Source organism: Magnetococcales bacterium (assembly GCA_015232395.1).
GTDB lineage: Bacteria > Pseudomonadota > Magnetococcia > Magnetococcales > JADFZT01 > JADFZT01.
The window spans coordinates 1-54,728 of the sequence record JADFZT010000026.1; the positions used below are offsets into that span (position 1 = coordinate 1).

The 54,728-nt window shown below is 55.7% G+C and carries 42 protein-coding genes; 26 read left to right on the forward strand and 16 right to left on the reverse strand.

The window, feature by feature from the left end; all coding sequences use genetic code 11:
- The first annotated feature begins 2 nt into the window (after nt 1-2).
- Both HQL52_09300 and HQL52_09305 read left to right on the forward strand, forming a co-directional pair.
- Nucleotides 3-266 (forward strand): hypothetical protein, encoded by a 264-nt coding sequence (locus HQL52_09300; GenBank protein ID MBF0369637.1) that lies wholly within the window; start codon nt 3-5, stop codon nt 264-266.
- Between the two features lie 232 nt (nt 267-498).
- Nucleotides 499-741, forward strand: a complete 243-nt coding sequence (locus tag HQL52_09305; protein ID MBF0369638.1) for a hypothetical protein — start codon at nt 499-501, stop codon at nt 739-741.
- Nucleotides 742-984: 243 nt separating this feature from the next.
- Here the strand turns inward: HQL52_09305 and HQL52_09310 are convergent, their stop codons facing one another.
- Entirely contained in the window at nt 985-1,221 is a 237-nt protein-coding gene (locus tag HQL52_09310; protein ID MBF0369639.1) for a hypothetical protein, read from the reverse strand.
- A 124-nt stretch (nt 1,222-1,345) separates the two neighbouring features.
- Entirely contained in the window at nt 1,346-2,164 is an 819-nt protein-coding gene (mutM, locus tag HQL52_09315; protein MBF0369640.1) for a bifunctional DNA-formamidopyrimidine glycosylase/DNA-(apurinic or apyrimidinic site) lyase, read from the reverse strand.
- 168 nt (nt 2,165-2,332) lie between these two features.
- Here mutM and HQL52_09320 point away from each other — a divergent pair, with 168 nt between their 5' ends.
- From HQL52_09320 to HQL52_09365, 10 genes are all read left to right on the forward strand, one after another.
- Entirely contained in the window at nt 2,333-2,812 is a 480-nt protein-coding gene (locus HQL52_09320) for a cyclic nucleotide-binding domain-containing protein (protein ID MBF0369641.1), read from the forward strand.
- 65 nt (nt 2,813-2,877) lie between these two features.
- Nucleotides 2,878-5,094 carry a hypothetical protein gene (locus tag HQL52_09325; protein ID MBF0369642.1) on the forward strand — a complete coding sequence of 739 codons (2,217 nt, stop codon included), beginning with the start codon at nt 2,878-2,880 and terminating at the stop codon, nt 5,092-5,094.
- Nucleotides 5,091-5,417 (forward strand): hypothetical protein, encoded by a 327-nt coding sequence (locus HQL52_09330; GenBank protein ID MBF0369643.1) that lies wholly within the window; start codon nt 5,091-5,093, stop codon nt 5,415-5,417. The genes HQL52_09325 and HQL52_09330 overlap by 4 nt, the downstream gene beginning before the upstream one ends.
- 131 nt (nt 5,418-5,548) lie before the next feature.
- Nucleotides 5,549-6,469 (forward strand): c-type cytochrome biogenesis protein CcmI, encoded by a 921-nt coding sequence (gene ccmI, locus HQL52_09335; protein MBF0369644.1) that lies wholly within the window; start codon nt 5,549-5,551, stop codon nt 6,467-6,469.
- Between the two features lie 206 nt (nt 6,470-6,675).
- Nucleotides 6,676-6,903 carry a twin-arginine translocase TatA/TatE family subunit gene (tatA, locus tag HQL52_09340; protein ID MBF0369645.1) on the forward strand — a complete coding sequence of 76 codons (228 nt, stop codon included), beginning with the start codon at nt 6,676-6,678 and terminating at the stop codon, nt 6,901-6,903.
- A gap of 16 nt (nt 6,904-6,919) precedes the next feature.
- Nucleotides 6,920-7,357 carry a twin-arginine translocase TatA/TatE family subunit gene (locus HQL52_09345; GenBank protein MBF0369646.1) on the forward strand — a complete coding sequence of 146 codons (438 nt, stop codon included), beginning with the start codon at nt 6,920-6,922 and terminating at the stop codon, nt 7,355-7,357.
- A 3-nt stretch (nt 7,358-7,360) separates the two neighbouring features.
- On the forward strand, nt 7,361-8,116 hold the full coding sequence (tatC, locus tag HQL52_09350) for a twin-arginine translocase subunit TatC (protein ID MBF0369647.1): 756 nt from the start codon (nt 7,361-7,363) through the stop codon (nt 8,114-8,116).
- Nucleotides 8,117-8,142: 26 nt separating this feature from the next.
- A complete protein-coding gene (locus HQL52_09355; protein ID MBF0369648.1) occupies nt 8,143-9,825 on the forward strand; it encodes a ribonuclease J in 1,683 nt (560 codons plus the stop codon).
- A gap of 2 nt (nt 9,826-9,827) precedes the next feature.
- Entirely contained in the window at nt 9,828-13,562 is a 3,735-nt protein-coding gene (locus HQL52_09360; GenBank protein MBF0369649.1) for a DNA translocase FtsK 4TM domain-containing protein, read from the forward strand.
- A gap of 353 nt (nt 13,563-13,915) precedes the next feature.
- On the forward strand, nt 13,916-14,503 hold the full coding sequence (locus HQL52_09365; GenBank protein ID MBF0369650.1) for an RDD family protein: 588 nt from the start codon (nt 13,916-13,918) through the stop codon (nt 14,501-14,503).
- A gap of 199 nt (nt 14,504-14,702) precedes the next feature.
- Here the strand turns inward: HQL52_09365 and HQL52_09370 are convergent, their stop codons facing one another.
- The 7 genes from HQL52_09370 to recA all read right to left on the reverse strand — a co-directional run bounded on the left by HQL52_09370 (nt 14,703) and on the right by recA (nt 24,915).
- On the reverse strand, nt 14,703-16,100 hold the full coding sequence (locus HQL52_09370) for a TRAP transporter large permease subunit (GenBank protein ID MBF0369651.1): 1,398 nt from the start codon (nt 16,098-16,100) through the stop codon (nt 14,703-14,705).
- A 3-nt stretch (nt 16,101-16,103) separates the two neighbouring features.
- The gene (locus HQL52_09375; GenBank protein MBF0369652.1) at nt 16,104-16,538 is read right to left on the reverse strand and encodes a TRAP transporter small permease subunit; all 435 of its coding nucleotides are present in this window, start codon (nt 16,536-16,538) and stop codon (nt 16,104-16,106) included.
- A gap of 120 nt (nt 16,539-16,658) precedes the next feature.
- Nucleotides 16,659-17,738: a hypothetical protein gene (locus HQL52_09380; GenBank protein ID MBF0369653.1), complete on the reverse strand. Its 1,080-nt coding sequence runs from the start codon at nt 17,736-17,738 to the stop codon at nt 16,659-16,661.
- Nucleotides 17,739-17,910: 172 nt separating this feature from the next.
- Nucleotides 17,911-18,156: a DUF1640 domain-containing protein gene (locus HQL52_09385; protein MBF0369654.1), complete on the reverse strand. Its 246-nt coding sequence runs from the start codon at nt 18,154-18,156 to the stop codon at nt 17,911-17,913.
- Between the two features lie 157 nt (nt 18,157-18,313).
- Entirely contained in the window at nt 18,314-21,274 is a 2,961-nt protein-coding gene (locus tag HQL52_09390) for a hypothetical protein (GenBank protein ID MBF0369655.1), read from the reverse strand.
- Nucleotides 21,275-21,550: 276 nt separating this feature from the next.
- Nucleotides 21,551-23,821, reverse strand: coding sequence for a DNA topoisomerase IV subunit A (gene parC / locus HQL52_09395; protein MBF0369656.1), 2,271 nt, complete (start codon nt 23,819-23,821; stop codon nt 21,551-21,553).
- Nucleotides 23,821-24,915 carry a recombinase RecA gene (gene recA, locus HQL52_09400; GenBank protein MBF0369657.1) on the reverse strand — a complete coding sequence of 365 codons (1,095 nt, stop codon included), beginning with the start codon at nt 24,913-24,915 and terminating at the stop codon, nt 23,821-23,823. The genes parC and recA overlap by 1 nt, the downstream gene beginning before the upstream one ends.
- Nucleotides 24,916-25,463: 548 nt before the next feature.
- Between recA and HQL52_09405 the strand changes: the two genes are divergently transcribed.
- The 7 genes from HQL52_09405 to HQL52_09435 all read left to right on the forward strand — a co-directional run bounded on the left by HQL52_09405 (nt 25,464) and on the right by HQL52_09435 (nt 33,561).
- Nucleotides 25,464-26,501, forward strand: coding sequence for a type IV pilus twitching motility protein PilT (locus HQL52_09405; GenBank protein ID MBF0369658.1), 1,038 nt, complete (start codon nt 25,464-25,466; stop codon nt 26,499-26,501).
- Nucleotides 26,502-26,787: 286 nt separating this feature from the next.
- Nucleotides 26,788-27,411 carry a hypothetical protein gene (locus tag HQL52_09410; protein ID MBF0369659.1) on the forward strand — a complete coding sequence of 208 codons (624 nt, stop codon included), beginning with the start codon at nt 26,788-26,790 and terminating at the stop codon, nt 27,409-27,411.
- Nucleotides 27,408-28,004 (forward strand): hypothetical protein, encoded by a 597-nt coding sequence (locus HQL52_09415; GenBank protein MBF0369660.1) that lies wholly within the window; start codon nt 27,408-27,410, stop codon nt 28,002-28,004. The genes HQL52_09410 and HQL52_09415 overlap by 4 nt, the downstream gene beginning before the upstream one ends.
- Before the next feature lie 451 nt (nt 28,005-28,455).
- The gene (locus HQL52_09420; protein MBF0369661.1) at nt 28,456-29,613 is read left to right on the forward strand and encodes a PilT/PilU family type 4a pilus ATPase; all 1,158 of its coding nucleotides are present in this window, start codon (nt 28,456-28,458) and stop codon (nt 29,611-29,613) included.
- A gap of 113 nt (nt 29,614-29,726) precedes the next feature.
- A complete protein-coding gene (locus tag HQL52_09425) occupies nt 29,727-30,782 on the forward strand; it encodes a PilT/PilU family type 4a pilus ATPase (GenBank protein ID MBF0369662.1) in 1,056 nt (351 codons plus the stop codon).
- Between the two features lie 375 nt (nt 30,783-31,157).
- The gene (locus HQL52_09430; protein MBF0369663.1) at nt 31,158-32,483 is read left to right on the forward strand and encodes a diguanylate cyclase; all 1,326 of its coding nucleotides are present in this window, start codon (nt 31,158-31,160) and stop codon (nt 32,481-32,483) included.
- Between the two features lie 115 nt (nt 32,484-32,598).
- Nucleotides 32,599-33,561, forward strand: a complete 963-nt coding sequence (locus tag HQL52_09435; GenBank protein MBF0369664.1) for a hypothetical protein — start codon at nt 32,599-32,601, stop codon at nt 33,559-33,561.
- A 65-nt stretch (nt 33,562-33,626) separates the two neighbouring features.
- On the opposite strand, the gene HQL52_09440 is transcribed toward HQL52_09435, so the two are convergent.
- The 4 genes from HQL52_09440 to HQL52_09455 all read right to left on the reverse strand — a co-directional run bounded on the left by HQL52_09440 (nt 33,627) and on the right by HQL52_09455 (nt 36,105).
- A complete protein-coding gene (locus HQL52_09440) occupies nt 33,627-34,613 on the reverse strand; it encodes a hypothetical protein (GenBank protein ID MBF0369665.1) in 987 nt (328 codons plus the stop codon).
- Nucleotides 34,614-34,756: 143 nt separating this feature from the next.
- Nucleotides 34,757-35,260, reverse strand: coding sequence for a prepilin-type N-terminal cleavage/methylation domain-containing protein (locus tag HQL52_09445; GenBank protein MBF0369666.1), 504 nt, complete (start codon nt 35,258-35,260; stop codon nt 34,757-34,759).
- Between the two features lie 9 nt (nt 35,261-35,269).
- Nucleotides 35,270-35,722, reverse strand: coding sequence for a type II secretion system protein (locus HQL52_09450; protein MBF0369667.1), 453 nt, complete (start codon nt 35,720-35,722; stop codon nt 35,270-35,272).
- On the reverse strand, nt 35,719-36,105 hold the full coding sequence (locus HQL52_09455; protein ID MBF0369668.1) for a hypothetical protein: 387 nt from the start codon (nt 36,103-36,105) through the stop codon (nt 35,719-35,721). The genes HQL52_09450 and HQL52_09455 overlap by 4 nt, the downstream gene beginning before the upstream one ends.
- 372 nt (nt 36,106-36,477) lie before the next feature.
- On the opposite strand from HQL52_09455, the gene erpA reads away from it, so the two are divergent.
- The 4 genes from erpA to HQL52_09475 all read left to right on the forward strand — a co-directional run bounded on the left by erpA (nt 36,478) and on the right by HQL52_09475 (nt 42,491).
- A complete protein-coding gene (gene erpA, locus HQL52_09460; GenBank protein ID MBF0369669.1) occupies nt 36,478-36,837 on the forward strand; it encodes an iron-sulfur cluster insertion protein ErpA in 360 nt (119 codons plus the stop codon).
- A gap of 201 nt (nt 36,838-37,038) precedes the next feature.
- Nucleotides 37,039-39,489: an endopeptidase La gene (lon, locus tag HQL52_09465; protein MBF0369670.1), complete on the forward strand. Its 2,451-nt coding sequence runs from the start codon at nt 37,039-37,041 to the stop codon at nt 39,487-39,489.
- A 342-nt stretch (nt 39,490-39,831) separates the two neighbouring features.
- Nucleotides 39,832-41,031, forward strand: coding sequence for a hypothetical protein (locus tag HQL52_09470; protein ID MBF0369671.1), 1,200 nt, complete (start codon nt 39,832-39,834; stop codon nt 41,029-41,031).
- 167 nt (nt 41,032-41,198) lie between these two features.
- Entirely contained in the window at nt 41,199-42,491 is a 1,293-nt protein-coding gene (locus HQL52_09475) for a hypothetical protein (protein MBF0369672.1), read from the forward strand.
- A 214-nt stretch (nt 42,492-42,705) separates the two neighbouring features.
- Here HQL52_09475 and HQL52_09480 read toward each other — a convergent pair whose 3' ends face one another.
- The 3 genes from HQL52_09480 to HQL52_09490 all read right to left on the reverse strand — a co-directional run bounded on the left by HQL52_09480 (nt 42,706) and on the right by HQL52_09490 (nt 45,675).
- Complete coding sequence (locus tag HQL52_09480; protein MBF0369673.1) at nt 42,706-43,479, reverse strand: PHP domain-containing protein; 774 nt, start codon at nt 43,477-43,479, stop codon at nt 42,706-42,708.
- Nucleotides 43,476-43,805 carry a DnaJ domain-containing protein gene (locus tag HQL52_09485; GenBank protein MBF0369674.1) on the reverse strand — a complete coding sequence of 110 codons (330 nt, stop codon included), beginning with the start codon at nt 43,803-43,805 and terminating at the stop codon, nt 43,476-43,478. Before HQL52_09485 ends, HQL52_09480 begins: the two co-directional genes overlap by 4 nt.
- A 127-nt stretch (nt 43,806-43,932) precedes the next feature.
- Complete coding sequence (locus HQL52_09490) at nt 43,933-45,675, reverse strand: Na/Pi cotransporter family protein (protein ID MBF0369675.1); 1,743 nt, start codon at nt 45,673-45,675, stop codon at nt 43,933-43,935.
- A 640-nt stretch (nt 45,676-46,315) separates the two neighbouring features.
- Here HQL52_09490 and lsrF point away from each other — a divergent pair.
- From lsrF to HQL52_09505, 3 genes are all read left to right on the forward strand, one after another.
- Nucleotides 46,316-47,194, forward strand: coding sequence for a 3-hydroxy-5-phosphonooxypentane-2,4-dione thiolase (gene lsrF, locus HQL52_09495; protein ID MBF0369676.1), 879 nt, complete (start codon nt 46,316-46,318; stop codon nt 47,192-47,194).
- 209 nt (nt 47,195-47,403) lie between these two features.
- Nucleotides 47,404-49,485: a bifunctional aldolase/short-chain dehydrogenase gene (locus HQL52_09500; GenBank protein MBF0369677.1), complete on the forward strand. Its 2,082-nt coding sequence runs from the start codon at nt 47,404-47,406 to the stop codon at nt 49,483-49,485.
- 185 nt (nt 49,486-49,670) lie between these two features.
- Nucleotides 49,671-54,434 (forward strand): Helicase associated domain protein, encoded by a 4,764-nt coding sequence (locus tag HQL52_09505; protein ID MBF0369678.1) that lies wholly within the window; start codon nt 49,671-49,673, stop codon nt 54,432-54,434.
- The last annotated feature ends 294 nt before the right edge of the window (nt 54,435-54,728 follow it).

The following is a 54,728-nucleotide window of genomic DNA, read 5'->3' on the forward strand; positions in this document are numbered from 1 at the left end:
GGCTGCCGTTCCGAATTGCCGCTCACGTGAAGATTTGTGTCATGGCCCTCTTGATCCAGAGAGTGGCGGAACTAGCCGTTGGCAAAACGTGGCCACGCATTCGAGAGGATTTGGATCGTGTGAAGGCCACCTGCTTCAAAATCAATTCTCGCCATATTTTTCGCCGGAATGAAATCCCAGAAGAGGCGGTATCTATCATGAAAGTCCTTGGAATTTCAAAGCCTTCAGAACTATTGGATGCCCGCAAGGAAGTAGAGAAACTGTAGTCACACGAGGGGGGTGGGGATAACCTGCACAACATCCCGTTATAAAACGGGATTTTACAAATTTCCGTGTCTACCCGTCAGAAACCCAGGCAAGGGAGAGCTTCCACCTGAACAAGATCTTTTTCGGCATGCGGCCAAGCTATCCTATAAACCCAAGGAAGATGACCGGGCGTTCAAAAAGGCCCTCAAAGCCTACGAAGGGGATCCCCTCTGGCCTGCGCTGGCGAAGCACATGGCCCGGCGCTCCAGTGAGGCGGATCGGGCGCTGTTGATTGATTTGGCGAAGCATCCGGAAAAGCGGGAGCCGCCTTTATCCTGGGGATTGCAATTTATCGTGCGGGGGGATGTTTGGCTGGATAACAATGAAGGAATCGTGACGCTGGATGAGTTGAGTGAGGAGGCTGGGTTGGCGCCACTTCCCTATCTGGAGGAGATGCCGCCGGAGTTGGAGGTGGATTGGGATAAGAAAGATTGAGGCTTGTTGGGGTTGTTCGTTTTTCTCTGGCATTGTCGTGGTGCGCTCTGGATTCCCGCCTGCGCGGGAATGACGGGGGGAAACGGGAATGACGGGGGTGAAACGTGGATGACGGGGGGAAACGGGGATGACGGGGGATGAAACCTGGGGGAGAGGGAGGGGTTTCTCTCCCCCAGGGAAGGGCGGGGGGTTATGGGGTTGATGGGGTTTGGGTTGAAGTTGTGAAGTTGTGAAGTTGAAAGGTTAGCAGTAGGACCACATGCGGTCGCAGCGCGCCGGGCGGCCCAAATCGATGTCGTAGCCTTCGTGGGCATCCTCCACAGGGATTTTGCTATACTCCTTGAGATTTTCCTCATTCTCGAAAAAGACGGTCAGCACATGACCACCACCCAAATCTTCCACCGCATAGGGCTTATCCTCAGTGTCACCATGAAGATCCTTCAAGCTGATGGGGTCGGTGGTGGCAACGATATCGGTCATTTCAGTGTGCTCCTTGCCCAGAATCATGTTTAGTTGAAACCGTTGTAGCCCTTAATCCAGTTCATAGGGCCATTCGCTTACTTACTTCGAGTGGGGTGAGGGGGAAAAGTTCATTGAATGATTCTCATTTCTGGCATCCCGGACAAAAACAGGAGGCCCGATTACCCAAGCGAATCTCCCGGATCTCCCCGCCACAGGTAAAACACCCCTGCCCCTCCCGCCCATACACCGCCAGCTTTTGCGCAAAATAGCCCGGCTTGCCCTCGCTGGAGCGAAAATCCCGAAAGGTGGTGCCCCCCTGCTCAATCGCCTCTTGCAGCACCTCTTTCACCACCATCACGAGCCTATTCCAGCGCACCTTGGAAACCTCCCCACTCGCCACCCCCGGATGAATCCCGGCTCTAAATAGCGCCTCCGCCGCATAGATGTTGCCCACCCCCACCACCACCTTGGCATCCATGATGAAATTTTTCACCGCGACCCTCCTCCCCCGGGAACGACCATATAGATAGGCCCCGGTAAAATCCCCCTCCAGAGGCTCCGGCCCTAAATGATTCAAAAGAGGGTGCTCCAGCAATGGCTGCTCCAGCCACAGCACCGAGCCAAAACGCCGGGGATCGGTCAAGCGCAATAGCAAACCCTGATCAAACAGAAAATCCAGATGGTCGTGTCGGCCAGGGGAAACACCCCGCTCCACCACCCGCAACACCCCCGACATCCCCAGGTGAATCATCACAGCGCCATCCCCGGTCTCGAACAGGAGATATTTGCCCCGCCTGGAGATCCCCCGCACCCTGGCCCCCACCCACCGCTCCCCAAGTACCCCCTCCGGCACCGGCCAGCGCAAATCCCCCCGGCGCACGGTGATCCCCACCACCTCCCGCCCCACCACCAAAGGCCCAAGCCCCCGGCGGATGGTTTCCACCTCCGGCAGTTCAGGCATGCCACACCTCCCTTGGATATCCCAGCCAAAAACCCTGATTCAAAAGGGAAATGGTGGTGAAAAACGGTTTTGGTCTGTTAATGTGAAGAGCAGTCAAGTACATTCGGCCTTTGATCCTGCATAGTTAGAAAATGGCAGCGAGGCTCACAGGCAAAGGAGCACCAAACCGTGTCCGTGTCGGAACCCGTCTTTAGATTGCTGGGAACACTCCCTCTTTTCAACACCTTCAACGAGCGCGAAAAACGCCGTATCGCCAGCCTCGACCATATTTTTATGCGTTTCAGCAGCAACGAAATTATTTTCAAGGAAGGGGCCACCGATCAATCATTTCATATCCTGATCTCCGGCTCCGTGCGCATCACCCGCAATGATCTACCCAACAAAGCCCTCGCCCATCTGAGCCCCGGCGCCATCTTTGGCGAAATCGCCTTTCTCACCGGTCGCAGGCGGGGCACCAACGTCATCGCCAACGATTCTGTCATCACCATGAAGCTGGATCACCAAACCCTCCACCGCATGAACCCCACCCTGCGGGAAGGGATCAAAAACCAGCTGATCGAACTCCTGGCCAACCGGGTCAACCAGCTCAACGACTCCCTGATCAAACGCGCCAAGGTTGACGGATCCGCCTATCCCGTCAACGACTAAAGTCCATGGCTCTCCCCCGCTCAACCGCTTATTTGCCCAGGCCGCACCACACACCGGGTCGCACCATGAATAAAAAACGGCACAATCGCTCCAAGCCCACCCCGGAAGAGATCGCCGCTCTCGGAGAAATCTGCCTCGTCGAAGGACGCTGCCAGGAGGCGATTGCCGCATTCAAAAAACTGATCAAGGATGACCCCCAGGGAAAATGGAACAAACCCCTCATCGCCGCCTGCCGGGGACGGGCCATGGAACTTTCCCTTTTGGGACAGTTCAACAAAGCGGTGGAGGTGCTGGAAAAAGGGGCCGAGATGACCGGAACCACCCTCGACCCCGAAGAGTATCTACCCCTGATCGCCCAAGGGGGGGATCAGGAAAAGCTCTTGGATATTCTCCTGGCACCCAAATCCACTCTCGCTAAAAAACATCCCAAACTCTGGAACACCCTCTGGGAGTGGATTGCCGCACAGCTGGTGAGTGGTAACACCCCCTTGAAAAAAAAGCTCCCCGCCGATCATCCCGTGCAGATAGAGTGGAGCGAAGCGAAAAAAGCCCTGGCCGCTTTCAGCCGGGGAGCGGATCGGGAGATGAACAAACGCCTGGGCCACATTCCCCCGGACTCCCCCTTCGCCGCCCTGGTCTATCTATTAAGAGGACTCGCCCAGCTGGAAGAGGATATTGATGCCGGATTGATTCTGCTGAGCCAAATTCCGGATGACTCCCCCTTTTCCGGTCTGGCACTGGCTGGAGAAGTGGCGGGACTCGACAGATACGCCCTGGCCCACACCCTCCCCCGCCTTGGACCTGCCGGGCAGCTCTTCACCACCGCTCTGAAAGGAATCGAAAGCAGCGGGCTGAGACTCATCAATCAGATGACCGCCATCGCCAACAATCCCGCCAAGCTCCACTCATTCCTCCTCACCCACGAGGAGCTTTTCGAGCCGGAAGCTTTGCGCACCCTCTGCCAAAACCTCCTGAGCGCCGCCCCCAAATCGATCCGCCGCCACGAAAAACAGTTTGGCCCCATCGACCCCCTGGAGCGGTTCTATATTTTGGCACGGCACGCCGAAAATGAAGGGGATCTGGAACGCGCCCAACGTTATTGGAACAAAGGCCTCCACGCGCTTAAAGAGGAGCCTCTGGCAGATCAACCCCCCAAGGATCAAGGCGAACGAAACCTGGAGATGGCCCTCATTCTGCGCCGTCTGGATCAACTGGAGCAGGCCATCGAACCCGAAGCAACCCGCACCAGCTTTCCCCTTCTGGAAGAAAGCCTGACCCTGGATCCCGGAGAAAAAAACAGCTGGCGGCTACTCCTCTATCGTTATCGACACAACAACGACGAAAAAGCCTACCACCACTGGGTCACCCGGAGCATTGAGCATTTTGCTGCCGATCCGGAATTTCTCAGCCTGGGCGTGGCCTCAGCCATGGCCCGCAAGGCGTTTAAAAGTGCCGCACACCTGGCGACCAGACAGTTAACCATCGATCCCGACAACCGGCAGGTGCGACGGGGAGCCATTGCCGCGCATCTGGAGCACGCCCGCAAACAGATCCGTGGTGGTCGCCTGACCCTGGCCCGCAAGGAGCTTGAGCATGCCCTGGAGCTGGAGCAAAGCTCAAGCGGGCAGGGAATCGTGCAAATTCTTCAGGGATTCATCAAACTCCTGGAGCGGCAAAAAAAAGCGGGCGATACCGACATCCAGATCGGCATCAAACTCATCGGCAGCCCCATGGCAGGACATTTTTGGGTGATGGTGGAAGCCGAACGGCTGAAACTCCCCATGAACCACTATTCCCGCTACCGCAAGGCCTTCTTCCAAAAGGGTGGCGGCAAACCCGAACGGGAAGCTTTTTTGCGGTTGACCGAAATGCTGGAAGCCCTGCCCCGGCGGGGAGCGCCCATGGCCCGGGAAACCATCAACCGGCTGGACAGCTTTTTTGATAAAGGGGCACAACTCCCCCTCACCCTGGATGAAACCCGATATATCTGTAAGCGCTTTCACCAGGCCGGGGAGCGGGAATTGCTGCACCACCACATCACCGCCGGGGAGGCCAAATGGCCCGAGGAGGTGATCTATCCCCCGCCCCAAGAGGTGATTTTGCGCTATCCGGACAACCCCTTTGCCAACCCCATGGCCGACCCCCTCTCCACATCCATTACCGGCTCCCTCTACGGAGACTCCCTGACCAAAGGGGGCCATTCGGATTCCGCTCTCTCTCCCCCATCAACCAAAAAACGGGACAAGGATCCCAACCAACTGGAGATGGATTTTGGCCCATGAAAAACCCCTTCACCATCCTGGCCATCTCTGATCACGCCGATGACGAAACGATCCGGGAAGCCTTCAACGCCCAACTGCAGGCCTTTCCCCAGGAACGTTTTCCCCAACGTTACCGGGAAATCCAGGCCGCTTTCCATGCCCTTCAGGATCGTCGGCTGCGGATGCGCCAGCGGCTTTTTGGCAATGGCGATCCGGATCTGACCCCCCTTTGGACCCAATGCCTGCGTTATACCGCCCCCAGGCGCCCCACCCAAAAAACCTTTCGGGATCTCATGGCGGAGTCCCTCTCGGAATATCGTTTTCCCGATTCAGAAAAGAGTTAAACCCTTCCATAGCCCTGAGCCCTCCTCGCAAAAACAAGAAAAATAGCCAAGAAGGATTTCCCGTGGGAGGAAAAACTGGCTAAAATGGGCTGCTTCACTCAAAAAACGCCAAGAAAGAAAGATCGCATTTCATGACCTTCATCTGGACTCTGACCGCCCTGACACTGGCGACCCTGGCTTTTGTCTTTTATCCCCTCTTCATGCGTCGGGGAGGACGCCCTCTGCCTGTTGGTGTGGAAGGGGATCCCCGGATTGAACTGGAAAATCAACGGGACTCCCTCCTGCGGCAGCTGAAGGAACTGGACTACGAAACCTCGGCAGGCTATCTGGACGAGGCGGCCGCCGGAACCACGGCAGGCCAAGTGCGCGAAGAGCTTTCCCAGGTGTTGGCCAATCTGGATAAACAGGAAAAAGAACCCGACGCCACGACCGACGCCAATCAAGGGGATGACCAAAACGCCGCCCTCAAGCGAACGGTGGATAAGGCTGGAGGTGCGGTGGCGCTGATTTTGGTGGCGGCCCTCAGCATGGGGCTCTATATCGCCATGGGCTCACCCAAACAAGTCCCCAGCCCCGAACCCCAGGCTGCGGCTCCCAGTGAGTCGGACATCAACACCATGGTGGCCAACCTCGCTGCCCGCCTGCAAAACGAACCGGACAACATCGAAGGCTGGATGCAGCTGGGGCGCTCCTATAGCTACATGCAACGCTATGACAAAGCCATCGAGGCCTATGCCCACGTCCTCACCGTGGATTCTGAAAATATGGATGCCGCCGTCGGCCTGGCTGAATCCCAGGTGAAGGGAAGCGACCCGGAGCAGTTTAGGCTGGGGATTGATCTTTTCAAGGATATCATGGCCAAGGATCCCAACCGCCCCGAACCCCTCTGGTTCCTGGGATCAATCGCCCTGCGGGGGGGAGAAAAAAATCTGGCCATCGACATGTGGGAACGACTGCTTACGATTATACCCCCTGACAGCCCCGCACGAGAAACCCTGGAATCAGCCATCGAGGAAGCCAAAAAGTTGCCGGAGCCACAAAACAATCCCTAACCGCTAAAAATCACCGGGAAGCCTCCACCACCCACTTCCCTGTGAAAAATCATCAAAATCCATGAAATTCTCAAGAAAACAGGGCAAGCGGAAGCTGGCGCTTGGGATTGCCTTGCTGTAGAATTCGTGCGTTTAATAACGCTTGAGTCAAAACTAGAGCTTCAGCCCAAAACCCGGGCTTTGCCTTCAATCTGGAGAATGCCACCATGTTTGGTTTGGGAGCCACGGAACTCATCATCATTCTGGTGATCGTCCTGATACTCTTCGGTGCTGGAAAACTCCCCAAAGTGATGAAAGATGTGGGGCGTGGCGTGAAAAGCTTCAAAAGCGCCATGAACGAAACCGAAGAGCAACTCAAAAATTCGACCGAATCTTCTGAACCTTCCGCTATCGAAGGGGAAGTGAAGAAGGACGACAACAAGGCCGCAAGCTAAGGTGGAGTGACCCTTTATGCTTGGAATGGGCTGGTCTGAAATCTTCATTATCGTAATCATCGGACTCCTGGTGATCGGGCCTGACAAGCTGCCCGAAGTAGCCAGGGGAATCGCCAAAACGATCCGTCAGGTGCATCGTTTTGCGAACGATATCCGCGACTCCATCAACCTGGATGAGCTTGAAGCCAGCACCAAACCCGGCACGCCCCAAAATCCCCACCAGCCTCCGGGGAGTAGCGGACTGGAAGGGCTCAATCCAGATCATGGACTGGGCACCGGGCCAAACACTGGACTGGACACCAGACCAGAGCCAGGGCTTGATCTCTCCAGCGACATGGATGAAGACCCCACCCCTGTGGAACCGGTCCAAGCCAAACCGGAACCGGTCGATACCGCACAATCGCATTCCCACGGGGCAGAACCAAGCCCCAACAAAGGCCAAACCAACGCTTAAGCCATGGAACACGAAGATAAAGCACCGCTCCTGTCCCACCTGATCGAACTCAGGCAGCGGATGATGACCTCGGTCTTCGCGATCCTGATCGCCTTTTTGGCCTGCTATGGGTTTGCCGAAGAAATTTTCAGCTTCCTGGTCAAGCCCCTGCGGGAGGTGATCGGCCCGGACGCCAAAATGATCTATACCGGGCTCCACGAGGCTTTTTTCACCTATCTGAAAGTCTCGTTTTTCGCTGGGCTCTTTCTGGCACTACCGGTTGTCTTCAGTCAATTTTGGCGATTTGTGGCGCCAGGGCTCTACCAGCACGAAAAAAAGGCCTTTTTGCCATTTTTAATTATCACCCCACTGCTTTTTTTCCTGGGGGGAAGCCTCGCCTATACGTTCGTCTTTCCGTTGGCGTTTAAATTTTTTCTGGGATTCACCTCCCCCACCATCGAGGCGCTGCCAACCCTCAAAGAATATTTGAGCCTGGTGATCAAACTCATCTTCGCCTTCGGCCTCGCCTTTGAGCTGCCGGTGGCGCTGGTTTTGCTCATCAAAGCCCAGGTTACTTCTGTTTCGTCCCTGGTGGCCAAACGCAAGTATAACATCGTACTCGCCTTCGTCGCCGCTGCGATTCTTACCCCACCCGATCCATTCACCCAAATCTTTTTGGCCATTCCCATCATGGCCATGTACGAAATTTCCATTTTGATCGGGCGCAACATCGAAGCGACCCGAGCCAAACAAGAAGCCACAGTAGACAAAGAACTTTAAGCCAATCCGAAATTGGACCCAAAACGTTGAGCAAATCCAGTACTACCCCACTCTATATCACCCCCCTGGGCGGCCTGGGGGAAATCGGCATGAACCTCATGGTCTACGAATACGACGAGCGCCTGCTCATCGTCGACTGTGGCCTGACTTTCCCCACCCCGGACACCCCCGGGATCGATGTCATCATCCCGGATACCCGCTATCTGGCAGAAAACCGCGACCGCATTGAAGGGTTTGTCTTCACCCACGGCCACGAAGATCACATCGGCGCCCTGCCCCACATTTGGCCGGATCTGGAAGGCCCGGTTTACGGCACGCCCATGACCCTGGGGCTGTTGGAAGGAAAGTTCAGGGAACACAACCTGACGGAAAAGGTCCAAACCCACGAAGTCCGCTATGGTGTGCCGTTTGAGCTGGGGCCCTTTAAGATCACCTATATTCCGGTCACCCACTCCATCGTCGATGCCGCAGCGTTGGCGATCACCACCCCATTGGGCACCATCATCCATACCGGGGATTTTAAAATCGACCACACCCCGGATGGGAGCCTCACCACCGATCTTTACGCCCTCTCCCGGTTTGGTGAGCAAGGCGTTTTGGCGCTTCTTTCCGACTCAACCAACATCACTGTCCCCGGCTCGACCGTTTCCGAGCGGGGCATCAACAACGTCTTCGAAAAGCTATTTGACAAGGCAGAGGGGCTTTTGATTGTCGCCACCTTCTCCTCCAACATTCAGCGCATCGGTCAAATAATTCACGCGGCAGCGGCGTGTGGGCGCAAGGTGCTCCTCAATGGCCGCTCCATGGTCAACAATATCACCGTAGCCCGGCGGCTGGGATTTCTCAATCCACCAGCGGACACCTTGATCGACATCCGCCAATTTCGAAAACACCCCCGGGAAAAGCTTCTGGTTCTCTCCACCGGCAGTCAGGGGGAGCCTAACTCCTCATTGATTCGCATCGCCAACGGCGAGCACAAGGAGATCAAGATCGAATCCGGGGATACGGTGGTCTTTTCCTCCAAATTCATTCCCGGCAACGAACGCACCATTTGGACTCTGATCAACCTTCTGTTCAAATCCGGGGCAGAAGTGATCCACGAAAAAAATGTTCCGGAAATCCATGTCTCCGGTCACGCCCCCCAGGAAGACCTGAAGCTGATGATGGCGCTGACCAAGCCCCGGTTTTTCATCCCCATCCATGGGGAGCTCAGGCACCTTCATCGCCATACCCGACTGGCCTGGAAAATGGGTATCCCCAAGGAAAACACCCTGGTGATCGAAAATGGCCACCGAGTGTGTCTGGATGGAAAAACCATCGAACAGATGGAGCCTGTCCCCAGTGGCCGGGTCTTTGTAGATGGCAAGGGTGTGGGGGATGTGGGGGATATCGTCCTGCGGGATCGGCGTTATCTTTCCGAAGATGGCTTGGTGGCGGTGGTGCTGGTCATTGAAAAAGCCACGGGGGCGATCCTGCAACGTCCGGAACTGCTGACCCGGGGTGTGGTCTACGAAGACGAAAGCCAAAACCTGCTGGAAGAGGCCAAAGAGGCGGTTGAGGCCGCCCTGGAGATGGGGCCCAAGGCGATGGATTTCCGAGATGACGAAACAGCTGGCCCCAGGGAGCTTGCGCTGAGGGCCTTGCGTCGATTTTTCAAGAAACGACTGGGCCGACGACCGGTGGTCGTACCCCTGGTGATGGAGATGTAGGCATGCCCCCCCGAGGCAATCAATCCCGGCGCAAACAAAAACAAAATGTCGAAAAGAGCATGACCCTTCTGCGGGAAGGAAGCGGTATCCTGCTCCTATGTCTCACCGCATTTATTGCCGTCAGCCTCTTTTCGTTCGATCCTTCGGATCCCTCTTTCAACTATACCGGGGACGACGAACAGGTCAGCAACCTGGCCGGTTTGGCTGGGGCTCACCTGGCGGACCTAACCCTGCAACTGTTTGGGTATTCTTCGGGCTGGCTGCTGCTTTTGATTGGTTTTTTAGGCTTCCAACTCTTTCGCAACCGCCCCATCAGCCTCTATCTGGACCGCATCCTGGCTCTACCGATGCTGGCGGTGGTGACCAGCCTGTTGGCGGCGATGTTTTTCACCCCGGACTCAACACCACTGCTACCAGCGGGGCCCGGGGGCATGTTGGGATTGCTCGCAGCCAAGGCGATTCGCCGCACCTTTGGTTTTTGGGGCGGATTAATCCTGCTCGTACCCCTGGCCGTACTCTCCATGATGGTGCTCACCCGTTTTTCGTTACAGGATTTTATCAACCGGGTACAGCATGAGATGGGCTTTGTCGGCGGCTGGACCGGCGATAAAATTCGCGCCTCTGCGGCTGCAAGAGCCGAACAAAAGGCAGCCCAGGCCGAAGCAGCCCTGGCTGAAGCAGAAGCTCAAGCCGAGGCGCAAGCCGCAGAAGATGCCGCCTTTGCTGAAGAAGATTCCCCTGATCTCCCCCAGAGTGCTTTGGAACCCGATGAGGAGCTGGATTCGGGTCACCAGCTGGATGAAAAGAACGAAGAGCGTTACGATACCGACAATAATCCACCCTATCCGGAACATCTGTCTCGGCTGGATTCTGACACGCCTTCAGGCTCAGCCGGAGACGATCTCCACCCGGAACCCTACGCTGACATGGCTTCACCGCCGCCCAAAGAGCGCAAGTGGCTGGATAATATCCTCCATCCCTTTGCCCGACGGGATGCGGATGAAAAATCCACGGTTCCCCAGCAACGCCAGGAGCCCATGGTCGAAGAGTTGCCTCCCCTGGGAAGCCTGGGCAAAAAACGGATGGAACCTCGCCTGGAGCCCTCTCTGGACGGGCCGGAAACAGAAAGCTGGGACGAAACCGGCCCTGTCAGGGATTTTACCCCAGAGCGCCCCCAGCCCACCCCCAAGGAGGTCATTCCCGGCATCACCCCCTGGGCTGAGGAGGACTCCTTTGACCCGGACCCCCTGGAGCCCGAGATGGACCCGGACACCCCGTTTGGAACGGAAGATGCCGATCTTTCCGAACGGGTTGACGCCTGGCACAAAACCCATGCCCACAAGCTTTCCCAGGCATCTATAGAAACCACCCCTCAAGGGGAAGCGGAAGAAACCAGCGAATCGGATGACCCGGAAAGTGTTGTCAGTGGCTTGAAAGCACCTGTTGTGGCGACCTCCCCCCTCTCTTCCCCAGCAGCAAAACAGGCACCTCCCGTTGCCCCGGAGAAGATGGCTCAGGAACCTTCCCCAGCCACACCGCTCTCGGAAAGTGAAAAATCCACGGCTTCCCCCGCTTTCAAAAGATATGATGCGGCTTTTGAGCCTGGTGAAAAGATGGCGGAAGAGGCCGATTCCGTCTATCCCACACTTCAGGATAGTCCGACAAACCCTCCTCAACAGAGCGAGGAAGCGCCCTCTCCTGGTCGCTCTTTTCAAACAAAACCCGACTCTCAGTCATCCCTTAACCACAATTTCGATCCACCGGAGGATAATCGGCACCATTCCTTGGTGGATGAAAAGATTGCAGCCGAAGAGAAGCCCGTCCCCCCTTTTGAAGCCCAGGACCGGCCCCCCTCTTTCGCTGAAATGGCTTCGGGAACCGATGTCGCCGAGCCGTCTGATTTCAGCACTGCCCAGTGGAACTCTCCCGCTGAACTTGAAGTGGATGATCCGGAGCTTGAATCCGCCCCGGACGATTTCAGTGAAACCGATCAGGCCCCTCTGGAATATTCAGACTCAAATCCAAGCCCGGATCAGAATCAGGTGTTTGCCCCAAACTGGGTAGAACTGGAAACCGACTCTGAAGAGACCTCTTCTACAGCAACAGCCCGAGAGGAACCGCTAGAGGCCACGTTTGATGAACCACCCGCTGATGAGCCCACACCGGCTCCAGCCCTCCCGGTAATGGCCACCCTGGACGATGACGAAGAAAAATCCCCTCTTCCCCCACTCTCCATGCTGGAAGGTGCCACAGCTCTAAACAGCCCGGGTCCCGATCCTGCAAGCCTCAATGCCAAAGCGCGCATTCTCGAACACAAACTCGGGGATTTTAAAATCAAGGGGCAAATCATCGATGTCCTGCCGGGACCGGTGGTTACCACATTCGAACTCGACCCCGCCCCGGGACTGCGGGCCGCAAAGGTAATCGGGCTTGCGGATGATCTGGCCCGCAACCTGGCAGCCACCTCTGTGCGGGTGGTGGGCAATATTCCCGGCAAAAATGTCATCGGCATCGAAATCCCCAACGATACCCGGGATACGGTCTATCTGAAGGATGTTCTTCTTTCCCAGTCTTTCCAAAAAACCAACAGCCCCCTGGCCGTAGCCCTGGGTTCCGATATCACCGGCAATCCGGTGGTGGGCAATCTGGCCAAAATGCCCCATCTGCTGGTCGCTGGAACCACCGGTTCGGGTAAATCGGTCGCGGTCAACGCCATGATCTGCTCCATCCTCTTCAGTGCGACACCTGAAGAAGTGCGGTTTTTGATGGTGGATCCCAAGATGCTGGAGCTTTCCATCTATGAGGGAATTCCCCATCTGCTGGCCCCGGTGGTAACCGATGTCCGAAAGGCTGCCAACCTGCTCAAATGGGCGGTCCAGGAGATGGAAGAGCGCTACCGGCTGATGTCGGAGCTGGGTGTTCGGGGGCTTGCGGGTTATAACGAACGCATCAAGGAGTGCATAGAAAACGGCGAGCAGCCCACCCGTCGGGTCAAGGTGGGGTTTGATCCTGAGACCGGGCATCCAGTGGAAGAGGAAGAGCCAATTCCCCTGGAGCACAAGCCCCTCATCGTCATCGTGATCGACGAGCTGGCAGACCTGATGATTCAGGTAGGTAAAGAGGTGGAACCGGCTATCGCCCGCTTGGCACAGATGGCCCGGGCAGCCGGGTTGCACCTGATCATCGCCACCCAGCGTCCCTCAGTGGATGTCATCACGGGCCTGATCAAAGCCAACTTTCCCACCCGGATCGCCTTTAAGGTCTCCTCCAAAATCGACTCCCGGACCATTCTCGACGCCATGGGAGCCGAGCGACTCCTGGGTATGGGGGATGGTCTCTACCTTCCCCCTGGCACCACCCAGCTCAGACGGATTCATGCCCCCTTCATGACGGATAAATCGGTCCACACCCTGGTCCGGTTTTTAAAATCCACCGGCAGCCCTCAATATGACAGTTCTGTGCTGGTGGCCAAGGAATCAGACGACAGCGGGGGTGACGGCGGCATGGCAGCGGGAGGTGGCGGCGGTAGTGGCGAGGAGTATGATGAACTCTACGACCAAGCGGTGGTTTTGGTGATCAAACAGAAAAAGGTCTCCACCTCCATGGTGCAGCGCCACTTCAAAATCGGCTACAACCGGGCCGCTCGCATTGTGGATCGCATGGCCGAGGATGGTTTGATATCAGAGGCCAACTCCGCAGGTAAGCGGGAGGTGCTGGCCCCCAACGCCAACGCCTGATTTTCTCTCACCCCGAAAGAAATATCCGACAAAATCTCCAGAGACATCCCATCAACAGCGCATTATCCTAAATCCGGCAGTTGGGCGTGTGTGGCTGGTGCAGAATATTGGTTCGCATAGTGAATTGGGAGAAATCGCTGTCACCTTATTGGTCACAAGACTTTCTCCCGATTTACTTGGTGGATCAAGAGGCTGGGGCATGTACGTACGCCCAACTGCCGGATTTAGGATTATGCTCAAGAGATCCCCTGGCTAGCCTATACCAGGGGAAAACAGCTTCTGAAATCATTTAACAAAAACAACTGGCGGGCATTTCTGTCTCAGGCTGCCAACAGCTGATCACTGGGGGAAACATGGAAAACAGTCCATTGGAAGAACGGCGCTACGTCGGCTTCTGGGTCCGCACCCTGGCAAGCATTATTGATACGATCGTCATTGTCATCTGCACAGTCCCAGTCATCATTTTCACGATGAAAGATACCATCGATACAAATGGCCCCCCTCAACTGCCTCTTCAAGCAGAGCTTATACTCGATTTTTCGGTCGCCATTGCGGTCATTCTCTTCTGGAAATTTAAATCCGCCACACCCGGAAAAATGCTCTTCAACGCCATCATCACCGATGCCAAAACCGGTGGCCCCCCCAGCACCAAACAGCTGATCATCCGCTATCTGGGCTATATTCCATCCACTCTGTTTTTATTCATGGGCTTTTTCTGGATCGCCTTCGATAAGAAAAAACAGGGTTGGCATGACAAACTGGCGGATACCGTTGTGGAAAAGCCATCTTCCTTCCCCACCACCTATCTTCACAAAACCCAACCGTCGGTCATTAAAAAAATGGTCGCGGAATCCGCATCAAACCCACCGAAACAGATCCCACCATCAGATGACAGCGTGACCTATATGCTCAATGGCGTCCCTGTCTCGAAGAAAAAGTAGACACACCTTTTGATTTCTTGGCTAAGGGGGAAAGTGGCTAAAAGGGAAAAAAAGTCAAGACCGTGGGGGCTCGCCCCCACACCCCCGGGGGGTGTAAAACAAAATCAAGATCAAGATCAAAAGAAGGACCTTGGGGGGAAAGAATTCCCCCCAATTCCCCCCATCTTTTTTTTTAATCGTTTAAATTCAAAAGATTTATTTATTGGCCGTAGACCAGCATCGGGAGCCACGTCGCCAGCTGGGGCCAGTAGCCAATCGCGCACAGCACCAAAATCTGGATCATGATGAATGGTATGATCCCCCGATACATCTGACCGGTGGTGATTTCCGGAGGGGCGACACCACGGAGATAAAAGAGGGAAAAACCAAAAGGAGGGGTCAAAAACGAAGTCTGAAGATTGATCGCAATCATCACCCCAAGCCACACCGGATCCAAACCCAGCCCCAACAGCGGTGGCCCCACAATCGGTACCACCACAAAAGTGATTTCAATAAAATCGATAAAAAATCCCAAGAAAAACATCAAAACCATCACAGCCAGCATCGCCCCAAAAGCCCCACCCGGCAACCCCGACAACAATTCCCGAACCAACTCATCTCCACCAAACCCCCGAAACACCAGGGAAAAGATCGATGCCCCCACCAAAATCATAAAAACCATGCTGGTCACCTGGGTGGTGGAGTTCATCACCTCCTTCAACCGCACCCAAGAGAGACTCTTCTGCTGCCAAGCGAGCCCCATCGCACCCACCGCACCCACCGAAGCCGCTTCCGTCGGAGTCGCCAAGCCCCCCAGAATGGAACCCAACACCGCCACAATCAAAAACAAAGGCGGCACCAACACCTGCAACACCTTCGCCCAAAGCGCCGCCCCACTCACCTCCCGATCCTCCGCAGGAATAGCCGGTACCGCTTCAGGCCGAAAAACAGCCACCCCCACCAGATAGAGAATATACATGGCGACCAGGATCAAGCCTGGAATCAATGCCCCAACGAAAAGATCCCCCACACTCACCGTGCGCGGCGTATAAACCCCCATTTCCAACTGAGCCTGCTGATAGGCGGATGAAATCACATCCCCCAACAGCACCAAAACAATGGAAGGCGGGATGATCTGCCCCAGAGTACCCGAAGCGCAGATGGTGCCAGTGGCGACACCATGATCATACCCCCGGCGCATCATGGTCGGCAGGGAAAGCAACCCCATGGTCACCACCGTCGCCCCGACAATACCGGTACTGGCGGCCATCAACATGCCGACCAGAGTGACCGAAATACCCAACCCCCCACGCATGGGACCGAAAAGCGCCGCCATGGTATCCAGCAAATTTTCCGCTACCCGGGAGCGCTCCAGCATCACCCCCATAAAGATAAAGAGAGGTACTGCAATCAACGTTTCATTGGTCATGATGCCGTAGAGCCGGTTGGGCACCGCCTCCAGAAAAACCGCATCAAAAACGTCGTCGTAGCTCCCAAGCCAAGCAAAAATGAGTGCCGTACCCGCCAGGGAAAAAGCCACCGGATAGCCCATGATCAACACCACGCACACCCCGGCGAACATATAGAGGGCGGCGTAAGACTCGATATCGAATTCCATGATCTAGGCGACCTCCTCGTGATAGAGGAGAAGGAGGACATTTCTAAACATCAAGGAGAGGCCTTGCAGGGCGATGAGCAGGGGCATCGCCAGGATGATCGACTTTAACAGCCACACCCCGTCCAGCCCACCCGCTTCCCGGGAACCTTCCCACACACTCCAGGAGGCGGCCACATATTCCCAGCTGATCGAAAAGAGAAAAATCGCTACCGGCAGGAGAAAAAACAGACCACCGAAGAGATTGATCCACGCTTTGGCCCGTTCCGACATAGGGCGATAAAAAATATCCACCCGGACATGGCCATCGTGTTTCAAGGTGTAGGAAGCCCCCAGCATGAAAACCGCCGCATGCATATAGGTGACCGACTCCTGCATGGCGATCCAGCCAAGATCGAAAAGATAGCGCAGCATGGCCACGGCAAAGGTGACCAACACCATGAAGAGGGTGCACCAGGAGATAAAACGACCGATTCCCTCCATCAGGGAGTCGATATAGCGGATTGAGGCTGCCAAAAAGATTTTCAAAACGCCCTCCCCCATCTTGCGAGCAGCAACACCCTAAAAGCCACTGGTCAATCCCAGGGTCAGGATACCGTAGGGCTCCTCAAACTTGTGAGCACTGAAGGGGTTGTAGGTAAGAGGCAGCTCCCCGACAAATTGACGTTTCATCAGCTGACTACGCACAAAACCACCGATACTGGGGGTTATTTTGTAGCCAAGTTCCGCAGTCAGGATGTGGTTGGAGTCATAAGTGACGCCTGTTTTTCCATACTGGGTCACCAACGCATCCAGCTCATCCCGATCCACTTTTATAAATCGATAGCCCAGCCTGGCGCGCCATTTGTCATTCATCCACTGATAATGCCCGCCCATTTGCCAATATTTTGAATCGTATCGAAGAAACATGGCAGGATGGAACGATTCACTAAAACCAAAACCAACGCAGTTCCGGCTATCGTTCGGAGCCAGGTAGGCATAGTCCGAATCATTGTTGGGGGATTCGTCCAAAGAATATTCACACCCCCCCAGAGAAAGGGAAAGACGGTCAAAATCGGTCTTGCTCCGCCCTCCTCCGGCAAAAAGTGTCATCAAAGATTTTTCACTCAGGGCCCAAGTAGCGATCAAGTCCACCTGCGTCTGATGGTCCTTGGGATTATCTACCCGAATGGTATCCACTGTCAGGGAGGCGACATTGGTAGCGGATCCTTTGTTGGCTTCATTGGCACGATTCCCCCAATAACTCAGCCGTAGGGCCAAAGCCGGTAACCACCCCATGTGATAAGTCATTTGCAGTTGGCTCCCCAACTGCCAGCCAATACTCTCCCCATCGTCGTAGGGTGTTTTGACCCCGCGTTTCCACAGTCCACCATCAATCCACAAGCGCTTGGTGAGAGCCAACCCGCCCCGGATGTGCCCCCCGGTATAGTCGCCGATATCCTCCCCCCGGCTATCGGGTTCCCGCACGCCAAAAAGATCGACCGTTTTGTTCATCATGTCCCACCCCACCTCAATCTCCCCATGGCCTGGGGCATAACCGGGTTGGGCGGTGAGAAATTCATCCAGGGGGGCGCACCAGGCCCAGAGAGGCCACGCCAGGGTGAGCAGCAACAACCCCATTCCCAGCGGTGTTTTCACCATCCGGTCCAGGGGATTTTTTATATTCAAAATTGTGTGTGAGATAGCCACGTAATTCACCCACTCCTTGTCGGGGAAAAGGAGAAATTATACGAAAATTTCAGCGAAAATTAAAGGGGGGAGAGAAACTGGAAAGGTGGGGAAAAAGTCAGTGGGTTTGCCAGTGCTGTCAGCTTTACAGAAAAAAACGGAAAAGTGCGAACATGGCACCAATGATAATGGCAGATTGCGCGACCAGCATACCAGCCACCCATTTGACGATATCAACTTTGGCCTCAGCCAAATCGCGTTTGCTTCTCTCTTCCAATCTAGCCAAATCGCTTTTTGTTGCTGCCTCCAACGCCTTGATATCACGTGTCAGGGAACCTTCCAGCGCCTTGATATCACGTGTCAGGGTATCAAATGAAGCAATAGGCAGCATAAAGTTCTCCTGATGGTGAATTTAACACATTGAGAGGTAAGGTAGCAATTTCACCAACCTTTCCCCATAAAAAAACGCGCCCGATTCTGCGTGGGCGCGTTTTGATGGGACCGATCCAGGGCTGAAACGGTGCCCTGGATCGGAAAGAGTCGTTTGACTATTCAGTGATCTCGATCATACCCCAGACACCGTAGCCGGTAACGGCCTTGTCCCCGATGGTGATGGTATTCATACCGTAGCCGTCGCCGAGCATTTCCTGACCCGATGCGCCGGAGACCACCATCACGTTGTTGGAGATGATCAGTTCGACATCATAGCTGCCTGCCTTTTGCGGCTCAGCCAGCTGGTAGATGGTGTAATCTTCCAGATCGACACCAAACTCAGCCTCGGCGGCTTTATCAGCCAAGTCAAGCAGGGTGGAGAAATTTACAGAGAAGCTGTTGTCACCTGCCTCTACCGGAGAGTTCTCGGCCTCGTTGGTGAAGGGCACAGTCAGGGAAAGACCCTCACGGGAGCGACCGTAAGTGTAGATCATGGCCCCTTCCGGGAAGTTAACAGAGAGGTTGCCATCGTCATCGATGGAAAGCTCCACCCCTTCCAGGATACCCTTGGCTTCTCCACCGCGACCGTCGTTGTCAGTAGCACGGAAGGCGAGATCGACTACGGCAGTGCCGTCGGTACCCAAGGGGGCGCCAACCACATTAACGTTGATGGACATGCTGCCGACTCCGGCGATGGCATCTTCCACCTCGTCAGCACTAAAGCTGAGGCCTTCCTGGAACTCTTCCAGAGTGTACTCTACTTCGGCGCCGGTACCGATGGCCATGTTGACGGTATCGTCGGTGATCTGGAGATAGTCGGTATAGGAGGTACCATCGTAGTCGACGATGATGTAGACCGTGACCTCAATGGACTCGGTGCCGTCGGATACGGTGACGGTAAAGCTGTCCTCACCGAAGAAATCGGTCGGCGCATAGTAGGTAAACTCGTCGGGCAGGTCAGTGGAAAAGTCAACTGTTCCGCCTTCCGTTGTGGAAATACCGGTGGTAAGACCGCCAACGGTATAGGTTAGGGTATCCCCATCCGGATCCTCGACCGGAACAAAGCCGACAAATCCCGCCTCAGCCTCGCTGGACTCGGTAAAAAACCAGATTTCATCAAAGTCCGAGTCCGGTGCGTCATTGCCGGATGAGAAGACTTCCACTTCAATGGAGGCCGCCTCGGAGGTGTTGCCATCAGCATCATCCACCGTAAAGGAGAAGGTATACATGCCGGAGGAGGTGCCTTCAGGCATGGAGAGGGTGAAATCACCGTTTGTGTCGACGGTCACCGTCCCTGCGCTGGGCTGGGAGGAGACAGTCCAATTTACCAGGCCGACATCATCACTCTCCGGATCCCAAGCCCAGAGGGTTCCCATAAGTTCGCCATCACCGGATTCCGGCATTTCCAGGAACCAATAGTCATCGAACGCCCAGGGAGCCTCGTTTCCACCAGAGCCGGTAAACAGGCTGGCAGTAGCGCTACCGGAGGTGAGTCCTGCCGAGTCGGTAACCATAAAGGTAATGGTGACTGGGCTGTCTGCGTCAATTTCAGCACCTGTTCCGGTATATTTGTACAGGCCGTCGCTGCCATCATCATTGACCGCAGTGACAGAGGAGGGCAGGGTTGAGGTAACGGTGAAGGTGATGGTGTCACCCTCTTCCTCATTGGGATCCCAGGCATCCAGGAAAAACTCGGTCTCGGTTCCATCCGTGGTGTCGACAAAGAAGTGAAAGTCAAAAGCCTCGGGCGCAACGTTGTCATCGCCACCTATACCGTTGGTATTGTTGGCGTTTTTAATGACATTCTCATAGGCTGTATTGAGACCGTTAATGTAGGAGTTCCCTTCCAGATTGGTGTTCTGCAGGAATTGCTGTTCGATCATCAGCTGGATGGAATCCTGCAGAGCATCCACATCGACGAGCCCCTGAGAGTCGCCGGTGGTCTCTGTGGTGACGGACAGGTTTTTCACACTGGTAAGCAGTGCGGTGGCCGCCTCATTCAACAGAGTGATCAGATCGTCCGTGGAGTCAATGTCCGACTGGAGCTGATCGGAAAGCAGGTTGGTGAAGGTCAGGATGGCTGTGGTGGCGCCTGACTGCACGTTGGAAGTCTTGGCAGCTGCGGCATCTACAGCAGCATTCATGTCCCCGCCACTGCTATAGGCGGAGGAGATCAGCGCCTGTGCCTTGAGGATATTCTTGACGTTCTGCTTGGCGGCGCTCTTGGTGAGCTTGTTCAGCAGGCTTGGGCTGATATCGCCATATTTGGTGGTATTGTTGTTGGCCGTATTCTTGAGGAGCTTTTTGAAGGTGCTTTCGAAGATGGTCTCGTCCAGGGAGAGACTGCTGCTGATAAGCGGTGTTCCGGCCGTGCTCAGAGCAGACAGGAGATCTGCCAGTTGGTCACCCACCAGGGCCATGGAGTTCGGGGTAATGGGCTTGTTGCGGGCACCTTGCAGGGCACTGGTGGCATCAAGCACGATCTGCTGAACGACCAGAGCACCGCGACGGACGTTGATGGCATCCTCGCTGCTGGTGTCGTTCATGTTGAGGCTGCCCAGTTCGGTTGAGGAACCGAGGGTGATGTTGAGGGCCGCAAGAACCGCAGTCTCGGCAGCCGCGTCACCACCCAGCAAAGCCACCATGCTGGAGATCGGTGTCAGATACTCATAATCATTGGGAGCAAAAAGAATACCGGTGAAACGGGAGATCTCCTCACCATCGCTATTGACATTACGGCTGTAGTTCGTCGGGTTTGCCGTGGTGCTCTTATCGAAGCCCTTGAGGACCAACTGACCGGTGGTGCAATCGCTGGGCAGGCTGAACTGCCCCAAAGTGCCGACGGTGGTGCTGGTCGTGGTGGCATTGGTTTCGTCGGTGTCCTTGACGCCATCAGAATCGACGTCACACCATACACTGGCGTTGACGATATAGTCATCCTGGGCGCTCTTGGTAGTGGTTGAGGAAGAGCTGCTTCCGCCACCGCCACCGCAAGCCATCAGGCCCATTCCCAAACCCAGGGCGCCAGCCAAGGAAAGAAGTTTAAAACCGTTAATTTTGATCCCCCGTTGCTTCATTTCATACTCCTTCTTCTTATGTGATCCAATTTGTCTTCCCAACCCAAAAAGTGAGGGAGGGAAGATATCGGAAATATCTCCTTCCCTAATAGCATCCAAGCATGCTGCCAAATACCGAGTGGTTTTGTCAAACTTAAACGCAATCAACAAGATGGTTGTGGGTAGTTGAAAATTTTATCCGCACGAACAATCCCCTGGAAATCAACTCCCTGGAGACTTCACTTGGAACCGGGATGGTAAAAAAAAATTTTACACGTCATAAAGTGTATTCCAGCCTTACTCCTGCTCGAATAGATTGCCGGTAATCCCTTTGGCGGCATCTCTGGGAGAAACGCCGGTTCCCTCAAACACCGCCCCACTCAAAAAACCGTGGGGCAACATCCCCCCCCGGGCAGAACGCGGTGCGCTCCAGGGGTCGTATTCGGTGATTTTACGGGTTTTTTTGCCGGAATCAAGCACCACGCCCACAGCGGGATCAAAGGTGGTGACATCCACCAGGGTTTCCCCCCTGGAGATGCGCTGAATCCGCACCCCTTTGCCCCGACCCAGCAGAGGAAACTCCGATAAATTGCAGATCAGCAGGCGGCGGCCCCGGTTGATGGCGGCGACTTTCTCCCCGTTGACCGGATGGATATGCAGCAGCGCATCCCCCTTTTTAAAGGTGATCAGCTGCTTACCCCGACGGTGGCTGGTAATAAGGTCCGACCCTTTGACCCGAAACCCCTGCCCCAGACTGGTCGCAATAAAATACTCCCGATCCCCAGATACCGCAAGCACCCAGACCATGCGGTCCCCATCCTCAATCTCGAAGGTGACCGCCAGATGCTCGCCAAACCCCTTGCCGGTAGGGAGTTTATCCGCCAGCAGTGAAAAAACCTTGCCCGATGAGGAGATAAAGGAAAGATGGTCGTTGGTGTAGCCCCGCACCATCATATGCAGGCCATCCTGCTCCTTGAAACGCATCTTGCGGCCTGGATCGGGATCGTGCCCCTTGGCGGTCTTGACCCACCCCTTACGGGAAAGAATCAGTGTAACCGGCTCCCGCCGCACCATGTCTTCAGGCTTGAGGGAAATCTCCGGGGCCGCCTCAGCCAGTTCCGTGCGTCTCGGATCGGCAAACTCCTTGTGGGTTTTGTCCAACTCTCCCCGAATCGCCCGCCACATCAGCCGATCATCCGCCAACAGAGCTTCCAGTTTCCGGGCTCTGGCCTCCTTCTCTTCGATCTCCTTGCGGATGCTGATCTCTTCCAGACGGCGCAAGGCTCTCAGGCGCAGATTCAATACCGCCTCGGCCTGCAACCGGTCGAGACCGAAGCGGGACATCAATACCGGAGCCGGGTCATCGTGCTCCTTGATGATGGCGATCACCTCGTCGATATTGAGATGAGCGATGAGATGGGCCGCCAACAGATGCAGACGCTCGGCGATCTGGCGAAGCTCATGGCGCGCCCGGCGGGTATGGATTTCAAATCGATGATCCAGCCACGCCTTGAGCAGCTCCTTGAGGTTCATCACCTCGGGACGCACCGCTGCCGTGATGACGTTGAGATTGACCGTTACCCGGGTCTCCAAGTCGCTGTGCTTGAAGAGAAAGGCCATGAGCAGATCCGGCTCCACCCGACTGGAACGGGGGGTGAGCACAATGCGCAACTGCTCGTCGGATTCGTCCCGGACATCCTCCAACAAGGGACATTTTTTTTGCAGAATCAACTGGGCAATACGCTCGATCAATCGAGATTTTTGCACCTGGTAGGGAATTTCCGTCACCACCAACTGCCACCCGCCCCGACCCAGCTTTTCCTTTTCCCAGCGCCCCCGCAAGCGCAGGGAACCCCGCCCGCTCCGGTAAACCTCCAAACGCTCCGCCTGCCCCGAAACCAAGATTCCCCCGGTGGGAAAATCAGGGCCGGGCAGATGCGCCATCAGATCCTCAATACCCGCCTCGGGCTGGTCGATCAAAAACCGGCAGGCATCAATGATTTCGCCCACATTATGGGGGGGAATGGCCGTAGACATCCCCACAGCAATACCCGTGGAACCATTCGCCAGCAGATTGGGAAAACGGGCTGGCAGCACCAAGGGCTCTTCCAGGGAGCCGTCATAGGTGGGGATCATGGCCACGGTGTCCTGGTCCATATCCTCCAGGAGCGCCATGGCGACCTTTGTCAGCCGCGCCTCGGTATAGCGCATGGCTGCTGCGCCATCGCCATCGATGTTGCCAAAATTGCCCTGACCATCCACCAGGGGATAGCGCACCGAAAAATCCTGGGCCAGACGCACCATGGCGTCATAGGCGGATTGATCGCCGTGGGGATGAAACTTACCGATCACATCCCCCACCACCCGGGCCGATTTTTTCGGGGGGGAGCCTGCTGTCAGCCGCAAGGCGCGCATGGCATGCAGAATCCGCCGATGAACCGGCTTCAAACCATCCCGCACATCCGGCAGGGAGCGGCTGATGATGGTGGAGAGGGCATAGGCCAGATATCGACTCTCAAGCTCAAGCCTTAAAGGAGCCTCCTGAATCCGGTCAGACGATTCAAACATCAACGCTTGCCCTTGCTCCGGGGTTTGGGTGCCGGGTTGGGTTCAGGGGTGGGGATGACAGCCCCCTCCTCCCCATCAGCCCCAGCTCCGGCGTGCTTGGTAGGAATCCCGAGAGTTTCCCGCAGACGATCTTCCAGGGTGTTGCGGATGGCGACATTATCCATCAAAAAGCGCTTGGCATTTTCCCGCCCCTGACCAATACGCTCACCATCATAGGCGTACCAAGCCCCCGATTTTTCGACAATCCCAGCTTCCACCCCCATGTCGATGATTTCACCCTCCAGGGAGATCCCCTCGCCATAGTTGATATCCAACTCCGTGGTTTGAAAAGGCGGGGCCATTTTATTTTTGACCACCTTCACCCGACAGCGATTGCCTACGGTCTGGTCCTTATCCTTGATGGCGGAAATACGCCGGATATCCAGGCGAACCGAGGCATAAAATTTGAGCGCATTACCACCGGTGGTGGTTTCGGGATTTCCGAACATCACACCGATCTTCATGCGGATCTGGTTGATGAAAAGCACGATCCCCTTGGAGCGGGAGATGGAACTGGTGAGCTTGCGCAAGGCCTGGGACATCAGCCGCGCCTGGAGCCCCATGTGGGAATCTCCCATATCCCCTTCAATCTCCGCCCGAGGGGTCAACGCCGCCACCGAATCCACCACCACCAGATCCACCGCCCCCGAACGCACCAGCATATCGACAATCTCCAACGCCTGCTCACCGGTATCCGGCTGGGAGATCAACAACGACTCCATATCCACTCCCAGCTTGCGGGCGTAGCCGGGGTCCAGGGCATGCTCCGCATCCACAAAAGCCGCCACCCCGCCTTTTTTCTGCACTTCCGCCACCGTGTGCAGCGCCAAGGTGGTCTTGCCCGAAGCCTCCGGACCAAACACTTCAATCACCCGCCCCCGGGGCAATCCGCCAATACCCAAAGCCAGATCAAGCCCCAACGAGCCCGTAGAGACCACTGGAATATCCTGAACCGACTCCGCGCCCATACGCATGATGGAGCCCTTGCCAAACTGCCGCTGAATCTGGGTTATGGCTGCATCCAGAGCCTTGGCCTTATTGCTATCCGGTTCCATATCGTCTCCTCAATCAATCTGCTACGGATGGGGGTGTGCCATCCATTATATAGTGATATCGATGGTGACGTTGCCGCCAACCGTGATGTCGATTGTGGCACCGTCACATCTATATAGATACGCCTGCTCTTTCCCTTATATGGATACGCCCCACTCTTTGCCCTCTCATCTTGATGAGGGGTTCCTCTGAGTCGGCTTCAGCTTGATGTGCCAAGTGTGAGATCAAACGGTGATGGCAGCCCCAGCCGGTTTTGGGCGACAGGTTAGCAGAAGCAGACAGCCCACAACAAGAATGGGCAGACACAGCCACCCCCTACCAATGTCGATCAACCATCCCCCCCTCAACCATATCGATCAGCCTCCCCTTCTCTGACAATCCTGGCAGCGGGGGGGATCCTTTGAGATCAGTTTGCCTGGAAATCGGTTCGGCTAAGCTTTACCATGAGCGGCGGTGGAAAATAATGGATTCAATTGTCGGTATTTTGACGTTTTTCCACTATTCGGCTTATTTCACAAAATTTTGTCAGGGGGTTTTCATGTCCAAAAAAATGGGGATCGCGGAACTGTTGGCATTCGGGGTCAAAAATGGCGCATCGGATCTGCATCTCTCTTCAGGGATGCCGCCCCTGATCCGGGTAGATGGTGATATCCGCCGTATCGACATCCCCCCACTGGATCGTGAGCAAGTCCACGACATGATCTACGACATTATGAACGACAAGCAGCGCAAGGATTTTGAAGATCGCTGGGAAAACGACTTTTCCTTTGAAATTCCAGGCCTTGCCCGCTTTCGTGTCAACGCATTCAACCAAAACCGGGGCCCGTCTGCGGTGTTCCGTACCATTCCTTCCGAAATCCTCACCTTGGAACAGCTGAGCGCGCCGGCCATCTTCAAGGAGTTCGCCGACACCCCCCGTGGGATCGTGCTGGTAACCGGCCCCACCGGTTCCGGTAAGTCAACCACACTGGCGGCGATGGTAGACTATAAAAACAGGACCGAATATGGCCACATCCTCACCATGGAGGATCCCATTGAATTCGTTCATGAATCCAAAAAATGCCTGATCAATCAACGGGAGGTGCACCGGGATACCAAATCCTTCGAAGCCTCTCTGCGCTCCGCCTTGCGTGAAGATCCGGACGTGATTCTGGTGGGTGAAATGCGCGACCTGGAAACCATCCGCCTGGCCCTCTCGGCAGCTGAAACCGGTCACCTGGTCTTTGGCACCCTCCACACCACCTCTGCTGCCAAAACCATCGACCGTATCGTCGATGTCTTCCCTGCTGCCGAAAAAGATATGATCCGCACCATGATTTCCGAATCCCTGCGGGCAGTTATCTCCCAAACCCTGCTCAAGAAAAAGGGCGGTGGACGGGTGGCGGCCCATGAAATCATGATCGGCACCCCAGCCATCCGCAACCTGATCCGGGAAAACAAGGTGGCCCAGATGTATTCCGCCATCCAGACCGGTCGCGCCGTAGGCATGATGACCTTGGAGCAAAACCTGCAGGAACTGGTGCAAAAAGGCCTGATTACCCGGGAAGCTGCCAGAGAAAAAGCCAACCACAAGGATTTCTTCAAATAGGTTCATTTCCCTGATTCCACCACCGCCTGGCCCAAGATAACTGATGTCAGGCGGTGGTGGCGTTTTTCCACCTCGGCACCACCGCCACCCCCCCCTTTCATCCCCCCTTCCCTATCCCCAATCCGCTAAACGCCCACCACCCTCAATTGATTTTTCAGAACGCCTGGCAATCCTGGAACGATGTTTGCATTGATTTGAGATCAAACGGCCTCACCCTGAACCGATAGCGGTTTGGATCGAGGCTAACCCAAGGATTCACTCCTACTCGTTTCAGGATTAAGGCCCCATGAAAATTTCCTTTTCCGGCTTTCGGCTGGCCCCCATTCTGATGGCTGTGACCTTGGCGGGGTGTGCCCAATTTCCCGTTGTGGTCCCCATGCCCCCAGCCGAGACCCACGCCCAAGAGTCGGCTGCCATGACGGAAGTGGATCTCATTCGCATGAGCCACGCCCTGACCGACGCCCTGGTAGCGGAACTTCAGAAAAATCACCCCTCGTTCCATCGGCGCAAGCCTTTGGTGGTGACCAGCTTTGTCAATCGCAACAATCTGGACGACTCCTCGGCTCTGGGACTGCTCATCTCCGATCACGTCGCCTCCCGCTTTACCCAGCAGGGTTTTTCGGTAGTGGAGCCCAAGTTGCGCAACGACCTGGCCATCCGCAAGGAGCAGGGTGAATTCATCCTCTCCCGGGATATCGAAAAGCTATCCGAGGAAAACCGGGCCTATGCGGTGGTGGTGGGCAACTATACCGAAGGACGGGATATGCTGGACATCACCTCCAAGATGATCCAGGTACGCACCCGGCAGGTGTTGGCCTCCATCGATGCCAAACTGCCACTCGGCGTTCAAACCCGGGATCTCCTGGTTAATAATGGCGGCGGACCTACCTTGACGGTCGTAGACAAATGAGACGCACACCTCACACCAATGGCTGGATCCGGGGCTTTCTGGCCGGGCTCTGCCTGCTGGCAACCGCTCTCCCCTCGGGGTGCGCGCCTCCCCCGCCGGAACACCCCATGGTTTCCCAGCCCCTCTCCAGCCGCACGCCGCAAAATCTGACCAGTGCAGCCTATGAAGCGGCGGACGCCATGTTGGCCCGGCTTGGGGATCGCATTCACCCGAAACAGACCATTCTGCCAGCCAGCTTTGTGGATCAGGATGATCTCAATAAATCTTCCCGACTGGGCCGGCTTCTGGCCCGGCAGATGGCTTCCCGCTTTACCCAGGCGGGATTGCCGGTGGTGGAAGTCAAACTGCGCAACAGCATTCTGATCCAGGAAGGAAAAGGGGAATTTTTGCTCTCCCGGGAGCTGGACGCCATCCAGGCCGATCATAATGTGCACGCCGTGCTGGTGGGCAGTTATGCCGTCGCCGGATCCAAAATTTTTGTCAATGCCCAGCTGATTCGCCTGAAAGACCGGGTTATTCTCTCCTCCCAGGACTTTACCGTGCCCATGGGCAATGACACCCGGGCTCTGGTGGCTGAAAACAAAACTTACTGACCCCACACCCAGCATTCATCGACCTCCCTGCGCCGGGGTTCGGAATAACGGCCTCCCCTCCAAGCTCCGAACCGCTTGGCTTGCGGGGAGTCGATGATAAAATTTTTTCCTCTTTTACACCCCCTTTGCCTCTTCATCCATTGACCAAAACGCCTTTCGCACCACCATTCCAGCCACGCTCCACCCATGGAATCTCCCCACGAACAACGCCCTCTCCCTGCAAAAGTTGCTCGAACCACGCGAATCAAGGTTTAATTACCGGGCAAAACAGGGTTTAATCATTCTCTGTAACAGGATGGGCCGTTCCGGTGGGGGGAAGGTCCTTCGCCATGGGAATCAATGGGGGTACAAGTCCCACGATATCTTGGTCGGCTGAGCTGGTTCAGGAAAAACCAACCCAAGACCACCCCAACCCATTTCAAACCTACGGATTGAGAGAGCGAGGAATCAAATGGATCGTGAACAAGCCATCAAATTTATGCTCGATGCCCTGAAAACCATGCTGAAAAAGGGTGGATCGGATCTATTTATCACGGCAGGATTTCCAGCAGCGGCCAAAATCGACGGCAAAATGACCCCCCTTGGCAAAAATCCCCTGGACGCCAACCAAACCCGGATGCTCTCCCGCTCCATCATGAACGACAAGCAGGTGAAGGAGTTTGACGCCACCAAGGAGTGCAACTTTGCCATCAACCCCCCCGGGGTAGGCCGTTTCCGCGTCAACGCCTTTGTCCAGCAGGCCCGGGTCGGCATGGTGCTGCGAACCATCACCACCGACATTCCGGACTTCGACCAGCTGGGATTGCCGCCCATTCTCAAGGATGTGGTGATGGCCAAAACCGGCCTGGTGCTGGTGGTGGGAGGGACCGGATCGGGTAAATCGACCTCTCTGGCTGCCATGATCGGCCACCGCAACAAAAATTCCCACGGCCACATCATCTCCATTGAAGATCCGGTGGAGTATGTCCATCCCCACGTCAACTGCATCATCACCCAGCGGGAGGTGGGGGTGGATACCGAAGGGTGGCATGCCGCGCTCAAAAACACCCTGCGTCAGGCCCCCAACGTCATTCTCATCGGGGAAATCCGTGATCAGGAGACCATGGAGCACGCCATCAACTTTGCCGAAACCGGCCACTTGGCGCTCTCCACCCTCCACGCCAACAACGCCAACCAAACCCTCGACCGCATCATCAACATGTTTCCCTCTGCCAAACGCCAGCAGCTCCTGATGGATCTCTCCCTGAACCTCAGGGGAATTATTTCCCAGCGACTGCTGAAACGCAAAGGGGGGGGCCGGGTCGCCGCGATTGAGATCATGCTCAACTCCCCTCTTATCTCCGACCTCATTTTTAAAGGGGAAGTGCACGGCATCAAGGAGATCATGGGTAAGTCCAATGAGCTGGGGATGAAAACCTTTGATCAGGCCCTCTTCGATCTCTATGAAGCAGATCTCATCACTTACGAAGATGCCCTGCGCTCTGCCGACTCCGCCAACGAACTGCGTCTGAAGATCAAACTGGAAGGTAAAGATTCCAAAAACCGCGATGTCAACGAAGGCCTCGACGGGATCAACCTGGTGGCCAAGGAAGAAGATCTCGGGATGTAATTCATCCAAACGGCCAAGCAGAGGTCAGAGGGCGGTCAAGTCTAAAGACAACCGCCCTCAAGCTTGGCATGCCACTTAAGACGACGCACTGACAAACCAATCGAGAGCCGATCATGAATGTGACACCCTATTTGAAACTGATGATCGAAAAGGGGGCTTCCGACCTCTTTTTCAGCTGTGACACCCCCCCGAAGATGAAACTTGACGGCAAGATGGTTTCGGTAGGCAAGGATGTTCTCACACCAAAAATGGTGAAGGCGGCCTGTCTTTCCATCATGGACGAGGAGCAGGCCAAATATTTCGAGGAGGAGCTGGAGATCGACTTTGCGATCTCCCTGGGTACCGAGGGGCGTTTCCGGGTCAACGCCTTTCACAGCAAAAACAACACCGGCATGGTCCTCCGCTACATCAAGGCCAAGGTGCCCAATATCGACGACCTCAAGGTGCCGCCCATCCTCAAAGAGCTGATCATGCCCAAGCGTGGCCTGCTGCTCATGGTGGGCGCCACCGGTTCGGGAAAATCCACCACCCTTGCGGCCATGATCGACCACCGCAACGCCACCTCAGCGGGCCACATTCTCACCATTGAGGATCCCATCGAATTTATCCATCCCCACAAAAAATCCCTCATCAACCAGCGGGAAGTGGGGCCGGATACCAAATCCTATGCCCGCGCCTTGAAAAGCTCTCTGCGGGAAGCGCCGGATGTTATTCTGATCGGTGAGATCCGGGATCGGGAAACCATGGAAGCGGCCTTGGAGCTGGCGGGTACAGGCCATCTGGCCATCTCCACCCTCCATGCCAACAACGCCTTTCAGGCCATGACCCGAATCATCAACATGTTTCCCCAGGCGCTGCACAAGCAGCTCTTCATGGATATGTCCCTCTACATGCGGGCGATCATCTCCCAACGCCTGGTGCGCAGTGTTGATGGCAAGCGCCGGGCGGCTGTGGAAATCATGGTCAACACCCCCCACATCGCCGAATTGATGCTCCAGGGGCAAGTGGATGAGATGAAGGAAGCCCTGGAAAACAGTGGTGAAAAAGGGATGCAATCCTTCGATCTTTCCCTCTTCAATCTTTACAAGGAGGGGGCTATCACCATGGAAGAAGCCCTGGGTAACGCCGACTCCCGGGCCAACCTCGAAGCCAAAATCCACTTCGGTTGATCCATCCGCAATCTATTTTCTGACGGGTTGGTGTGGGGATGATTCCAGCCAACCCGGTCAGAAATAATTCCCGGATCATCGCCACCCCCTCCGCTGCAAACCCTCCCCTTCCCCCGCTGACCAGGAAAACACCTCCACGGCATTGACCATCCTATACAGCTGAATTATATCCAAAAATATCACACCACCCAAACCGTCCTTTTGCGAACGATTTTCAATCAAACTACAAACATTGTTTGACCATACCCATTTTTTTCACTACTCTGTCGCAACGATTGAAACAAAACTCCATTTTTAAAATGTAAATAAAGAGGGGGTCTAACCAAGATCCCCTTCCATAAACTGTTTCACCACAGACCAGTGATAAGGCGATCCATGGCCACGATTCTGGTGGTTGACGACGACAGCCAAACCATTGAACAGCTCACCCGGCTGATTTCAGAAGCGGGCCATAGCGCTGATTTCCTCTTGGAGCCCCAATACCTGCTGCCCAAGCTGGAAACCGACCCCATCGACCTCATCCTGTTGGATGTCAACATGCCGGAGGTGGATGGGCTCTCCCTGCTGAAAAAACTCAAAGCCAACCACAAAACTGAAGATATCCCGGTCCTCATGATCACCGGGGATACCGAAGAAAAGCTGGTTCAGGCGTGCTTTGAAGCCGGTGCGGTGGACTTTCTCAACAAGCCCATCCGCCCCCTGGAGCTACAATCCCGCATCCGCATCGCCCTGGAAACCCAGGAACACATCGCAGCCATCCAGAGCCAAAAAAACGACCTACAGCAAACCAAAGCCTTTATCGAAACGATCCTGGACTCCATGGAAGAGTCCATCTGCGTCATTGATCGCCGGGACAACACCATTTTGGAAGCCAATCAGGTCTTCATCAACCAGATCGGGCTACCCCGGGGATTGGTCATTGGCCGCAAATGTTTTGATAAACCCGGAGAGCGCACCCACCCCTGCTTCCAGTGTGATGGGCCTGATAAAGACTGCATTCTCAAGGATGAACTGGAGCCGGGCAAAAGCCGTATACGGGAACTCATTCACCTGGATAAAAACAAGGAACGAATCTTTACCAAGGTGATCACCCGGCCCATTCTCTCCGGGGAGCTGGAAGACAACCGGGTACTCTACCTGGCCCGGGACATCACCAAAGCCAAACGCATGGAGGAAAAACTCAAGCATTTGGCCTTCCACGATGTTTTGACCGGACTTCCCAACCGGCAACTCTTTTTCGACCGGCTGGAGCAGGCCCTGGCCCAGGCCCGCCGCCACGATCAACTCCTGGCAGTGCTTTTTTTCGATCTGGACCGCTTCAAGGAGGTTAACGATACCCTGGGCCACAATATCGGCGACCTTCTTCTCAAAGAGGTCGGCAGCCGGTTGGCCAAGGGGATTCGGGAGAGCGATACCGTCGCCCGTCTGGGAGGGGATGAGTTTACGGCGTTTTTAACCAACCTGGATGAGCTGGAAGATGTCCGCAAAACTGTCCGCAAACTACTCAAAAGCCTGGGTCGAAAATTTCAACTCAAAAAACACAAACTCTCGGTCACCAGCTCCATCGGTGTCAGTCTGTTTCCCCATGACGGAGACACCTTACAGACTCTGACCAAAAAAGCGGACAAGGCGCTCTATAAAGCCAAATCCGATGGTCGCAACAACGCCCAATTTTTTTCACTGGGCAAAAAAATCAAATAGATATCACCCAGAGAAAGGGGTGCCCGTGGCTGGTCCGTATTCCGACCCAATAAACGGTTTAACCCGCCATGGCCATGGAATAACGCTCCTGTTCTGGATCATAGCTGGCATCCTGTTGTCCCCTCTCCCAAGCCAGGCAAGCCCACTGATAGGCCTCCCCTTTTCCGATCCCACCCAGGGAATGCCCATGCCGGATGGCTGGCAGGAAAAACCGATCCGTTATGAGGAGCGATTGGCCGGTTACGATCTGGTGCTGACCCTCGACCAGCAGGTTTATCAAATTTTAACGCCGATCATCGAACAGTTTGCCGCTGAAAACCACATCAAAGTAGCCATCAGGAAGGGCACTTGCGGCATCTCCGGGGGCATGCTGGACAATAAACGGGTGGATATGGCCGGTTTTTGTTGCGCTCCAGGCCAGATAGACCGGTTTCCCGGGCTGCGTTTCCACACCCTGGGAATCGGAGCCATTGCCATCTTTACCCACCCAAGCAACCCCATTCGGGATATCAGCCTGACCGATCTACGGGCCATTTATCAGGGAGAGCGCTATCGCTGGTCGGAAGTGAATAAAAGCGCAGGCAAAAACAGCCATGACCTGCCCATCCGTACTGTAGGAAGGCTCCATTGCAAGCTGCGTCCCGGTCACTGGCGGCTGTTGCTGAATAATGGCGACCTCTTCAGCCCACGCATGTTGGAGGTAGGCACCATAGCCGACATGATTCTCCAGGTGGCCTCATTCCCCGAGGCGATCGGCTATGAAACCATCTGGCATGTGGACCGCTACCGACAACAGGGAAAAGTCCAGCCCCTGACCATCGACGCCATTTCCCATCAAGACACCCAAGCCCTGGCTCAGGGGCGTTATCCCCTCTATCGCACCTTCAACATTACCACCTGGGAAGGCAATCTGGCCAATCCCCATGCAGATAGACTGGTTACACATCTACTGAAAATGGTGGAAAACCTCGCTCCCCACTACGGCCTGGTCCCTGCTTCCCACCTACGAAAAACGGGCTGGCAATTTATGGGTAATGAGCTGATCGGCAAACCTGTATCTGCAAATCCCTCTCCCTGACCCCATCCCGTTTCGATCCATTTTTTTGGCAAAGGGGCGGAGTGGTAAAAACAACAACGGCCAAATCAAAAACGCTCCTGCCAAGCCCCCAGAGTAAGCCCCCCACCCCCTCCGGAACCAACCGGCCCCACATAAGGCTCGCTCAGGGTGAGAGATCCCCCGGTGGGCATCTCCAACATTCTCAGGATAAAGGTGTCGATGGTGGCCGGATCGAAAGTACCCAAATTAAGGATAATTTCATCCTCTCCAGGATTGTAACTTGTAACCGCCGGGTTGGCGCCGGTGGCTCCGGAATCGAGACAAACCAGACTCCCCCCCATACCGCCACAGTTGGGCCACACTTTCATCTGATAGCAATAGACCGAAGCGGAAGCCCCCAGATCAAACCCGCCATCCTGCACATCCTCCAGCGCCCCGGAGCCACAGACAATTTTTACATCGTCAGGCAGTCTGATTTCGACCAGCAGCCAAGCCCCCACAGGAGGGGTGGTGACCAGGGTTGATTCAAAACTGATCTCCTCGTCACTGGCCGCAGCCAGATTGGTGTTACCGCTATCCTTGAGGCAGGTGCTGTTTTTGGAGCTACCGGTACAAAGCATGTTGGCCACATTACAGCTGATGCCGGAACAGGGTTCGGTAAAGGTCACATTGTAATCGACATCCATCAGATGGCTGCCGTTCCAGCTTTCCGGATTGCCCGAGGTAAAAAGATTTCCCTCCGCCACCCCCCCGTCGGCGGTACAGGTCACCCCGTTGCGACTGATGGTGCGCTGGTTGTCGGAAAGCGTATCCACCACCGTCAGATCAAACAGGCCGCTGCCCCGGTCGCTGATGGTCAGGGTAAAACGACCTATCTGGTTGCCTTCGCTGTCGTTGAGGGTCTGCTCGGTGGGAATGGTGAGGGGGCTGCAACCGCTGTTCCAGAGCTGTTCAAGCCCTGCCTGCATACCGGCTTCCGCCATATTGAAGGCCTTGCCACCCCCGACGGTTTCCTGGGAGATCCAACTGCCACTCAGATACATGTTGGTCAGGGAGACCCCGATGGAGGCCATCACGACGATCATGAAAATGGCGGTGATGGAGAGAAAACCGTGTTGTCGGCATCCCCCATGGCAACGGCTCGCCCCAACGCTTGGCCCTGGGGGAATATCCCGACCGGTCGCCGTTATCCGCTGAAGTGGAGAAGGTGGTGCTTTCAGTTGCGGATGAAGACTGAGGTTTCCAGAGGAACAGAGACCACATCGCCACTGGGCAGGGTTGCTTCCATGGCAAAATGGATCTGCACCACCCCGGGGGGGACGCCGGTCATGCAATCGGTGGGTTGGAAGGTGAGGCTGGCTGCCTCCACCCCCTCGACCAACACCTTGTCCACCCCCCCAAGACTGGAAGAGTAGAGGATGGTCTGCCCCGATTGGCTGAAAGAGAGGACAGCCCCGTCGAAATTGGTGAATGTCAGGGTGTCGGCCCCTCCCGGCTGGGAGAGAGTCAGGCAAGTCGCTCCCTGCAACTCTCGAATCAGCCGCTCCATGGCCAGCTGTCCTTCGTTGACCATGGGGGTCAGGGCCTGACCGGTGAGATAGGCGTTGAAGACATCCCGAATGAACTGAACCCCCAGCCCCGCCACCACACTCAAGATGGTGATGGTCAGCACCATCTCCAGCATCGAAAAGCCACCGGTCGCCTTTGGCTCCCATTTCATAAGCCCGGGTCAAAAACGGCTGAGAACGGTTTGAGACTGAGCCAGATGCTCGCTGTTTTCGAGATTGGTCACCGTGACTTTGACACAGAGATAGCTTTCACCGGCGGGGTCGCTACCAGTGCAGGTGATAGCGCTTCCGGAGAGACTGGCCCCCATGAGATCCACGTTGCGATTGAAAAGAACCTCCGCGCCGATGTCAATCACCTCATCCCCCTCATAAGCGGCAACAGTGATGGCTGAAAACCCTCCCCCCCGAAACTGCTGGGCCTGGATCTCTTCCAAAATTTCACGGGCCAAAAAATCAGCCTGCACCTGTTCCCGAAACACATTGATACCGGAAAGAACCTGAAGAAACAGTGGCAGGATCCCCCCTATGGCGATGGCGATCACCACCAAAAAGAGCACCAGCTCAATCAAGGTGAAACCGGTTTCCCGCCCCCCTTCCCACCGGTGCGGGTTCATGGGATCCTCACCGCTCCCGTATCCCCCACCACGACCAGAGTCAGACTTTCACCACCACTGTTGAGGGTGATGGCAATATCCTCAAAGGAGTCGGGGGAACCCCGGCCATCGAAAAGAATGGAAAAACCGGATTGGAAGGAAACGGAGTCCAAGGTGCCGCTGGAGAGAATCTCCACGCCATTGGTTACCTCATAGGAGGCGCTGCCGCTGTTGCGAATGGTGTGACTACCGCTTCGATTCATGGCCAAAGCCCGGGTGTGACGAATCTCCTGGGCGAGCTGCCGAGCCTGGGCGTGGAGGGATATCACCGATCCCGGCAGCCGTCCCATGACCGCGACGGCAAGAATGCCGATGATCAGAATAACCATAATCAATTCAAGCATCGTGTGACCGCTCTCGCCATACATGCGCAGACCTGGGAACACGGACGTTATTTTTTGGTCAAAGAGGGAATGGTCTCGCGTTTGTTGAACGATTTCAAGTTGTTAGTTTGGATAATTCAGGTGATTTTCGGGTTTTATAACACCTATTTTATACAAGGTTATGGATGATAAATGAGTAACCAACCAGTCAACCTGAAGACCAGAATGACAGCTGATGCTACGCCAACAAAGTTGTTGACAAGCTAACACCATTGCCTTATTATTAGAATATTCTAAAATGGGAAAGGTACTTCCCAAGCCGTGCATGACGACACACTGACCCAAAAACCAGCGGTTCAATCCGCCGACCACCCTTATGAGGAGTAGCGCAACATGTCCCTGACCCTGACCGAGAACGCCACCAAAAAGCTCGATGGCCTCATCAAGGCAGAAAACAACCCCGACCTCAAACTGCGGATTTTTGTGCAGGGCGGAGGATGTTCCGGCTTTCAGTATGGTTTCGCCTTTGACGAAAAAGCCGACGACAATGACATCACTGTGGAAGCCGATGGTGTCCAGGTTTTGGTGGACCCCCTCTCCATGAACTATCTGCGTGACGCCCAAGTGGATTATGTAGAAGATCTCAACGGCGCCCAGTTTGTCATCAAAAACCCCAATGCTGGCAGCTCCTGCGGCTGCGGCCAATCCTTCACCCCCAAGGAAGAAGGCAGCTCTTCCTGCGGCCACGCCTAAGCCTGCCGGTTTTTTTTCATCGGCAATCACGTTCCATCCAGGCCTTCCACCGGAGGGCCTTTTTTTTTCTGAATCGGGAAAAATGGTCCAACATGGGATAAAATGGTCCCATATTGGAAAAAAAGGCTGCATGCTGCTTGTATTCAGCCTGAACCGGCACCATATATTGCTCCATACCTAAGACACTTTAAGGATGGAATCATGTCAGACGAAGATAACAATAATTCCGACAAAGAAGTTGTAGACGCCATCATCGAGGAGCCCGAGGTGACGGAAGCGGCAGACCTGGATGAATCCGACACCACTCCGGCACGCATGGAAGACATCATGCCGATGGAGCTGGTGGTCTACCCCCTGGGTGGACGTCCCTTCTTTCCGGGTATGCTGACCCCTATTCAGGTAGAAGGCTCCCCCTACTACGACATTATCCGCCAAGCGCTGGACTCCCCCGGAAAAATGTTCGGCATCGTGCTTTCCCACGTCGAGGAAGGCGACGAAGTCTTTGACCCTGAAAAACTTTTTCCCATGGGTACGGTGGCGCGGGTTTTGGAAGCTGCCGTCAACGAAGAGGAAAAACAGGTCAAACTCCTGGCTGAGGGCATTTCCCGGTTTGAAATCACCGAAGTGGTCCAGGCTGGCCCCCCCACCGTGGTACGGGCGATCCACCACAACAAACCGGCTGAAGAGGTCGATCCGGACACCCTGAAGCCCTACACCATGGCGGTGATCAACACCCTGAAAGAGATCCTGAAATACGACTCTCTCTATCAGGAACAGGTCCGGATGTTTCTCTCCCGGCACAATTTCAGCGACCCGGATCGGCTGGCCGATTTTGTCGCCTCCATGACCAGCTCCAAACGGGAAGAGCTACAAGAGGTATTGGAGACCATCTCCACCCAGGAGCGGCTGGAAAAAGTTTTGGGATTGCTCAAAAAAGAGCTGGAGATGGTCAAGCTCCAGGATAAAATTTCCAAGCAGGTGGAAGAAGGCATCTCCAACAACCAGCGGCAATTTTTCCTCCGGGAGCAGCTGAAGGAGATCCAGAAGGAACTGGGCATCACCAAAGACGACCGCACCGCTGATGTGGACCGTTTTCGGGATCGGCTGGAAAAGCTCACCCTGACCGAAGAGGCCGAAGAGCGCATCACCGAAGAGCTGGACAAGCTGTCGGTACTGGAAACCTCCTCCTCGGAATATGGGGTGACCCGCAACTATGTGGATTGGCTCACCAGTCTGCCCTGGGGAGTCTACTCCAAGGATAAGCTCGACCTCAAACGGGCCAGGCGAATTCTGAATCAGGACCATGACGGCCTGGATGATGTCAAAGAGCGCATCCTGGAGTTTTTGGCGGTGGGCAAGCTCAAGGGGGAGATCGGCGGCTCGATCATTCTTCTGGTGGGGCCACCCGGGGTGGGCAAAACCTCGGTGGGGCGCTCTGTCGCCCGGGCAGTGGGACGGGAATTTTTCCGCTTTTCCGTCGGCGGCATGCGGGATGAAGCTGAAATCAAAGGGCACCGACGCACCTACGTGGGGGCGATGCCGGGCAAGCTCATCCAAGCCTTGCGCCGCAAAAAGGTCGCCAATCCCATCGTCATGCTCGATGAGGTCGATAAGATCGGTGCCAGCTATCAGGGAGATCCCGCATCCGCCCTGCTGGAGGTGCTGGACCCAGAACAAAACATCGAATTTCTCGACCACTATCTGGATGTGCGGTTTGATCTTTCCAACATTCTTTTCATCTGCACCGCCAACCAGATGGACACCATCCCCCGGCCCCTGTTGGACCGTATGGAGGTAATCCGGCTGTCGGGTTATATCACCCAGGAAAAACTGGCCATCGCCCGCAACCATCTGATTCCCAAACAGCTGGATAAAAACGGCCTCACCAAACAAGATATTCGCTTCAGCCAGGCTGCCTTGAGAACCATCATCGACGGCTATGCCCGGGAGGCGGGGGTGCGGCGTCTGGAACAAAAGGTCGGCGCCATCATCCGCAAAAGTGCGGTCAAGATTCTCGATGATGAACCAAAACCCATTCAGGTGGGCAAGGAGCAGGTGGAGGATTTTCTGGGCAAGCCCGATTTCCGGGACGAAAAACCGATGAAAGGGGTGGGGATCGTCACCGGTCTCGCCTGGACCGCCATGGGTGGGGCCACTCTGGATATCGAAGCGGTGCGCATTCGGGACGACAAGGATGGCTTCAAACTCACCGGAAAATTGGGTGAGGTGATGAAAGAATCAGCCCAGATTGCGGTCAGCCACATCCAGGCCCACTGCAAAAGTCTGGGAGGCAACCCCAAACGACTGGAAGGCACGGTGCATCTCCACGTGCCGGAAGGAGCTACCCCTAAAGATGGTCCCTCCGCCGGCATCACCTTGACCACCGCCCTTCTCTCCCTGGCCCGCGACCAAGCCATCCCCCGCTATATGGCCATGACCGGAGAGATCACCTTGACCGGCCAAGTGCTGGCAGTGGGGGGCATTCGGGAAAAGCTGATCGCCGCTCGCCGGGTAGGGATCAAAGAGGTCATTCTGCCAGAAGCGTGCCGCAAGGATTATGAAGAGGTTCCGGACTATATCCGCGAGGGGGTGACTGTCCACTTTGTGCGCCGATATACCGAGGTGGTCAAAATCGTCTTCGGCAAAACCTAACACTCTCTTAAGCCAGCCAGCATCAGAAAAGCTGGGCTGCAATCCATCTCTTATTTCAACCTCTGGGGAGTGGCTGTATGCCGAAGCCACCCCCCAGCTTGGTTTTTCTCCCCCCCTATCCCATCCCCCTTGGATTCCCCCCCAAAACTCTTTTTCCCACTCCAAGCTTCTCCCCTTTTCCTCCCGACCACCTCGGGTATGGATGGCTTGGGATTCGGGAGAGATCTCAAAGTGGTGGGGTCACTTGTCCTTTGAAGCGGCAAAGGGTATTTTCAGGTTTGTTACGGATGGTTTTGTGGTTAAATCGAGGGTATTGGCAGTTCCATTTTCAAGGACACGTTCATGGCCGGTATGGATAACCATTCCATCCAACGGATTCTTCTGGAATATGATCGGGAAAAAGAGCTTTATGCTGATTTTTTGACCATGAATCTCCGGCTTTTCAAGGAGTTCATCAAGGAAAATGCCGTCGTCGTCTATTCCATTGAGGGGTTCCTCATGGATCGGGAGGCGTTACGGAACTGGTTGGAAACGACCACCACCCCGGTGCAATCCCTGAAAGATATCGAAGATCTCGTCACCATCCGGGTGCTGACCCACTTTGAAGATGAGGTGGTGCGGGTATCGGACATTCTCAAAAGCGCCTTTTCGGTGGTGAGAGATGTCTTTGGTGAGGGAAAAATCCAGGAACCAAAGCGATTCGGTTACCACTCCCACTACTATCTCACCCGAATGATGGATGCCCGGCTGGAGTTGATCGAATATCGCCGTTTTCGCGCGTGTCAGGTGATGTTTCAGATTCGTTCCCTTTTGCAACACACCTGGTTGTCCATCCAAAAACGACTTGATTTTCCCAACGAGACCGCCCTACCCCAGGAACTGAGACGGCCTGCGGCGCGTATTGTGGGTCTCTTTGAGCTGGCAGACAGGCAGCTCAACACCCTGAAGCAGGAAGTCACCCTGGCTGCCGCCGAGCCGGAACCCCAACCCCAAGAGGGGGTGGAGTTAGCGGTCAAACTTGCCAAAAAGCCTGCCAAGGCCTCGAAAAAGAACGCTGACAAGGGCAAAAAATCCGGCAAAAAAACAGCGCCGGTCAAACCCGTCCCCCCCAAGCCAAAATCCCAAAAAGAGGCCTCTGCCACACCCTCCCCCTCTGAGCACCCACGCTGGTCCGGGGAAGAGTGGTCCAAACTGGTTTTGGGAGATTCCCTCATCCGGAGCCTGGATCGTAAAATTGCCGATCTGTTTGATCTCAGACTTAAATTTCACGAACCTTTCATCCAGCAGCTGGAAGCGATTGCCGCCAAGTTTGACATCCACTCCCAGGAAAGCCTGCTGGAATCCCTGGTGCGCAACGAAGCGGCCATTGTGAGCCATTCGGGCAAGCTCTTTGAAGGGGCTGATGTGGCGGATGTGGATTTTATCGTGCGGGGTATCTCGATTTTGCTGCTGCTTCTGCACATCGCCATTGAAGTAAAAGACCAGGAGGCGATGGATGAAATCCTGGCCATCATGCAAATTCCGCTGGAGCCATCCATCTGAACGATTCGGGATGGTGAAGGAATAAACGAAACAATGGCAAGGAGCCTGACGGACTTTTGGATGGCTCAAGGGGATGCCAATCCCTGGAACCAGGCACGATCCCGGGAGAGATGATCCGTGACACGCCACACCATCAGCACCCGAGAGGGCATGAAGGTTTTCACCCCATGAATACCAACGAGGTTATTTTATCGGAATACACCGAAAAGCAGGTGGCCTTCCGGGAATTCAAGAATCGACTTGGCGTTCTCCTCGACGAAACGGTCCGAGCGGGCAAGCTGGATGTCTTCGACATCACCACGAGGCTCAAAAGCCGTCGGAGCCTGGAGCGCAAAATCACTGAATCTTTGGATAATCTTTACCCTGCCCTTCATGAAGTGCCGGATCTGGTGGGTTTTCGTATCATCACTTTTTTTCAAAACGAAGTGGACCGGGTGATCGACCGACTGGCCCAGGATTTTCAGGTGGTCAAAGAGTCCTGGCCCCATCGGGAGATTGAACGCAACCCCGAGGCCCTGGGCTATCCCACAGGCTGGGCGGTGATTCAGCTACCCGCCGAACGGCTGAAGCTGGTGGAATATGAGCGGTTTGTGGGGTTTCAGGCTGAGATCCAGGTCTGCTCCCTCATGCAGCACACCTGGGGGCGGATTGAGCAGCATCTGGGCTATCCTCAGGATCGTTTTCCGGTGGAGATGCTTCGGGAATTTACCCAGCTGAGCTATCTCTTCGAGCTTTCCGATGGGGAGTTGAACCGGGTACGGAAATTTTTATCTCCCTACAACTTTGACCCCAAAGAGAGGGAAACACCCAAGGGAATAACGCCCCCTGCACCTCCCCTTTCCTCAGCCAGCCAAGGGACCCAAGCCAGCCAACCTGCCCCTTCCACCCCATCCAACCGTCCCACACCGGACCAAAAAAAATCTCGGGCAAAAAAACCACCCTCCCCCAAACCTGAAACAATAACAGAGCCCGCAGATGATCCCATCGGGGTTGAGGAAGCCAAGGCCCTTGATCGGGTCGTGCTCTCCGGCAACGAAGCCGCCATTGATCTGGAAAGCCTGGAATTATTTATTCTCCAAAACGACATGGTGCGTCAGATTGATCGGATCATCGCCGCCTATTACGACACCCGCCTGATGTATCGTCAAAAATCGATGGAAAGGCTTTTGGCGGCCATCAACGATCTCGGCACCATTCACACTCTGGCCGACCTGGAAGAGCTGTTGTTTAAAAAGCGCAAATTGATTCCCAAGGTAGCCAAGGAAATTTTAGGGGACCACAACAGCCGGGAGTATGGCTTCGTGTTGAAGGGGGTCTCCCTCTTTCTACTCGCCTATATCGCTGTGGCCACCACCCGGGATATCAACATTATCGGCGACTTTCTGGAAAACCACAGCTTTGACGAAAAGCTGGTGGACCGGTCCAACGTCCGGATGCTGCTGATGCTGGATGTGGGCTAGCCTGCCTTGATTTTGGCTCAGTTATCAGGCCTGACATAATGGCGCTGTCAGGAATGTAACAGCCAACTCCGGCAAACTCCGCAAGGGGATTGAATATCTCTGCTATTTTTTCTTTGAACAGGAAAGCTGGCGGGTAAGCCTGGTAGAACCTTTAAGCCCGAACATCACCTGGCCTTGAGAAAAAAATCCTACCCAAACAACTCTCTCAGCTTCTCTATTCCGACGACAACTCCGCCTCCCTCTCCCCTTTTCTCTCCCCCTTGTCAGCCAGCTTTTGCAGCGTCTTCCAAGCCCGTCCCAACTCAAAGGGCGCATGGGCGTTGGAGCCTGGTGAGATCAGGGCGTTATGGCGCTGTAAAATCTTGAGATAGGGTTCCATGGGGTTTTGATAGGCGGGGTTCAGCTCGATGGCGATGCCGTTGGCGGTGGCTTTTTTGACCACCTCTTCGAAGCGTTCCATGGGAAAGGGGGTGTTGTAGAGGTGGCAAATGCCCCCGGGATGGGCGATGGCATCCACCTGGGGATTTTCAGCCAGTGCCATCAACCCCTTATACTCCAGCTCCACCGCCCGCTCCGGCTCCAGCGTCCCCACATCCCAGCCATGGCCAGGATAGCTGTGGACCGCCCCCAGAATAAACTCCACATGCTCCGCCATCTCAGAGGTCAGCAGCAAACCTCCATCAAAATCGGTAATGGGCACCTCCAGGCCGATGCCGATCATGATCCGGTCCCGATGTTTTTCCCGCAGAGCGCGCAACTGATCCAGATAGCGTCTGAACCAACCACTTTCGGTGGCAATGTCGGGTTCGGTATGTTCGGTAAAAATCAGCCGGGTGAGGCCTGAATTGATGGCCTGATCCACCATGTCGGAAAGATCGGCCAAGCCGTCGGAAAGGTTGGAATGGGCGTGATATTCCCAGGGAGGGATGGGGGCCGGAAGGGGGGTGGCGGGGATAAAGAGGGTCTTGATGTCAGGCTTTCGCCTCACCGTTTTCGCATCCCCCGCAAGAGCCGTAAAAATTCGGGTGGGGCCTTCTTTTTGCGGCTCTTGCCCAGATGTCGGCTGGTGGAAACAGTCTTGCAGAATTCTGAGATGATGTCAGCATCCAGGAGGTTGCGTTTGTCAGGATCCTTCAGCACCAGGTACGCCTCCACCATGGTTTTGAACAGCTCCTCGGAGTTTGGATCCTTGGCGACATCGGGGTGATGCACCCGAGCCAGATCACGAAAGGCCCGTTGGATACCCTTTTGGGTCGCATTTTTGGGAATGCCCAGAATATCGTAATAATCCGTGAGAGCCTTCTGACCTGGCATACCAACCATGCGTCTACTCCTTTGGCGACCTGATACCACTTTTTAGGATGGTAAAAAAACTGGCGGCGGTCGTGGGAAACCCGCTCCCCCGACCGCCGCTTCAAGTCAAACAGTCAGCTTCAGGGGATTACACAGCCACCAGAGCTGAGGAGCCTTCCTGGTGCATCACCAGACGGGCAATCCGCTTGGAGTGGCTGTAGATCCGTTTGTAGTTTTCAAGGATATCGCTCAAGAGAGAGAAGGCCAAGAGTTCATTGGTGGTATGCTCACCTTGAAGCAGATTTTTATGCTTCTCCAGGACCAAATCATCCATGGCATCCACCACATCCGCTTCCAGTTTCAGAACCATTTTGGCAGCGTCGGGGCGATCATGCTCATAGGCGGCCATGGCGGACTGGAAGGCTTTGACCACCACTTCGTGGAAGCCATTCAGGGTGTTGATCTCATCCTCACCCAGCTGCACTTTGCGCTGGGAGCACACTTCGGCCAGATGGAACATGTGGGTCTCGACGATGTCACCGATATTTTCCAGCTCGGTCACGGTCGTCATGGCGGACATCGCCTCGTCAGCACTCTTTTCGGTGAGATCCCCCCGGCCGATTTTGGCCAGATATTTGGAAATTTCACCATAGAGGATGTCGGCCTTGTCATCCATATCCCGGACAGTGGTCATATAATCGACGTTGCCGGTATAGACCCCCTTGGGAATACCGTTCAACATTTCGGTCACCACTTCACCCATACGGCCCGTCTCACGACGCACCATGCTCAGAGCGAGGGGAGGAGTGGAGAGCATACCGTCATTAAGATATTTGGGACGGTAGGCCGCTTGGGCTTCCTCTTCGACAGTGGCCTCCTTGAGGGGCACGATCTTCATCACCAGCTTGGCAAAGGGGCCAGCGAAAGGAAGGAAAATCAAGGTATTGACCACATTGAAGACGGTGTGGGCGTTGGCGATCTGCCGGGGAGCCTCAACAGCAAGCTTGGCAGTACCGGTGAGACCCACATCGGCTACTGGAGACATGGTGGTGACTAATTCCACCAGTTGGTCGATAAAGCCGACCCAGAGCAGCACCCCCGCGATATTGAAGAGCAGATGGGCTACCGCAGCCTGAACCGCTTCACGGCTCTTGCCGATACAGGCCAGCATGGCGGTGACACACGTACCGATGTTGGCGCCAAAAGCGAGGGCGATACCCGCTGGCAAGGTGATAAACCCCTGCCCCGCCATGACGATGACGATGCTGGTCGTCGCCGAGGAGGATTGCACAAGCCCTGTAAACAGAGCCGCCACCAGGATACCCAATATCGGATTGGACATGGAGGCCATGAGATCCAGGAAGGGCTGGAAGGAGCGCAGGGGCTTCATCGCGCCACTCATCACACCCATACCGAAGAAGACCAGACCCAAACCCATCAGCACCAAACCCCAATGCTTGATCCGCTCTTCCTTGGCCACCAGGGACATCAACCAACCGGAGGTCACCATCAGCAAGGCATACTTGGTAACCTTGAAGGCGACGATCTGGGCGGTGATGGTGGTACCGATGTTGGCGCCGAAGATCACCCCGATGGATTGGGTGAGATTCATCAGGCCTGCGGTCACAAATCCCACCACGATGACGGTGGTCACCGAAGAGGATTGCACCACCGCAGTGGTGAGCGCCCCGGTGATGACCCCGGCCACCCGGTTGGTGGTCATCTTGGCCAGGACATCCTTCATCTTGTCCCCGGCCACATGGCGCAGGGATTCGGTCATCATCTCCATGCCGTAGAGGAACAGGGCCAATCCCCCAAACAAGGTCATGGCCATCTTCCACCAGTCGATCCCCTTATCAGATGATGATCCGGCAAAGGCAGGATCGATCATTAAAAAGAGGGTGACCATAATCCCCATCATTACCCATGGTCGATGGTCTCGTGGCAATTTCAATAGATACGGCATATTTCCTCCTCGGTGGTGGATTCCTGCTGGCAGCAGAATGAATAGTCTGGCATGACCGCCGGTTATCCCAAGCGTGCATATTGGTGTCAGACCGGGTATCGACGTCGTTTATTTTTCAAGCTTATTGGATGCTGAAATGGAAGCCATGCCTCTATCCAGTGCGGATGATTGGCTTCGGACAGCCTGCTTTTCGAGAGCCCCCTCTCACAAAATTTTCTTATACGAGCGAAAACATCATTTTGTTTTGTGAAATTTGTGTAACGAGAACGTTACACGGGCGTCATAATAGTAACCTTTCCACATTCAAATCAAGACCAAATGTCCGATAATTACACTTTTTTCCACTCCCTATCCCCACCCCCTCAAAAGCGGAGGTGAGCTGTTGAAATGGACCGCCTCTTTGGATTAAACCTTCCAGGTATCCCGATGGTAGAGTGGACCGGATGGAAAATATTTTCCGCTCCCTTGTAAAGGTCGGGAAGTTAGCGTGAGTCCCTTGGGGCGACACGAATGGCGGGAGCCACTATTTCAGTCACTTTTTTCCAAAAGCGAAGGATCGAAACCCATGGCGGACACCGACGGCAATCAAGAATCAAAAAACTATCATCTGGATATCCCCATGGAGAGCCAGGTTTCTGGCCTCAAGGGTTGCAACTCTCTCGATTGGGGGATGAAAAATCGGCTTTCAAACATTTTCGACCCCAAGAGCAATCGCACGGTGATGCTGGCTGTGGATCACGGCTATTTCATGGGCCCCACCACCGGCCTGGAGCGGATCGATGTGGATATCGTGCCCCTCCTCCCTTATGCCAACACCCTGATGTGTACCCGGGGTATTTTGCGCACCTCCATTCCCCCCACCTTCAACAAGGGTGTGGTGCTCCGGGCGAGCGGTGGCCCCTCCATCCTCAAAGAGCTTTCCGATGAGGAAATTGCGGTCAACATGGAGGATGCCCTGAGGATCAATTCTGCAGCGGTTGCGGTGCAGGTCTTTATCGGTGGCGAATTCGAAACCCGCTCCATCCACAACCTGACCCGGCTGGTGGATGCAGGCCTGCGCTACGGCATGCCTGTGCTGGGCGTGACGGCGGTCGGCAAAAACCTGGTGCGGGATGCCAAATATATGCGTCTGGCCACCCGCATCTGTGCCGAACTCGGCGCCACTTACGTCAAAACCTACTATGTGGATGATTTTGAAACCGTCACCGCCGCCTGCCCGGTGCCCATTGTGATTGCCGGTGGTAAAAAAATTCCGGAACTGGATGCGCTGACCATGGCCTATAATGCCGTACAGCAGGGTGCTCACGGCGTGGATATGGGCCGCAATATTTTCCAATCCCCAGCTCCAAAAGCCATGATCCAGGCGGTCAACAAGGTGGTGCACGAAAACATGCCCCCCAAGGAAGCCCTGGCTCTCTATGAAGAGCTGAAAAACGCGGGTTGATATTCTGACTGCTATCAGTGGCCCCTGGCAGGGAATCCCTTTTTTATGAAAGGGAGGCTCCATCCCTTTCATATGGGGCCACCGATTGCTTTTACCGCCCCCATGCAGGCCAGATAATCCAGGCTGTCCCAACGCCTGGATAGCTGGCTTTAGAAGCATGGGAATTGCCATCCAGATCAGACTGGAATTGGAAACAGGAATTGCCATCCATGAAAAGCCGTTGGAACGACCAGGAAGCTGCCGCCTTCGTTGCCCGCCACGAAGCCCAGTGGGGTCAGGATTTGGCCTTGCGCACCTATACCGGCCACCTGCTGGGTAGTGACAGAGAGCTGGTACTCCACGGCGGGGGCAACACCTCGGTCAAATGCTATCGCACCGGCCCCCTGGGGGAGCCCATCGACGCCATTCACATCAAGGCCTCCGGCTGCGACCTGGCCACCATGACGCCTCAGGATTATGTACCGTTGAATCTGGGCTATCTGCGACGGCTTTCCACCCTGACACAACTGAGCGATGCCCGGATGGTGTCGATCCTCAAGGCCCACACCCTGGAAGGCTCTGACGCGACTCCCTCCATCGAGGCCCTGCTCCACTGTTTTATCCCCCACCGTTTTATCGACCATACCCACGCCGACGCCATCCTCACCCTGGGCAACCGCGAGGGGGGGAGTGAGCGCCTTCGGGAGGCTCTGGGGGAGGAGGTGATACTGCTCGATTATGTCCACCCCGGCTTTCAACTCTCCCTGGCCGCCGCCCAGGCCTTTTCGGAAAACCCCCAGGCCAAGGGAATGGTGCTGCTCAAGCATGGCCTCATCACCTGGGGAGAGAGCGCCCGGGAAGCCTATGAAGCTACAGTGGAGATGGTCACCCGGGTGGAAAAATATCTGGCCACCCTCAAGCTCCACGATCCCCCCCCCTTCGAGGTCACCTCAGAGCCTACCGCCAGGAGCCGTTATCGCAAGCTGGCACCCCGCTTGCGGGGAGCCCTGGCAGTCGCCACTGGCGATGACGACCAACCCTGGCAGCGGATGGTGCTGCAGCCCCTGATCACACCGGAAACTTTAAAACTGGCAGATCATCCCCAAGGCCGGGAGATCGCTCTAACCCCGCCGCTGACATCAGACCATCTGATCCGCACCAAAGCCCTTCCCCTCTGGCTGGACAATCCCGAAGAGGCGGTAGCAGCAGTGGCCGGATATAGCGAAAGCTATGACGCTTATTTTGAACGCCATCGGGAACACCTGACCCCAGGGGTAAAAAAACGCGATTCCAAACCCCGGATGATTTTGATCCCGGGGGTGGGGGCGGCCATTGCCGGGAGCGATCTGACTGAATCCACCATCGCCCGGGATATCACCTGCCAGACCATCACCGTTAAAAACCGTATCGCCCAAACCGGTCGCTTCGAAGGGCTGGATGAGCGCCACCTCTTCGACATGGAATATTTCAGTCTCCAGCATGCCAAACTCAACGCCACCACCCGGTTGCCGCTCCAGGGTTCCATCGCCCTGGTGACGGGCGCAGCGGGGGCCATTGGGGCTGGGATCTGTCAGGAGCTGTTGCAGCAGGGAGCCCTGGTGGCGGGTACCGATCTGGCGGGGGAAGCGCTGGAGGCGCTGTCGGAGCGGTTCAAGGCCGATTTTGGCGAACGCTTCATGGGGGTGGCGTTGGATGTCACCGATCCGGAAGCTGTGAAGGAAGGATTTGGTCAGGTGATCGATGTGTGGGGCGGGGTCGATCTGGTGATCATCAATGCGGGGCTGGCCCACGTCTCTTCCCTGGCCACCATGGATACCGACCGCTTCAAGCAGCTGATGCGGGTCAATACCGAAGGCACCCTCCATATTTTGGGTGAAGCGGCCCGGCTGTTTGAATTACAAGGCACCGGGGGGGATATCGTCCTCATCTCCACCAAAAATGTCTTTGCACCCGGAGCCAACTTTGGGGCCTACAGTGCCACCAAAGCCGCCTCCCACCAGCTGGCCCGAATCGCCAGCCTCGAACTCGCAAGCCAGGATGTCCGGGTCAACATGGTCGCCCCCGACGGGGTGTTCAGCCATGGGGCCAACAAGTCGGGGCTGTGGGCTGAGGTGGGGCCGGACCGCATGCGGGCCAGAGGGCTCGATGAAGATGGCCTGGAAGCCTATTATCAAAACCGAAACATGCTGAAAGCCAAAATTACCGCCACCCACGTCGCCCGGGCCGTGCTCTATTTTGCCACCCGTCAATCCCCCACCACCGGGGCCACCCTGCCGGTGGATGGCGGCTTGCCGGATGCCACTCCCCGATAAGAGCGACCAAGGACAACTCTGAAATTCTGACTTTTGATAAAACCTGACGATCCCGATTATCGATAAAAGCCCCCTGGCCACATGCGATCAGGGCCTCCTGCCGATCCGTCCTGAAACACCCATCCGGATCAATCAGGTTAGCCGGGATTTTTCTCTTCAACCCCTGACGAAACCGACTACCATTCATGGGATCCAAGCATCACCGAACCGGCTTTTTTTTGCGTGAAGGCCTTTTCAACAACTTTGGCCACTTTTCCGAGCTGGAAGCGCGTATCACCGAGCTTCCCAGTGAAAAGGATCGCAACGACGCCTTGGAGATATTTATCGAAGGGATGCTGGCGACCCGTGCTCTGGATGCCGTCAACGACTTTCAGCCCCTCGATTTTGTTCCCTTTGAGCGTCGCCGGAAGCTTTTTCCACCCACAGGGGAGACACTGGCACAAGGGGTTTTTAAAACACCAGCCGGGGAGGAGCACCCCTATCACGTGCTGTTCAAACCGGGCAGGCCCCCCCTCTCCAACCGGGATGTCACCGATTTTCTGGCTCTTCAGGGGCTCTTTCCCCATAAGCTCCTCATCACCAACTGCGACCTGCTCCCCCCGGCCCTCAGCCGTGAGAAGGGGGTCTACAGCTTGAGAGGGAGCGATCTGGACCGGTTGGAGCGCCGAGAGATTCTCGCCATCCGCCGCTGGTTGCAAGGGGGAGGTCTCACGGTGGAACGGCAGGTTTTGCCCAGACACCTGGAAACCGCACGGGGAGAGATCCACAATGGGCTAAACCGCACGGATCAGGGCTCGGTGATCTTTCCCCCCGGTCTGGAGAGCGCCCGCCTGCTGCTGGCCCTCGGGGAAAAGCAGGCCGGACGACGCACCCTGCTGATCTGGAGCCCCAGCTTTGACCGCTTGCAGCAGATCCTCAATATCTGGCGTCAACAAGCCACCTGGCAGGCCCTCTCCCCCTTGCTGGTCCACGACCCCAAAGCCCCCACCCCGCCAGATCATCCCCCCCTGAAAACGGAAGAGCTGAATTTTCCCCTGGCGGTGGAAGCAGAAGATATTCGGCGCTTTCTGGCTTGGCGGAGTAACAGCACCAAAGCCATTCTCGCCACCCATTCGGCGGCTTCCCTGGTGGCAGAGGCATTGACAGAACAGACCCCACCGGAGCTGGCTGTTTTTCTCGATGCCCACCACCCGCCCCTCTCCAGCCCCGGCGAATCCCTTCAGGCCCTCCTGGACAACCCCACCCTCAGAGGCCGCAAAACCCTCTTTTTGGCCCCGGTGGAGCACCATCAGGAGATCACCCGCAAGGATAAGAATGGAGAGGCCAAAACCCTCTTTTCCCTAAAGGATCAAAAACGCTTCGGCCCTCCCTTGCATCAACTGGCCGTGGCCGAAGCCGCCAAGCTGGGGCTCGTGGCGCCCACCCGGCTGGTGCTCTATGTGGTAACCCCCGAAAGCCTCGAACAAGCCGCCGCCACGAAAAAAAACAGCCCAGAGGAATCCCCTGCTCAAACCCCAGGCGAGCCCCTTCCAGCCGCCGCCCTCACCATCGATCGCTCCCAGGAACCCTCTGTCACTGAAAATCCGAAAACTGATAATCCGGTAGAAGAGCCAGAGCTGGATCCGACAACAGTCACCGATTTTGCCTTTTGGGAGCCCCCCGAAGAGGTAGCTGAAGAGGTGGCTGAAGAGGTAGCTGAAGATTTATTAAAACCTGCTGAAACCACCGATACCTCTCCAGACAAAGCCGCCCCCGAAGAACAGCCCGAACCATCCGAGGCCACCCCTGCTGCTGAACACTCCCCAGTGAATAAAAAATCGGCGCTATCGGATAAGGCACAAAGTGATGGGGAGCAAGAACTCCCGGAGGAAGTACCTACGGCATCTACCGATACCAAAACCACCCGCACCGCTGCTGAACAAGCGCCATCAGAAGCAATCCGGGAGCCTGCTGAAAAGACGGCAGGGAAGGAAGCGACCGACAGCAGCGATTCCGATGCCCCCACCCAGAAAACCAAACCCCGCAAAGCCAAAGCTGCGACTCCCCCTACCCCATCCCCCCACCATCAGGCTCTCTGGTTGGCCCTGGGTCAGGTGATGGCAGAGAGCAAAATTCACAAGGTGCTCTCTCTACACCCCTCTCCCCCTCTCGCCCAGGCGTTCATCACCGCTGATCTCCCTCAAAGATCGGCAGAAGAAGGAAAAATAGAGACCTTCCATGTCAACGGGACCATGGGATCAAGCGAGGTTAAATCCTCTATAGCCGCATATGCGGATGGAGATAAAACCGCCCTCCTCTCCCTCCCCTTCGGCTACGATCCCCACCCCGACTCTCCCCCCTGGCAGCTGGCGGTTATCTCCCCCCCCAAATCGGGCCGGGGAGACTCCCTGGGGGTAATTTCGCGATTGATGAGCCAACCGGCTTCCTCCCCCCCCGCCAAAGCCCCGGCCATTCTGCTGATCCCCCTGTTTTTGGAGGGAAAGCCCGGAGAAAATCTGGCGGAGCGGCTCCAGAAAACCAATCTGGCCGGGGAGCTTGATCTCATCCAGTGCCATGTGGAGCTGGAGGGCAGCTTAAGTGACATCATCCGCCTGTTGGGAGAAAACAAGGGGCGTACGGGTCATTGGAATGCCGCACCTCTGCTGGCTGAACGATTGGCGGAAAAAATCGATATCCAAGCGCCCAACGAACTCTTGGAAGAAGCGCGCCAGAGCGTGTCCGAATATCTGGTGGATCAACTGGGCTCCTTGTGGGACCAACGCTTCGGTGAATTTATCGCCTTTCGGGATCGTGCGGGCCACGGGGAGCTACCCAAAAAACATCCCGATCATCCGGAGCTGGGACGCTGGGGAGAGCTGCAACGGGAAGCCAAAGCCAAAGGGCTTCTCTTGGAAGAACGGCTCAAACGCCTGGAGGCCGCCCGGTTTGTCTGGGATCTGGAGCAGGCTGGCTGGGAAAAACAGCTCAGAGAGGTGGTGCGCTTCAAGGAGACCCACGGCCACGGCAAAATTCCCGACTCTCTGAAGGATAATCCAGAGCTGGGCAAATGGTGCAAACTGCAACGCAAGCTCAAAGCCCACGATGAACTGGCCCCGGAGAGGATCGCCAGGTTGGAGCGGGCGGGATTCGTTTGGGATCTGAAGGAGGCGGCCTGGGAGGCGCAATTTGCCAATCTCGGACAGTACAAACTGCGCCACAATCACTGCCGGGTGCCGGACGTCTATCCCGACCACCCTGAGCTGGGCCAATGGGCCAAGGATAACCGCAAAAACGCTGCCAATGGCACACTGAGTGATGAACGCCGGGAAAAACTGGAACGCATCGGCTTTGTCTGGGATTTGAAAGAAGCCGCATGGCTCGATCAATACCGGGCACTTTCCCAATATCGCTTTCGCCACAACCACTGCCGGGTACCGGATCTCTATCCGGAAAATCCGGAACTGGGCAAATGGGCCAAGGATAATCGCCGGGCAGCCCAGATGGGCACCCTCTCCCGGGAGCACCGGGAAAAACTCGACCAGGTGGGATTTGTCTGGGATCTACAGGAAGCGGCCTGGCTTGATCGATTTACCCTACTTGTTCGTTTCAAGGAGCGAACCGGTCACTGTAAGGTGCCGGACCTTTTTCCGGAGCAGCCGGAGCTGGGTAGTTGGGCCAAGGAGTGCCGCCGCTTAAAACGCCGGGGCAAAATCAATCCCCGCCACGAAGCGCGTCTGGAAGAGATCGGCTTTGTCTGGGATCTGGAGGCGGCGGCTTGGGAGGAGATGTTCGATCATCTGAAACTGTTTCGTGAAACCCACGGCCATTGCCAGCCCCCAGCCACCTATCCCCCGGTGCCGGGCCTCCCCCCCTGGGTGATTCGCCAGCGGTCGGATAAATATCGCAAGCGGCTGGCTCCCGAGCGCATCACCCGGCTCGATGAGATCGATTTTATCTGGGATCTGGAAGCCAAACAGTGGCAGGAAATGTTCGAAATCTTGGCCGCCTTCCACCAAGCCCACCACCATTTTCATCTACCCAAGGGAGACCCCGATACCGCCGAGCTGGAAAAGTGGGTCACCAAACAGCGCGGGCTCCATAAATCGGGCAGGCTGGATCCAGAGCGGCAGGAAAAACTCACCGGGATCGGTTTCGTCTGGGATAAACGGGATGCCGCCTGGGAGGAACGTTTTCAGGCGTTGGTACGATTCAAAAAAGAGCGCAACCATTGCAACGTCCCCGGCAAGTGGGCGGATGATCCGGAGCTGGCCAGGTGGGTGGCCAATCAGCGCAAGGATCACAAAAAAGGGACCCTGACCGAAGAGCGCATCAACCGCTTGACCGAACTGGGCTTGATTTGGGATACCCGGGAAATCTTTTGGGAGGAGATGTTTGCGGCTCTGGTGGAGTTTCGGGAAGTGCGGGGCCACTGCAACGTGCCGGACGTCTATGATGAAAACCCCCAGCTCGCCTGGTGGGTCGCCACCCAACGCAAAGCCAAACCGTCGGGGCAGCTTTCAGAAGAGCGGCTGGCCCGATTGGATGCCCTGGAGTTTGTCTGGGATCCCTTGGCGGCCCGTTGGCTGGAGATGCTGCTGGAGCTGCGCCAATTTCACCAAACCCACGGCCACTGTCTGGTTCCCAAGGAGTGGCCGGAAAATCCCGCGTTGGGATCGTGGATCGCCACCCAAAGAAACGCCGCCCGCAATCGGATGTTGAGCGAAGAGCAGGTGGAACAACTATCCGCCTTGAATTTTGTGTGGGATCCCCAGGTGGCTCTGGCTGAAGAGATGTTCGTTGGGCTGGCGCTCTTCAAGGAAACCCACGGCCACCTGAACATCCCGGTTCAATACCGGGAAAACCCCCAGCTGGGGTTATGGCTTCAGTTTCAGCGTCAGGCGTGGAAAAAAGGTACTCTTGATCCAGAGCGAAAAAAACGGCTCCAGGAGATGGGATTGGTTGCCGGATAGGAACCCGGACCGTTACCTTTAAATCATGGTTGCAGAATATTAATACCCATACTTACTGCAAACAAGGTTTGAAAATTGCTGCGCCAATTCAAAAGCAACATGCGAATCCACAAGATTCGTGCAAATAGTTCCTTTTAGAGGCAAATCTACCTGTTCTCCACATTTCTTTTTTGATTCGTGTATCAATCGACTCACAGCAAAACCCGTTTCATTTTTATTTGCAAAAATGCCTGATAAAAGGTTTTTCCCCAGTGGCTGGCACCTGCCAGGCAGAGGGCGAGATAGTCCGGGTTG

What these genes read in the sequence shown, in the direction of transcription:
- HQL52_09420 (MBF0369661.1), top strand. Translation starts at nt 28,456, where the DNA reads ATGGATCGTGAACAAGCCATCAAATTTATGCTCGATGCCCTGAAAACC.
- HQL52_09450 (MBF0369667.1), bottom strand. Translation starts at nt 35,722, where the DNA reads ATGAACCCGCACCGGTGGGAAGGGGGGCGGGAAACCGGTTTCACCTTG.
- HQL52_09345 (MBF0369646.1), top strand. Translation starts at nt 6,920, where the DNA reads ATGCTTGGAATGGGCTGGTCTGAAATCTTCATTATCGTAATCATCGGA.
- parC (MBF0369656.1), bottom strand. Translation starts at nt 23,821, where the DNA reads ATGTTTGAATCGTCTGACCGGATTCAGGAGGCTCCTTTAAGGCTTGAG.
- HQL52_09470 (MBF0369671.1), top strand. Translation starts at nt 39,832, where the DNA reads ATGGCCGGTATGGATAACCATTCCATCCAACGGATTCTTCTGGAATAT.
- erpA (MBF0369669.1), top strand. Translation starts at nt 36,478, where the DNA reads ATGTCCCTGACCCTGACCGAGAACGCCACCAAAAAGCTCGATGGCCTC.
- tatC (MBF0369647.1), top strand. Translation starts at nt 7,361, where the DNA reads ATGGAACACGAAGATAAAGCACCGCTCCTGTCCCACCTGATCGAACTC.
- HQL52_09360 (MBF0369649.1), top strand. Translation starts at nt 9,828, where the DNA reads ATGCCCCCCCGAGGCAATCAATCCCGGCGCAAACAAAAACAAAATGTC.
- recA (MBF0369657.1), bottom strand. Translation starts at nt 24,915, where the DNA reads ATGGAACCGGATAGCAATAAGGCCAAGGCTCTGGATGCAGCCATAACC.
- HQL52_09370 (MBF0369651.1), bottom strand. Translation starts at nt 16,100, where the DNA reads ATGGAATTCGATATCGAGTCTTACGCCGCCCTCTATATGTTCGCCGGG.
- HQL52_09325 (MBF0369642.1), top strand. Translation starts at nt 2,878, where the DNA reads ATGAATAAAAAACGGCACAATCGCTCCAAGCCCACCCCGGAAGAGATC.
- HQL52_09385 (MBF0369654.1), bottom strand. Translation starts at nt 18,156, where the DNA reads ATGCTGCCTATTGCTTCATTTGATACCCTGACACGTGATATCAAGGCG.
- HQL52_09330 (MBF0369643.1), top strand. Translation starts at nt 5,091, where the DNA reads ATGAAAAACCCCTTCACCATCCTGGCCATCTCTGATCACGCCGATGAC.
- HQL52_09310 (MBF0369639.1), bottom strand. Translation starts at nt 1,221, where the DNA reads ATGACCGATATCGTTGCCACCACCGACCCCATCAGCTTGAAGGATCTT.
- tatA (MBF0369645.1), top strand. Translation starts at nt 6,676, where the DNA reads ATGTTTGGTTTGGGAGCCACGGAACTCATCATCATTCTGGTGATCGTC.
- HQL52_09500 (MBF0369677.1), top strand. Translation starts at nt 47,404, where the DNA reads ATGAAAAGCCGTTGGAACGACCAGGAAGCTGCCGCCTTCGTTGCCCGC.
- HQL52_09445 (MBF0369666.1), bottom strand. Translation starts at nt 35,260, where the DNA reads ATGAAATGGGAGCCAAAGGCGACCGGTGGCTTTTCGATGCTGGAGATG.
- HQL52_09505 (MBF0369678.1), top strand. Translation starts at nt 49,671, where the DNA reads ATGGGATCCAAGCATCACCGAACCGGCTTTTTTTTGCGTGAAGGCCTT.
- HQL52_09455 (MBF0369668.1), bottom strand. Translation starts at nt 36,105, where the DNA reads ATGCTTGAATTGATTATGGTTATTCTGATCATCGGCATTCTTGCCGTC.
- HQL52_09415 (MBF0369660.1), top strand. Translation starts at nt 27,408, where the DNA reads ATGAGACGCACACCTCACACCAATGGCTGGATCCGGGGCTTTCTGGCC.
- lsrF (MBF0369676.1), top strand. Translation starts at nt 46,316, where the DNA reads ATGGCGGACACCGACGGCAATCAAGAATCAAAAAACTATCATCTGGAT.
- lon (MBF0369670.1), top strand. Translation starts at nt 37,039, where the DNA reads ATGTCAGACGAAGATAACAATAATTCCGACAAAGAAGTTGTAGACGCC.
- HQL52_09365 (MBF0369650.1), top strand. Translation starts at nt 13,916, where the DNA reads ATGGAAAACAGTCCATTGGAAGAACGGCGCTACGTCGGCTTCTGGGTC.
- HQL52_09485 (MBF0369674.1), bottom strand. Translation starts at nt 43,805, where the DNA reads ATGCCAGGTCAGAAGGCTCTCACGGATTATTACGATATTCTGGGCATT.
- HQL52_09425 (MBF0369662.1), top strand. Translation starts at nt 29,727, where the DNA reads ATGAATGTGACACCCTATTTGAAACTGATGATCGAAAAGGGGGCTTCC.
- mutM (MBF0369640.1), bottom strand. Translation starts at nt 2,164, where the DNA reads ATGCCTGAACTGCCGGAGGTGGAAACCATCCGCCGGGGGCTTGGGCCT.
- ccmI (MBF0369644.1), top strand. Translation starts at nt 5,549, where the DNA reads ATGACCTTCATCTGGACTCTGACCGCCCTGACACTGGCGACCCTGGCT.
- HQL52_09380 (MBF0369653.1), bottom strand. Translation starts at nt 17,738, where the DNA reads ATGGTGAAAACACCGCTGGGAATGGGGTTGTTGCTGCTCACCCTGGCG.
- HQL52_09390 (MBF0369655.1), bottom strand. Translation starts at nt 21,274, where the DNA reads ATGAAGCAACGGGGGATCAAAATTAACGGTTTTAAACTTCTTTCCTTG.
- HQL52_09490 (MBF0369675.1), bottom strand. Translation starts at nt 45,675, where the DNA reads ATGATCGATCCTGCCTTTGCCGGATCATCATCTGATAAGGGGATCGAC.
- HQL52_09375 (MBF0369652.1), bottom strand. Translation starts at nt 16,538, where the DNA reads ATGGTGTTGGTCACCTTTGCCGTGGCCATGCTGCGCTATCTTTTCGAT.
- HQL52_09305 (MBF0369638.1), top strand. Translation starts at nt 499, where the DNA reads ATGGCCCGGCGCTCCAGTGAGGCGGATCGGGCGCTGTTGATTGATTTG.
- HQL52_09410 (MBF0369659.1), top strand. Translation starts at nt 26,788, where the DNA reads ATGAAAATTTCCTTTTCCGGCTTTCGGCTGGCCCCCATTCTGATGGCT.
- HQL52_09475 (MBF0369672.1), top strand. Translation starts at nt 41,199, where the DNA reads ATGAATACCAACGAGGTTATTTTATCGGAATACACCGAAAAGCAGGTG.
- HQL52_09405 (MBF0369658.1), top strand. Translation starts at nt 25,464, where the DNA reads ATGGGGATCGCGGAACTGTTGGCATTCGGGGTCAAAAATGGCGCATCG.
- HQL52_09430 (MBF0369663.1), top strand. Translation starts at nt 31,158, where the DNA reads ATGGCCACGATTCTGGTGGTTGACGACGACAGCCAAACCATTGAACAG.
- HQL52_09440 (MBF0369665.1), bottom strand. Translation starts at nt 34,613, where the DNA reads ATGGCCTCCATCGGGGTCTCCCTGACCAACATGTATCTGAGTGGCAGT.